Origin of the sequence: Haliea salexigens DSM 19537, from assembly GCF_000423125.1 — a bacterium.
In the GTDB taxonomy this organism is placed as follows: Bacteria; Pseudomonadota; Gammaproteobacteria; order Pseudomonadales; family Halieaceae; genus Haliea; species Haliea salexigens.
Map to the genome: position 1 here is coordinate 230,033 of NZ_AUHJ01000005.1, position 44,590 is coordinate 274,622.

The 44,590-nt window shown below is 61.1% G+C and carries 40 protein-coding genes (1 of these 40 only partly in view); 22 read left to right on the forward strand and 18 right to left on the reverse strand.

Annotated features, from left to right (window positions below; genetic code table 11):
• From G533_RS0108015 to G533_RS0108030, 4 genes are all read right to left on the reverse strand, one after another.
• A protein-coding gene (locus tag G533_RS0108015) for a zinc-dependent alcohol dehydrogenase family protein (protein WP_027949507.1) crosses the window boundary here: on the reverse strand, positions 1–296 show its 5' portion. 715 nt of this gene lie to the left of the window's left edge; the window shows 296 of its 1,011 coding nt (coding positions 1–296); it begins with the start codon at positions 294–296; its stop codon lies beyond the left edge, outside the window.
• 56 nt (positions 297–352) lie between these two features.
• A complete protein-coding gene (locus G533_RS0108020) occupies positions 353–787 on the reverse strand; it encodes a DUF3429 domain-containing protein (protein WP_027949508.1) in 435 nt (144 codons plus the stop codon).
• A 12-nt stretch (positions 788–799) separates the two neighbouring features.
• Entirely contained in the window at positions 800–1,339 is a 540-nt protein-coding gene (locus G533_RS0108025) for a DUF3833 domain-containing protein (RefSeq protein WP_027949509.1), read from the reverse strand.
• Between the two features lie 76 nt (positions 1,340–1,415).
• Positions 1,416–1,760: a hypothetical protein gene (locus tag G533_RS0108030; RefSeq protein ID WP_027949510.1), complete on the reverse strand. Its 345-nt coding sequence runs from the start codon at positions 1,758–1,760 to the stop codon at positions 1,416–1,418.
• Between the two features lie 105 nt (positions 1,761–1,865).
• Between G533_RS0108030 and G533_RS0108035 the strand changes: the two genes are divergently transcribed.
• Positions 1,866–2,948 (forward strand): NAD(P)H-dependent amine dehydrogenase family protein, encoded by a 1,083-nt coding sequence (locus G533_RS0108035; RefSeq protein ID WP_027949511.1) that lies wholly within the window; start codon positions 1,866–1,868, stop codon positions 2,946–2,948.
• 58 nt (positions 2,949–3,006) lie between these two features.
• Here G533_RS0108035 and G533_RS0108040 read toward each other — a convergent pair whose 3' ends face one another.
• The gene (locus G533_RS0108040) at positions 3,007–4,437 is read right to left on the reverse strand and encodes a beta-helix domain-containing protein (protein ID WP_027949512.1); all 1,431 of its coding nucleotides are present in this window, start codon (positions 4,435–4,437) and stop codon (positions 3,007–3,009) included.
• A 70-nt stretch (positions 4,438–4,507) separates the two neighbouring features.
• Complete coding sequence (locus tag G533_RS0108045) at positions 4,508–7,591, reverse strand: TonB-dependent receptor (protein ID WP_051230103.1); 3,084 nt, start codon at positions 7,589–7,591, stop codon at positions 4,508–4,510.
• A 252-nt stretch (positions 7,592–7,843) separates the two neighbouring features.
• On the opposite strand from G533_RS0108045, the gene G533_RS0108050 reads away from it, so the two are divergent.
• The gene (locus G533_RS0108050; protein ID WP_144079825.1) at positions 7,844–8,041 is read left to right on the forward strand and encodes a hypothetical protein; all 198 of its coding nucleotides are present in this window, start codon (positions 7,844–7,846) and stop codon (positions 8,039–8,041) included.
• A gap of 11 nt (positions 8,042–8,052) precedes the next feature.
• Positions 8,053–9,756 carry a bifunctional ornithine lipid synthase OlsF gene (gene olsF, locus G533_RS0108055; RefSeq protein ID WP_027949515.1) on the forward strand — a complete coding sequence of 568 codons (1,704 nt, stop codon included), beginning with the start codon at positions 8,053–8,055 and terminating at the stop codon, positions 9,754–9,756.
• Positions 9,757–9,781: 25 nt separating this feature from the next.
• On the opposite strand, the gene G533_RS0108060 is transcribed toward olsF, so the two are convergent.
• Positions 9,782–10,804, reverse strand: coding sequence for a T6SS phospholipase effector Tle1-like catalytic domain-containing protein (locus tag G533_RS0108060; protein ID WP_035527064.1), 1,023 nt, complete (start codon positions 10,802–10,804; stop codon positions 9,782–9,784).
• A 164-nt stretch (positions 10,805–10,968) separates the two neighbouring features.
• On the opposite strand from G533_RS0108060, the gene rmf reads away from it, so the two are divergent.
• A complete protein-coding gene (gene rmf, locus G533_RS23920) occupies positions 10,969–11,172 on the forward strand; it encodes a ribosome modulation factor (RefSeq protein WP_084638877.1) in 204 nt (67 codons plus the stop codon).
• 52 nt (positions 11,173–11,224) lie between these two features.
• Here rmf and G533_RS0108065 read toward each other — a convergent pair whose 3' ends face one another.
• On the reverse strand, positions 11,225–16,069 hold the full coding sequence (locus G533_RS0108065) for an NAD-glutamate dehydrogenase (protein ID WP_027949517.1): 4,845 nt from the start codon (positions 16,067–16,069) through the stop codon (positions 11,225–11,227).
• A gap of 220 nt (positions 16,070–16,289) precedes the next feature.
• On the opposite strand from G533_RS0108065, the gene G533_RS0108070 reads away from it, so the two are divergent.
• The 6 genes from G533_RS0108070 to G533_RS0108095 are packed head-to-tail and all read left to right on the forward strand — an operon-like array spanning position 16,290 to position 23,200.
• The gene (locus G533_RS0108070; RefSeq protein WP_027949518.1) at positions 16,290–17,246 is read left to right on the forward strand and encodes an AAA family ATPase; all 957 of its coding nucleotides are present in this window, start codon (positions 16,290–16,292) and stop codon (positions 17,244–17,246) included.
• Positions 17,247–17,256: 10 nt separating this feature from the next.
• Positions 17,257–18,201, forward strand: coding sequence for a DUF58 domain-containing protein (locus tag G533_RS0108075; RefSeq protein ID WP_027949519.1), 945 nt, complete (start codon positions 17,257–17,259; stop codon positions 18,199–18,201).
• On the forward strand, positions 18,198–18,680 hold the full coding sequence (locus G533_RS21125; RefSeq protein ID WP_051230104.1) for a DUF4381 domain-containing protein: 483 nt from the start codon (positions 18,198–18,200) through the stop codon (positions 18,678–18,680). Before G533_RS0108075 ends, G533_RS21125 begins: the two co-directional genes overlap by 4 nt.
• The gene (locus G533_RS0108085) at positions 18,677–19,705 is read left to right on the forward strand and encodes a vWA domain-containing protein (RefSeq protein ID WP_027949520.1); all 1,029 of its coding nucleotides are present in this window, start codon (positions 18,677–18,679) and stop codon (positions 19,703–19,705) included. Before G533_RS21125 ends, G533_RS0108085 begins: the two co-directional genes overlap by 4 nt.
• The gene (locus tag G533_RS0108090; RefSeq protein WP_027949521.1) at positions 19,705–21,531 is read left to right on the forward strand and encodes a VWA domain-containing protein; all 1,827 of its coding nucleotides are present in this window, start codon (positions 19,705–19,707) and stop codon (positions 21,529–21,531) included. Before G533_RS0108085 ends, G533_RS0108090 begins: the two co-directional genes overlap by 1 nt.
• Positions 21,515–23,200, forward strand: a complete 1,686-nt coding sequence (locus G533_RS0108095; protein WP_027949522.1) for a BatD family protein — start codon at positions 21,515–21,517, stop codon at positions 23,198–23,200. Before G533_RS0108090 ends, G533_RS0108095 begins: the two co-directional genes overlap by 17 nt.
• A gap of 28 nt (positions 23,201–23,228) precedes the next feature.
• Here G533_RS0108095 and pepN read toward each other — a convergent pair whose 3' ends face one another.
• The 6 genes from pepN to lipA form a co-directional block, all read right to left on the reverse strand.
• A complete protein-coding gene (pepN, locus tag G533_RS0108100; protein WP_027949523.1) occupies positions 23,229–25,877 on the reverse strand; it encodes an aminopeptidase N in 2,649 nt (882 codons plus the stop codon).
• 8 nt (positions 25,878–25,885) lie between these two features.
• Entirely contained in the window at positions 25,886–26,716 is an 831-nt protein-coding gene (locus tag G533_RS0108105) for a DUF2797 domain-containing protein (protein WP_027949524.1), read from the reverse strand.
• Between the two features lie 2 nt (positions 26,717–26,718).
• Entirely contained in the window at positions 26,719–26,982 is a 264-nt protein-coding gene (locus G533_RS0108110) for a YeaC family protein (RefSeq protein WP_027949525.1), read from the reverse strand.
• Positions 26,983–27,010: 28 nt separating this feature from the next.
• Positions 27,011–27,889: a rhomboid family intramembrane serine protease gene (locus G533_RS0108115; protein WP_051230105.1), complete on the reverse strand. Its 879-nt coding sequence runs from the start codon at positions 27,887–27,889 to the stop codon at positions 27,011–27,013.
• Entirely contained in the window at positions 27,889–28,773 is an 885-nt protein-coding gene (locus G533_RS0108120; RefSeq protein ID WP_027949527.1) for an NAD(+) kinase, read from the reverse strand. The genes G533_RS0108115 and G533_RS0108120 overlap by 1 nt, the downstream gene beginning before the upstream one ends.
• A 91-nt stretch (positions 28,774–28,864) precedes the next feature.
• Positions 28,865–29,860, reverse strand: coding sequence for a lipoyl synthase (gene lipA / locus G533_RS0108125; RefSeq protein ID WP_027949528.1), 996 nt, complete (start codon positions 29,858–29,860; stop codon positions 28,865–28,867).
• Between the two features lie 175 nt (positions 29,861–30,035).
• On the opposite strand from lipA, the gene G533_RS0108130 reads away from it, so the two are divergent.
• Positions 30,036–31,439, forward strand: coding sequence for an MBL fold metallo-hydrolase RNA specificity domain-containing protein (locus tag G533_RS0108130; RefSeq protein ID WP_027949529.1), 1,404 nt, complete (start codon positions 30,036–30,038; stop codon positions 31,437–31,439).
• A 62-nt stretch (positions 31,440–31,501) separates the two neighbouring features.
• On the opposite strand, the gene G533_RS0108135 is transcribed toward G533_RS0108130, so the two are convergent.
• Positions 31,502–32,491: an aromatic ring-hydroxylating oxygenase subunit alpha gene (locus G533_RS0108135; protein ID WP_027949530.1), complete on the reverse strand. Its 990-nt coding sequence runs from the start codon at positions 32,489–32,491 to the stop codon at positions 31,502–31,504.
• 297 nt (positions 32,492–32,788) lie between these two features.
• On the opposite strand from G533_RS0108135, the gene G533_RS0108140 reads away from it, so the two are divergent.
• The 5 genes from G533_RS0108140 to G533_RS0108160 all read left to right on the forward strand — a co-directional run bounded on the left by G533_RS0108140 (position 32,789) and on the right by G533_RS0108160 (position 36,741).
• Complete coding sequence (locus tag G533_RS0108140; RefSeq protein ID WP_027949531.1) at positions 32,789–34,039, forward strand: thiolase C-terminal domain-containing protein; 1,251 nt, start codon at positions 32,789–32,791, stop codon at positions 34,037–34,039.
• The gene (locus G533_RS23430) at positions 34,039–34,488 is read left to right on the forward strand and encodes a Zn-ribbon domain-containing OB-fold protein (RefSeq protein WP_051230106.1); all 450 of its coding nucleotides are present in this window, start codon (positions 34,039–34,041) and stop codon (positions 34,486–34,488) included. The genes G533_RS0108140 and G533_RS23430 overlap by 1 nt, the downstream gene beginning before the upstream one ends.
• Before the next feature lie 60 nt (positions 34,489–34,548).
• Positions 34,549–35,781: an acetyl-CoA C-acetyltransferase gene (locus tag G533_RS0108150; protein WP_027949532.1), complete on the forward strand. Its 1,233-nt coding sequence runs from the start codon at positions 34,549–34,551 to the stop codon at positions 35,779–35,781.
• Positions 35,782–36,088: 307 nt separating this feature from the next.
• Positions 36,089–36,331 carry an antitoxin gene (locus tag G533_RS0108155; RefSeq protein ID WP_027949533.1) on the forward strand — a complete coding sequence of 81 codons (243 nt, stop codon included), beginning with the start codon at positions 36,089–36,091 and terminating at the stop codon, positions 36,329–36,331.
• Positions 36,328–36,741, forward strand: coding sequence for a type II toxin-antitoxin system VapC family toxin (locus tag G533_RS0108160; protein ID WP_027949534.1), 414 nt, complete (start codon positions 36,328–36,330; stop codon positions 36,739–36,741). Before G533_RS0108155 ends, G533_RS0108160 begins: the two co-directional genes overlap by 4 nt.
• Position 36,742: 1 nt before the next feature.
• Here the strand turns inward: G533_RS0108160 and G533_RS0108165 are convergent, their stop codons facing one another.
• On the reverse strand, positions 36,743–37,666 hold the full coding sequence (locus G533_RS0108165) for a LysR substrate-binding domain-containing protein (protein WP_035527195.1): 924 nt from the start codon (positions 37,664–37,666) through the stop codon (positions 36,743–36,745).
• 141 nt (positions 37,667–37,807) lie between these two features.
• Between G533_RS0108165 and G533_RS21135 the strand changes: the two genes are divergently transcribed.
• The 5 genes from G533_RS21135 to G533_RS0108190 all read left to right on the forward strand — a co-directional run bounded on the left by G533_RS21135 (position 37,808) and on the right by G533_RS0108190 (position 41,833).
• Positions 37,808–38,710, forward strand: coding sequence for a pirin family protein (locus G533_RS21135; protein WP_051230107.1), 903 nt, complete (start codon positions 37,808–37,810; stop codon positions 38,708–38,710).
• Between the two features lie 40 nt (positions 38,711–38,750).
• Positions 38,751–39,281 carry an NADPH-dependent FMN reductase gene (locus tag G533_RS0108175; protein ID WP_027949536.1) on the forward strand — a complete coding sequence of 177 codons (531 nt, stop codon included), beginning with the start codon at positions 38,751–38,753 and terminating at the stop codon, positions 39,279–39,281.
• A 29-nt stretch (positions 39,282–39,310) separates the two neighbouring features.
• Entirely contained in the window at positions 39,311–39,988 is a 678-nt protein-coding gene (locus G533_RS0108180; protein ID WP_027949537.1) for an NAD(P)-dependent oxidoreductase, read from the forward strand.
• Positions 39,989–40,129: 141 nt separating this feature from the next.
• Entirely contained in the window at positions 40,130–40,915 is a 786-nt protein-coding gene (locus G533_RS0108185; RefSeq protein ID WP_240472401.1) for a type 1 glutamine amidotransferase domain-containing protein, read from the forward strand.
• A 132-nt stretch (positions 40,916–41,047) separates the two neighbouring features.
• The gene (locus tag G533_RS0108190) at positions 41,048–41,833 is read left to right on the forward strand and encodes an SDR family oxidoreductase (RefSeq protein ID WP_027949539.1); all 786 of its coding nucleotides are present in this window, start codon (positions 41,048–41,050) and stop codon (positions 41,831–41,833) included.
• A 1,018-nt stretch (positions 41,834–42,851) separates the two neighbouring features.
• Here the strand turns inward: G533_RS0108190 and G533_RS25325 are convergent.
• Positions 42,852–43,256, reverse strand: a complete 405-nt coding sequence (locus G533_RS25325; protein WP_158413401.1) for a GFA family protein — start codon at positions 43,254–43,256, stop codon at positions 42,852–42,854.
• Positions 43,257–43,281: 25 nt separating this feature from the next.
• On the reverse strand, positions 43,282–44,445 hold the full coding sequence (locus G533_RS0108200; RefSeq protein WP_240472402.1) for an ISL3 family transposase: 1,164 nt from the start codon (positions 44,443–44,445) through the stop codon (positions 43,282–43,284).
• Between G533_RS0108200 and G533_RS25115 the strand changes: the two genes are divergently transcribed.
• Positions 44,335–44,590: hypothetical protein (locus G533_RS25115; protein WP_240472403.1), on the forward strand; the 256-nt coding region annotated here is incomplete at its 3' end. The genes G533_RS0108200 and G533_RS25115 overlap by 111 nt on opposite strands.

The following is a 44,590-nucleotide window of genomic DNA, read 5'->3' on the forward strand; positions in this document are numbered from 1 at the left end:
CGCAAATCCGGACGGCCGTCATGCCAGGCGGGGAAAAAGCAGCTCAACACATCATCGCCCACGGCAAATTCGGCAACGCCCTCACCGACGGCGGTTACGACGCCAGCGCCGTCTGACATGGGAATTCTGCCGTCGTCTGTGGGCAGCATGCCCAGAGCCACCACATAGTCGTGAAAATTCAGCGAACTGGCACGTACCTGTACTTGTATCTCGCCGTAGCCGGGTGGGCGCGTATCGCGCTCGACCAACTTGAGATTATCCAGGCCACCGGGTTTTGCAACGGCTACTGCGCGCATGTGATGTTCTCCATTGTCGGGTGTAAGGGGACTTGTATCGGCAGCTACCCCCTTTCTCAGGCACTGCCTCGCACAATCAAACCCGCAATGTAGGCAATATGCAGCGTCACCACAAGCAGCGTGAGTCGCACCCGCATGCGCGAGTACCAGCCGCGCGCTGCGCTGCTGCCACGTTCGTACCAGAGCGTTGCCAGATGAGCCAGCGCCAGCAGGCCTGCGGCTATCACGGCCTGGGCTGTCAGCACGCTGCATACGGCGAATAGAATGACGCCATTACTGACCAGCAGGCGCAGCGCTTTGTCTCCACCCGCACGATCGCGCGCTGTGCCCCACAGTGAGCCCGCAATAAAGCAGAGAATAGCCAGTGAGTAGACGATAAAGCCCTGTTGCGACAGTGCGCGCGGATAATCACGCAGAGCCCAGACGCCCGCTACGCTGGCTGCGAATGGCAAGAGGCCGGCATAACCGAGGCCAGTGACCAGGCGTGTCATCGCCACAATCGCTCAGTCGGCTACTTTGCTGATGACCAGCAGGATCTCCCCGACGCGGATGCCGAATTTGGTCATGATGGATTCATTGATCAGGGTGGTTGGATTTACCAGGTACATGCGATCGTCGATACGCAGGTCAAGCGTGCCATCGTCCCAGGGTATCTGCAGCACGTAATCGAGGAACATGCTGTTGCCGGCCACGGTGATCTTGCCTTCTCCCACCACATCGCCGGCGGTGCCTACGTACTGGCCCTCTCCTGTGGGCGTGAGCGTCCACACTCGGCGATCCAGCTCGCCATCGTCGAACAGGAAGTCCTCTTCGAGCGTGCCGATACCATCCTGCCAATAGGCCTTGATATCTGCATTGAAGTAACGAATCACCTTGCCGCCGCGATCCTTGATAACGCCGTGTGCGGTCAGCTGCCCCTGGAAAAAGGTCTCCGGGGTCAGGGTCGGCTGGTTGCTGGCATATTCATCCACCGTAACCACGCCACAACCGGAGAGGCCCAAAAGAAGAACGAGTAGCAGGAAAAGGGAGGATAGCTGGCGCATTGGGTTGCTCGCAAGGCAGAGGGTTCCTGCTTGCTTACGCGCGCGGCGCGCCGGGGGATCACCCGGCCGGGAAAGCCTACAGTGTGTAGTGAACGCCAACGTGGTGGCTGCAGGCCTGGCTGCCGCTGAAAGCGCGCAGGCGCGCCTCAATGGCCGACTGGTCACGCTCGACAATCCCGAACATCAGTCCATCAAAATAGCCGAGCGCCTTGGCGTAGATAACATCGCCGGATTCGGCGTCGTAATCACCCAGCACCTCGTCCACCTGGTCTGCGTACTCGTCGTCACTGAGAAAGCCCAGTGCATCCTGCGCGAGTACACAGCTCAATTGACGCGCAGCGGCAAATTCCTCCGCGCCGAGTGAAAGCGCCTGGGTCTGGCTGGCGGTAACGAGCAATAGTGCAGCAATCAGTGAACGCATGGTACGCTGAACCCTCCTCCGGGGAGATGTCGGAAGCCGCGACTTTACGCCCGCTTTATGACACCTGTATGACAACAATATGAAGAATGCGGGGAGTGCAGAGACATGAGTCTGAGAGTGGTTGTGTGGGGTACCGGCAACGTCGGCCGGCCCGCGATCAGGGCAGTACTATCCCACCCGGGCCTGGAGCTCGCCGGCGTGATTGTTGCCAACCCGGAAAAAGTGGGTGTCGATGCGGGCCTGCTTGCAGGCATTGCGCCGGTTGGCGTGCTGGCCAGCAACGACGCCGCCGCGTTACTCGCCGAACGCCCGGACGCCGTGGTGTACACGGCCACCGCGGACACGCGCCCCGAGGAAGCCATGCGCGACCTGCTGCAGTGCCTCACAGGCGGCTGTAACGTTGTCTCCAGCGCTTTTTATACGCTGCTGCATCCAGCCTCAAGTTTTGCCGAGGTGCTGGACCCGATTGAGGCGGCCTGCAAACGCAGCGGCGCCTCGCTATTTGTGTCCGGTATAGATCCTGGCTGGGCCATGGACATGCTGCCGGTTTTTGCCAGTGGCACCAGTTCCGCAATAACAGAAATCCGCAGCCGCGAGATTTTCAACTATGCACTGTATGACCAGCCACATGTCGTGCGAGAAGTGATTGGCTTTGGCGGCGACATGAACACCCTGCCCATGATGTTGCACGACTTCGCCATCGAAATGGTCTGGGGGCCGATGGTTCGCCTGGTGGGCGATGCGCTGGGCCACCCGGTGTCCGCCCTTGAGGTGAGCGTGGAGCGGCGCGCACTGGAGCAGGACGTCACGGTTGCTGGCATGGGCGTCTTCCGCGCCGGCACCCAGGGGGCTTTCCGCTTTGAAGTACGCGGGCTGCACCAGGGGCATGCGCTCTTCGTATTGGAGCACATCACCCGCATAGACGACAGCTGCGCGCAGGACTGGCCCTACCCGCCGCACAGCGGGGGCTGTCATCAGGTGATTGTCAGTGGCAACCCTACCGTGACGCTGAGCCTGCATGCGGAAGACCAGTTCGAACCGGGCGCCGGCGGCGGTGGCAATGCATCCGCCGCCTGCTGGTTGGTGAATGCCATTCCTGCCGTGACCACAGCACCTGCCGGTGTCGTGACGGCGCTGGACATGCCGCGGATAGACGGCAGTAGCCAGTTGGGCATGGAGTTGCCGTAAAAGAACAGGCAAAAAAAAACGCCAGCTCAAGGCTGGCGTAAAGGGGATGCGCGTTCGCTTACAGCGAGCCGGATACCGTCCAGCCCTCAAACCAGGCGCTCGACGCCGAGGGATCTACAGCACCCGCGTAGTCGGTAGCCTCAAAGAACGCAGGGTCGGCCAGGCTGGCAGAGTACGTTGCATTGATGTTGTCGATGTCGAGCACACCGACTGCAGCGGCCTCGGGGGCCTGTGATGCGTAGTTCGCATCCAGCGCCACGTCAGATGCCAGCGCGGGCAGCAGCACTACATCACCGCCAACGTCACAGTCGGCCACCACGTTGGTGTAGACCAGTTCCGTACCGACCTGAGCAGCGCGCGAGGCATCTACACAGGTGGTCTCGGCAGTGAAGGCATCGTCGTAAGTGAACACAGAATGGTGCACGAAACCACCCGAGGTTGCCTTGAATACCGCACCTGTGGCATTGCTGCCACCGCCGATGAACGTGGCATTGGCAATCGTGGGCAGTGACAGGAAGTCCAGCGTACCTTCGGTGTCGGCTTCGATCACGTTGCCGGTTGCATCCGGGCCCTGGTCAACCAGCAGGAACTGCAGGTTGCCGCTCCAGCCTTCATCCCAGTCGACTGAATCGTCCTGGTTGCCCGTCAGTACCATGTAGCGCACGCTGACCGAACCGCCGTAGAACTCGATGCCGTCATCGGCGTTACCGTTCACCTGGATGTACTCCATCTCCGTGCCGCTACCGACACCAATCAGAGAGATACCATTAATCTCGTTACCCGTGGCGAACTCGAAGCCGCCTTCGGTGACGATCACATAGCGCAACACACCGCTGCTGTCGTCGGGCGAATAGCCGCCACCGAAGCCGGATTCACCCTCGGAGTCGACGTTGCACGCCACCGCGCCCTGATCGGCGGTCAGGCACTCATTGTGCGGTGCATAGCCGTGCATGATCAGGCCGCCCCACTCACCGGCGCCGTCGAAACCGGCGTCATCGGAGCTGAACACGATAGGGGCATCAGCCGTGCCCTCTGCCATAAGCATGGAACCGCGGGTGATGATCAGGTTGGCAAAGCTGCCGGTCTGACCCTTGATCTGCGTACCGGCGTCAATGGTCATCGTCACATTAGTCACGGGGTCGCCGCTGGCCAATGTCCCTTCATCAATGGACATTTCCTGGTTGCCGTTACCCACGGTAACTCGCGACTCCATATACCAGACCTTGTCACTGGTCAGGGTGCGATCAGCGAGCACCGTCGAGGGCAGCTGGCATACGTCATTGCCATCGGCGTCCTTGGGGCGCGCTGATGACCAGTCCGGGCAGGTGGACGCACTGCCGGAGCCATCGCCACCGCCATCGACCGGTGGGTTGACGATTTCTGTGGGCGCATCGATATTGATGGTGGCACTGTCACCTTCGGAACATCCATACAGGCCGCCAACCGAGCCGAGCATCGCCGTGGCGATTGCCAATTTCTTCAGTTTCATAGTTACTCCTGGGGTTTCCTGGTTCATTGAACTTCAAACTTCCTACTGACGCCGAGCGGCGAGCCTGTTGTCAGAATTCCCAATCGAATCCTGCTTTCACTTCATAGCCACGTTTGTAGCTCTGAAATATGTTTCCGCCCTGGGTGAATTCCAGTTCGCTGTCCAGCAGATTTTCCAGCTTGACGCGGAAGGTAAAGGTATCGGAGAGCGAGTAGCGGTAGACCAGATTCACGTCCATGCGCGGCTCGAGGATGACATCCGGCTGCCCGGACACGCCCACGTCCACAATCGTCTCACCGCTCTGGTTCATCAGCAGCGTGAGTTCATGCCCCTGGGCGATGTCGTCGTAACCGACAATCAGGTTAAACGTATAGTCCGGTGCGCCCTGCAGGTTCCGCGTGCTGGCATTCTGCAGGGTCACTTCCGAGTCGATCAGGCTGGCGTTGGTGGCAACGAAGAAACTGCGGGTGAAGCTGTCGTCCAGCGCAAAATCCTTGCGACCGTCAATTTCTACACCGAGTATTTCGCCGGACTCGGCATTCTGGAACGTCCGCGAGTTCCCCGCCGTACCGGAAGCCGGCTGCACCACGCGCTCAATCGGGTCGGTCATGTCTTTGTAGAACAGCGCCACACTCAGCGACTCCTGGTCGGACCAGTATTTTTCCCAGCGCACGTCGTAGTTGGTGACATCCGACACCTGCAGGTTCGGGTTACCGCGCACCCGGAAGTTGAATTCGCGGTCATAAAAGGTCGCGTTCGAGGTTTCTTTGAAGTCGGGGCGCGCCACCGTTCTGGATATCCCGAAACGCAGCTGCTGCTCGTCGGTGATGAACCAGTTGAAACTCAGCGAGGGCAACACCGAATCCTCGGCGAGCACCGACTGTTGCGGACCCTGGTCTCCAGACAGGGAGAAGGTGTCGGTAATCTGTTCGAACTCCTCGTAGCGCACACCCACAACCAGCTGGTACTTGAGATTCCACAGCGCGTCGTAAGACACGTACACACTGTTCAGGTCCATCTCCGCGTCGTAGCTGTCGCTGGGCAGGGTCTTGTCCTGGAAGGAAAAGCCTGTGCTGGACACACCGGTGATGGTGTCGCTGTTCACCACATCAGACACCGCCAGGTTCGGCGCATTATCGTCGATGGCCAGCAACCCGCCGCCAAAACCGTAGGTATCGGAGTCGGAATCACGCTCGCGGCTGATGCCGTTAACGCCAAAGGTCAGGGATGACTCCAGGTTGCCGTTGGAGAACAGATAATTCGCATCGACCGAACCATCGAGATTGTCATCCACCAGGTCGTCGTAGCGGCGGGTAAGTTCGGGCACCTGGAGGTTGTAGATGCCATCGTTACCCTGCAGGTCAAAGCGTACATCGCGGCGATCGGGTGCATACCGTTCTGCTCGGCTGCCGGTAAGCTGCCAGTTCAGCGTCCAGGATTCATCGTCACCCAGAATGTGCTCGCCGGCCAACTGCTGGGAGATGAACTGGCGCTCTTCCCATTCGATGGACCAGCTGATCGAGGGGTTGAGCTCGTCACCGTCAAACCCCTCTTCCACTCGCACCGCTTCGCTGGTAACGCGGGAAACAATGGTGTTGGCGGTGAAGCTGGAAGCGCCGATATTCAAACCCAGAGAAAGCAGTCCGCTGGCGTCCACATCGTTATCGAACTGTTCGAAGGTGTAGTCATCGAGCAGGAGAGACGCATCTACCCCGCCGTACGTCCGACGGATGCCGTCCTTGCGCACACCGCGTTCGTTCTTGTAGTTACCCGCCACGAAGAAGCCGAATTCTGCGCCCCAGTCGGGGAGGTCGAACACGTCCCCGTAGTTCGCACCCATGGAGAGATCCGGTGTTGCGGTTTCTGTATCGTACTGGAAGCCATCGGTGATCGCGTTCGCACCCAACTTGCCGAGTTCACGTTCGACCGCCGCGCCGTAGTAGTCCGAGTATTGCAGTGCCTGGGCAACTGCATAGGCAATAGCCGGGCGCTGGCGTGCGCCATCGTCCCAGCCAAAGACATCAAAATCGCCACTGGCGGGGTCGACGTACGCATCGTCGAGTGTCACGCCATCGACATAGCCGAGCTGGAGTGACAGGCTACCGCCACGCTCGTTGGGGAACGTGCGCGTGTTGATTTCCAGATTGCCGCCCGTGCTTTCGCCGGGCATGGAGGCCAGGTAACTTTTCCGAATATCGAGCTGCTCCACCATGCTGCTGGGAAACAGGTCCAGAGGCACACTGCGCTTGGTCGGGTTGGTGCTCGGCAACGTTGCCCCGTTCAAGGTGCTGCTGACGTAGCGATCACCCAGGCCGCGAATAAACACAAACTGGTCGTCCTGCACCGTTACACTGGGCACACGAATCACCGATGCGGCGACATCCGTGTCGCCGAAGCGCGCCAGCTGCTCGACATCCAGCGTGTTGATGACGTTGGTGGCAAAACGCTCGGAGTCCTGCATACCGCCCGCCGGCAGGCTGGCGATGACCGTCACTTCCTCGAGTTGCGGCACTCCAATTGCCAGCGATTGCGCCGCGGCGGGGGAACGCAGGACAAAATCCGATTGCTTTTCGGCGCTGGCGATAACGCGGTAGTCAGCCACATTCTGCGTACCGAGGTCCGGATGGCTGATGCTCAGGCTATAGATGCCGCGTGGCGCCTCCAGTGCGTAAACCCCGTTCTGATCTGTCACGGCACTGCGTTCAACACCGCCGCTGAGCGCGACCACCGCACCCACGACAGGGGCACCGCGCGACTCCACGCGCCCGGTTATCCGGCCGGTCACCGCGCGACTGCGCTGGGCGGCGGTTTCCGCAGCAAAATAGGATTCAACTGACGTAGATGCCTCAGACTCCGCATCAAGGGTGACCAGGAGATCCGCCAACTGCCCATCGGCCGTATTGAAGCGAAAGCTGTGCAGGGTGCGTCCGCCGTCGAGAATCTGCACGCTGTGCGCGCCAGAGGCCAGGTCGAAATAGGCAAAACCGCCGGCGTCGAGGGGCTTGCTGACTTCACCGTCAAGCACCACGGTCAAGCCCGCCGCGGAGTCGCCCACGCGACTGACCTGCACAACGAGTTCATCTGCCGCCTGCACCAGCGCACTGGAACATATGAGGACGGCCGCGGCGCCGATTTGAGAAAACGATGGCTTCATTCTTGCTTCCCGATGCATGAGCGACATTCGAGACAGGGCTGCAAGCAACGCGCCCCGCTCAGGACAGGGGCAAGAATAGAGATGCTTAATGACAGTTGTGTGATTGAAGTGTGACGTTTTTGTTGCAGTCCCCGCGATACGCCCTGCCTTTCCTGCCCCACGTGGACAGTCAAGAAAACTTCATCGCGCTGTCGCAGGACTGCAATACCCACTGTGCAGAGTTGCCGGCAAACCCACCGTGGAGGCATGACCATGCAGCAACAGACACGCCAGACGAACCTGACCCAGAAAGAACGGGAACGCCGCGAAATTCAGCGCCAGATCGATAACTTCATCCAGCGCGGGGGCCGGATTAGCGTGATCGAACGAGCCGGGGAGCGCGCGTTTCCGGGTATGGCGTTCGCCTGGCAACAGGATCAGGACGATTCACTCAACCTGATCTACCCCTAGGGGCGAGGCACATGCTGGATATTCGCGAGATCCTGCAGGCGCGTTACCCGCGATTCGTGGCACGCCACCAGCGCATGGCACGCAGCCTCATGCGTTTTCTCGGCTACCTGTTTTATGAGTCGCGATTCGCCCAGTTCTCGCGAGATTTCCCCGGCCTTGAGGGCATGGCTTTCGTACACGGAGCGCTCGAATACTTCGACTTCGCGATCAATATAAGCCCCAGAGAGCGTTCCCGGATTCCCGCCAAAGGTCGGGTGGTGATTATCGCCAACCATCCACTGGGCTCACTGGATGGTCTCGCACTGCTGCAACAGGTCGGGCAGATCCGCAGCGACGTTAAGGTCGTCGCCAATGACCTGCTGACCGCCGTCAAACCGCTGGCTCCTCTGCTGCTGCCGGTGAACAACATGGGGGGGACAACGTCCAGAGAAAACCTCAAATGTATTCGTCGTCATCTGGCGAAGGAAGGCGCATTGATCATTTTCCCCGCCGGCGAGGTCTCCCGTTTCGGGGTCAAGGGTGTCAAGGATGGGGAGTGGCAACACGGCTTTGTCCGTATCGCCAATACAGCCCAAGCGCCTATCCTGCCCATCTATGTTGCCGGGCGGAATTCCGTGCTGTTCTACAGCCTCTCGTTTCTGTCCAGGCCACTATCGACCCTGTGGCTGGTTCGCGAGATGTTTCATCAAGCGCACAATACCGTGGAAGCGCGCGTGGGAGCGCCGATTCCCTGGGAAAACTACCACACCGTGTCTACCTCGCCGCGTACACTGGCGGGCCAGTTTCGTCGACATGTGTATCGTCTGGCACGCAATGCGCCGCCCATCTTCCGCGGTGTGGAGGCCATTGCCGAACCCGAAAACCGGATGCTGCTGGAGCAGGAAGTAATTGCCAGCGAACTGCTCGGGTGCACTCCGGACGGCATGCAGATTCACTTGTGCAAAATGGAGCGAGCACCCTGCACGATGCGCGAAATCGGCCGTTTGCGTGAACTCGCCTTTCGAGCGGTGGGCGAAGGCTCGGGGCTACCGCGAGACATCGACAGGTTTGACCAGAACTACCTGCAGCTGGTGCTTTGGGACCCGGACAACCGAGAGATTGCCGGAGCCTATCGGTTGGGCCGTGTGCGCGAGCTCCTCGCCCTGGGTGGCAAGAGCGCGCTCTACACCCACGCCCTGTTCCGGCTTGGTGGCAGCATGGATCAGTACCTGCAACACGGTCTTGAGCTGGGGCGCAGCTTTGTGCAGGCACAGTACCAGACCCGCCACAGCCTCGATTACCTCTGGCTGGGAATTGGCGCTTACCTGCGTCGCTACCCCGGCTGTCGCTACCTGTTCGGCGCCGCGTCCATCAGCCCGCTGTACGGGGAGGTGGCAACCGCACAGATTTGCGGCTACTACGCCGCCTATTGCCGGAATGAGACGGTGGATGTGCGTCCGCGTCACCCCTACCGCCCGGAGCATGAGTACTCGCCAAGCGGGAACGCTGAGCATGATTTCCGTGCACTGCGCGACGCACTGGCAGAAAACGGCCTGCAGGTCCCCACGCTGTTCAAGCACTACGCCAATGTGGCGGAACCCGGTGGCGTCGCCATGACCGCCTTCAATGTCGATGCCAGCTTCGGCAACTGCGTGGACGCTTTCGTCATGGTCGACCTGGAGCGGCTGAAGCCGCGCAAGAAGCAGCGCTACCTCCAGGCGCCGCCGATCCATTAGCCCTCAGGCACTGCCGCTACAACCCTCATGACGACAACATCCATTTACCGTTGCGACGTGCCAGCCAGTCCTGCAGGGCCTCGGGAGCATACTCACTCCGGGCGTGGCGTTCGCGAACGGATGGGTGTAGAACCGCGTCGTCCGGGATACGCCGGTTGTACCGACCCAGGGCGCGCCAGAAGCGCTGGTAAGAGCGGTGTGCGGCAGCTGAGCTATCCAGGTCATTACCATCCAGCAGATGTGTTTCCAGTCCCAGACCAGCGCGTTCGGCCTCACGCGCCATCCAGTTGAGCGGTATATCGCTCAAGCGCTTGCCCGCGCGGTCGACGCCATAGCCTCCGCCAACGTCACCGTGCACCCCGGCAAACCACACCTGCTGCATATCGGCACTCTCAGTGGGTGCCCACAGGGTCGGCTCAAAGTCGCTGCGTTCCTCGTCAATGGAGACCGCATGCCGGGCCACGCGAACGTTGCTGCCCAACACCGGGTCATAAAACAGATCCTTTTCCCCGGCAAAGGCCAGCACGCGCGTTGGAATACCCAACGCACCCACCGTATCCCACACGCCGATAAAGTCGACCTCGGCGCGCTGCCCGCCCACCGCGAACGCCTGTCGCCACTGCTCTGATGTCGGTGACCCGGGCGGCGCATTGCGCTGTTTGTACAAGGTAAAGGCTTCGGGTATGCGCGACGCCTCCGCGCGGCGCAGCACCCCACAGTTATTCAGCATGCCGGCCAGACAGCGCACCGTGTAGGCGCCGCGGCTGAAGCCAAACAGGAACAGGCGATCTCCCGGATCGTAGTTCTGTACGATAAAGCGATAGCCATCCTGGATATTCTTGGTCATCCCAAGACCGCTTACACCGCCCGCGGCCTGGGCGTAATAGGAGCCGACCCCCCAGTCATAGAACACAACCTGCTTGCAGCCACTCGCCGCGCGGGGGCTGATGGCGCGGGCCATGCGCAGTACGTTGGTGGGGCTTTCATCTTCGGGGTCGTTCCACGTGCCATCGGCACAAATCACGATGTGTTTGCCATCCGCAGCCATACCGCCCCCTCGTCGACCGGTTGTGGGTGATCTTGCAGTGTACACCCGCTTTGGTTATAACCGGGCAGAGCCTTGCTCCCAATCGATGTTTGCGAGGCCTTTGGCAGTCTGTTTAGATGGAACCGTGCCCCCCAGGCACAAGGTTCCAACAGGAGGCAGTATTGATGAGAAGACAGAAACGCGACATGAATTCCCGGGCGTATGACCGCGGCTACCAGGCCGGAGTAACGGGCCGCAGTATCGATTTTTGTCCGCACGCCAACGAGGAGCATCGCCAACAGTGGGTATCGGGCTGGCGAGAAGGTCGTGTCGACCAATGGGACGGCCTGACCGGCGTGTCAGGCGTTCATAAACTCCGCGTCAGCTGAGACGCCATACCGCGCCGGAAGGTCACACACGGCCTTCTGGCGCCTGCCTCGCTCAGGTGCGCAGGCTGCTCTGAGCCAGATCCAGCAACTCCCGTACCGCGACAGCAAACATCGCAAAGTCCGGCGAATCGGTTGTGTGGAGTTCGGTGACCATATCCTGCCAGCGGGACAGCAGCGCCGCCTGCTGCTCCTCCCAGGTCTGCAGGCAGCCGTCCAGTGAACCGTCCGCAGTCAGGTAGCGCAAGGCACCTACCGCCAATGTTCGCTGTTGCCACTCGAGGTCCTCGAGGTAGGTGTCGCGGGCCAGCGCCTGCCACTCATTCTCGACCTTGCTCGCCAGAATCTGCCCGCTGAACCAGTCCAGCTGCAGCCGTTCGCCCATTTCGAAATAGAGCTCAGCCACATGCATTAGAGGCGCTTCCGTCTCGCGCGCGGCCTGCACAATGCCCAGCGCCGTGTAACCCTGCAGCGCCCCCGCCACCGCTTCCGCCAGTGAGGCGTCAACTCCCGCCTGCTGCCAATGCTCCGACATGGCGCGGTATTGCTCCGCCGCCCGGCCACGCAGCATTGTCGGCAGCGCTTCGCGCAACTGCGCGACGCCCTCGGCAAACTCGGCGATGGCCCGTGTCGGCGCCATCTCATGACGCCGGTTGCGCAGTAGCCAGCGGCTGGCGCGCCGCACCAGGCGCATGAGGCAATGCATCATGGTCTGTTGAACCGCGGCGTCTACGGTGTAATCCAATGCCTCCACACGCGCCCACAACTCATCCACCGCATAGATATGCATGACCGCGGTGTACGCCCTGGCCACGTCGGCCACCGGTGCGCCGGTCGCTTTGCGTTGGCGCGGCACAAAATTGAAACCCAGTCGGTTGACGATATCGTTGGCAACCTGGGTACACATGATCTCCCGGCGCAGGCCGTGTTCGGCCACCTCTTCCGGGTAGCGCTCCAGCAGTTGTGGCGGGAAGGCCGTCGTTACCGCCGCGGCCAGGTGTGGATCCAACCCCAGGTCGGACGCAATCAATTCCTCTTTCAAAATGGCCTTGCTGTACGACACCAACACCGCCAACTCCGGCCGCGTGAGACCCTGCCCCTGCACCCGCCGGTCCGCGAGGTCCTGGTCCGAGGGGATAAACTCCAGCTGGCGATTGAGCTTGCCAGCGGCCTCGAGGTTGCTGATATAGCGCCGATACTCACCGCTGCGCTCCTGGACCTCTGCTTCTGCCAGGCTGATCGCCTGGGTTTGTCGGTAGTTGTTCTGCAGCACCAGTGCAGCCACGCTGTCAGTCATGTCTTCCAGCAGCACATTGCGCTGCTTGCCGGTAAGATCGCCGCGTTCTACCACCGCGTTCAGCAAAATCTTGATATTGACCTCGTGGTCGGAGCAGTCCACGCCGCCGGCGTTGTCGATAAAGTCGGTGTTGGAACGTCCTCCCGCCAGGCCGTACTCAACACGTGCCAGTTGACTCATGCCGAGGTTCCCGCCCTCGCCGATGACGCGACAGCGCAGTTCATTGGCGTTGATGCGCAGGGCATCATTGGATTTGTCGCCAACATCCGTGTGTGACTCGCTGCTGGCCTTGATGTAGGTGCCGATGCCACCATTCCAGAGTAGGTCCACCTCTGCCCGCAATAGGTGTGATATCAGCTCATTGGGGGGCAGCCGATCGGCGTCGATCGCAAACCTCGCCTGCATCGCGGGGGATATGGCAATCGACTTGGAACTGCGCTCAAACACCCCGCCGCCGGCGGAGATAAGCGTTGTATCGTAGTCCGCCCAGCTCGAACGCGGCAGCGCAAACAGGCGCTGGCGCTCGGCAAAGCTGACCGCCGCAACCGGTTCCGGGTCTATGAATATGTGCTGGTGATTGAAGGCCGCGACCAGTCGTATGTGGGGCGACAACAGCATGCCATTGCCGAAAACATCACCGGCCATGTCACCGATCCCGACCACGGTAAAATCGGTCTGCTGGACGTCGATGCCCAGCTCACGGAAATGCCGCTGCACCGACACCCAGGCGCCGCGCGCGGTGATGGCCATTTTCTTGTGATCATAGCCGGCACTACCCCCGGAGGCGAACGCGTCGCCCAGCCAGAAACCGTATTCACGTGCCAGTCCATTGGCGATATCAGAGAACGTCGCCGTGCCCTTGTCGGCCGCGACCACCAGGTAGGGGTCTTCATCGTCCTTGGCGACCACCAGCGCGGGGCGCAGGATGCCGCCCTCACCGCGATTGTCGGTGATGTCCAGCAGCCCGCGGATGAACGTCTGATAACAGGCTATGCCTTCAGCCTGCACTTCGTCGCGCGACATGCCCGGCGTCAGGCACTTGGCCACAAAACCGCCTTTCGCCCCCACCGGCACGATAACGGCATTTTTCACCTGCTGCGCCTTCACCAGCCCGAGCACTTCCGTACGGAAGTCCTCCAGGCGGTCGGACCAGCGCAACCCGCCCCGGGCCACCTTGCCGCCGCGCAGGTGCACACCCTCCACTCGGGGTGAGTACACATAGATTTCGTAGAGCGGCACCGGGCGCGGCACATCAGGTATGTCGCGCGGGCTCAATTTGAACGAGAAATACGGTTTGAACTTGCCGTCGCTTCCCGGCTGGAAGAAGTTGGTGCGCAACGTCGCCTTGATCACCTTCACATACTGGCGAATGATGCGGTCCTGACCGAGATTCTGCACCTCCTCCAGAGCCGCCAGTACGCGCTCTTCCACCACCTGTTCGCGCTGGCTGCGCCAGTCGTCATCACCATCGAACACAGGGGAAAAGCGCGTCAGGAACAACTCGACCAGACCGGCGGTAATCTGCAGGTGGTCCGCCATGGTTTCGGCAATGTATTCGACACTGTAAGGGAACTGCACCTGGCGCAGGTAGCGTGCGTAGGCGCGCAGCAAGGCAATTTCCCGCCAGCTCAGACGGGTTCCCAGCAACAGGCGATTGAACGAATCACTTTCTGCCTCACCAAACCAGATGCGGGCAAAGGCATCCTCGAACTCGTCGCGCACCTGCTCCAGATCGATATTGTCAGACAGCGAATAACTGAGGCTGAATTCCTGTATCCAGAAGCGCGTGTCATCCGCCGCACGGATGCCATAGGGGCGTTCGGTCATGACGCGCAGGCCAAGGTTCTCGAGAATCGGCAGCACATCCGACAGGGGTAGCGATTCACCCCTGTGATACAGCCGCAGACGCAAGCGGTCTTCCTCCTCCTCCAGCTTGCGCGACAGGCTCATGCCCAGCTTCTGTCCCGCGCGCAAGTTGAGCAGGTGCTTGACATCCAGCACGGCGACCCGCGGGTCGAAATCGTCCCGGTAGCCTGGAGGGAAGCCGGGGCCCAGTTCGCGTGCGTACTGCTCGCCGTTTTCCTCGCCGAACTCCTCGATCAGGCGCAGCCGCAGCCGGTCTTCCCATGCCAGTGTTGCCTGCACGATCTGCTCCTCAATTTCGTTGACGTCCCAGGACCGGTTCACTGCGGGGTCGACCCGCAACACGAAGTGGCAACGCACCAGCACGGATTCGGAAAAGTAGGTGGTGAACTCCGACTCCTCAGCGCCCAACGCGCGACAGAGGATCTCCTGCATCACGCAACGCTGCTGAGTGCTGTAGCGGTCACGCGGCATGTAGACGAGACAGCTGAAGAACTTCCCGTGCACGTCGCGACGCACGAAAAGCCGGGTTTGACGACGCTCCTGTATGCGATTGACCGCAAGCACTGTATTGCGCAGCTCTTTCACATTGGACTGGAACAGCTCGTCACGCGGAAACAGCTCCAGTACACGAGCGAGCTCACGGCCATCGTGCTCGCGGGGATCAAGGCCCGAGCCCTCAACCACCTGTGCGACCTTACGGCGCAGGATCGGGATAAGAGCCGGGTTCATGGTGTAGACAGCCGCTGTGTACAAGCCGATGAACCGATGCTGACCTGCAACATCGCCCGCCGCATCGTAGACCTTGATTTCGATGTAGTCTGGATACGCCTGACGATGCACGCGGGAGCGCAGCCCCGACTTGGCAAAGCTCAGCTGACGCCTGCGCAGTTCATCGGGGGACATGGCGTGCAGGTCGGCATGAAGGTCCTGCGCTCCGCGTGTGTCGCGCTGGCGAAGAATACCAAGCCTCGCGGCCGGATCTTCTGCCACGCGGTAATCCGGCCCCTCGCGGGTGACCTGCAGATATTCGTAGCCGAGGAACGTTACACGGTCCTGCTGCAGCCAGTCGAGAAATGCCAGCGCTTCTGCGCGGTTCTCCTCGTCGGGGCCGGCATTGGCACTGACCGCTTCGCGCGCCTGCTGCAAGCAATCACGCATGGCGGCAAAGTCGTCCACGACCAACGCCACCTCGCGCAGAATGTCACGCAGGGTATCGTGCAGCTCTCCCAGCTGCTCGGGGCGGGAGTGACGGCCGATCTCGAAGAACAGCAGGCTTTCGTTGGACACCTGCCGCGCGTCCTCGGGCAGTGCGCCCAGCACGGCTTGCAACTCGCCGGCGGGACTGCGCGCCACCAGCAGGTTACAACTGGCAAGCGCGTGAATGCGAATATTGCGCTGGTTCAGCTCGCCGCGGACCGAGGCCGTGCAGAACGGCAGGTCGCGGCACAGTACGGCGATGACCGTGCTTTTGCTCTCCCAGCCATGATCCTCCAGGCTGGGATTGAAAATGCGCACCTTCGGCTCCGGCGCATCCCACTCGCTCATGAAGTGCAGCAGGCTGTAGAGCGAACCATAGAGGTCATCGATGGAGCGATGGCGCAGATCTTCTGCCGGATAGCGGGTAAAGAAGTCGTCCGCGAGTTCGTGCAGCGAGGCCCGGTCGCCCTCCGCCGCGCGGGCATCTATACATGCCGCGAGATCCTTGAGCAGGTTTTTCTTGAACTCGTCCCACGCCATACTGCCATGCTCCCGCGCCCTTGAGGGCCCAGTTTCCAATGTCTTATGTGCATGCAGTCTACCGCAATGGCGGCCGGGACGTGACGGCTGCAGAGGGAACTTTTACACAAGCGCCGGGCTCAAAGGGCTGCATCCGTGGGATGCGTGAAGAAACCCGGGGTATTGGCTACAATATGCCCCCGCTGCAAATGCGATCTGTGTCGTCAAATAAGGAGACTGCGTGCCTAGCGCTGAACTGAGAACGCTGGAAAGCTGGCTGAGTGGCCAGATTATCGGACAATCCCACCTGGTCGAACGGCTTATCATCGCTCTCCTGGCCGATGGTCACCTGCTGGTGGAAGGCGCGCCGGGGCTGGCCAAAACCCGCGCCATCAAGGCGCTGGCCGACGGCATCGAGGGCAGTTTCCACCGCATTCAGTTCACCCCGGACCTGCTGCCCGGCGATATCACCGGCACCGAGATCTACCGACCGCAGGAGGGCAGCTTTCACTTCCAGCGCGGCCCGGTTTTCCACAACATGGTGTTGGCAGACGAAGTCAACCGCGCGCCGGCGAAAGTGCAGTCGGCGCTGCTGGAAGCCATGGCCGAGCGCCAGGTGAGTGTGGGGGCAGAAACCTGGCCGCTGCCCGAGTTGTTTCTGGTCATGGCGACCCAGAATCCGATCGAGCAGGAGGGGACCTATCCCCTGCCCGAGGCGCAGCTGGACCGCTTTCTCATGCACGTCAAAGTCGGCTACCCCGATGCTGCGGCGGAGGCGGAAATTCTGCGGCTCACCCGCGCCGAGGCCCGCAGCGGCGGCGCTGCCTCGCCCGCTCCACTGGCGCAGAAAACCGTGTTCGACGCACGCAGTGAAGCGCTGGGACTGCATATGGCCGATGTCGTGGAGCACTATATCGTGCAACTGGTGATGGCCACACGGCAACCGGCCGCCTATGACGAGCGTCTGGGAAACTGGATCGAATACGGTGCCAGCCCACGCGCCACCATCGCTCTCGACCGCTGCGCACGGGCACATGCCTGGCTGCGCGGGCATGATTTTGTCAGCCCGGATGATGTGCAGGCGATTGCCGCGGATGTCCTGCGCCACCGCCTCATCCTGAGCTTCGAAGCGGAAGCCAATGGCATCACCCCGGATCACGTTATCGACGAGCTGCTGACCCTCGTCCCCACGGCCTAGGAATGTGCAGGTGAGCTTGGCTGACGCGACAGGCCCCGCCCACGGCGCATACGCCAGTCTCGATGCGCTGATTGCCCTGCGCTTCCCCGCGGCGCACCTCAGCCTTTCGCGGCGCACACGTGCGCTGGCCTCACTCACAGGCCCCAACAAGGCGAATTTCCGTGGCCGCGGGATCGATTTCGAGGAAGTCCGCAGCTACCAACCCGGAGACGACATTCGCACCATCGACTGGCGGGTGACCGCGCGCACCGGGAACGCCCATACCCGGGTGTTCCGTGAGGAGCGCGAGCGCCCCGTGCTGGTCGTCGTGGACCAGCGACAGCGATTGTTTTTCGGCTCGCAATGCTGTTTCAAGTCGGTCCTCGCCGCCCATCTTGCGAGCCTGCTCGCCTGGAGTGCACTGGGCAACGGTGACCGTATCGGCGGCGTGGTTTTCAATGAAGCGGGGCATCAGGAAGTTCGCCCGCGTCGCAACCGCAAGACGGTGTTGGCACTGCTTTCGCAAATTGTCGAATTCAACGCGCGCCTGCCCGCTCACACAGAGAATACCGAGACACGCGGCCTGGCCGCCATGTTGGAGGCGCTGCGCCACATCGCACGACCAGGTACCAGCCTGTACCTGATCAGTGATTTCCACGACGCAGCTGATCCCGCCGTGCGCGAGCACCTGTTTCGATTGGCGCAGCACACCGAAATCACTGCCATCGCCTGCAGCGATCCACTGGAGACTACGCTGCCACCGCCGGGGCGTTACGCCGTTACCGACGGCACACGCCGCGCGGAACTGGTGACCCGGGACAGCACACTGCGCGACCGTTATGCCGCGCTGGCAGCACAGCGCGCTGCGGCATTGCACACTGAACTACAACGCCTGGGTATTCCGCTGTTACACGCCAGCACCGACCACTCACCTTTCCTGCTGCTGCAGCGCTATTTTGGGGAACCACGCCAGTGACGCCGCAGGACCCACTGGCAGCACTGCAGCCACTGCGCAGTCCGGACCCGGTCGCCTTTTGGCCACCGGCTCCGGGCTGGTGGATACTTGCCGCCCTCGGCTGCGCGGCGCTCGCCCTGCTCAGCTGGAGCCTGCTGCGGCGGTACCAACGCAACCGCTACCGGCGCCTGGCCAGAGCGCAGCTGCGGGCAATCGAGGCGGCATATCACACAGACGCATCCGTGACCGACACCTTGAGTGCTGTGAACATGCTGTTGAAAGGCGTGTGTCTGCAGGTGTATCCACGTCGTGAAGTGGCCGCGTTGAGCGGCACACGCTGGCTGCAATTCCTCAACGGGGAATTCGCTGTGGCAGACAGCAAGCAGCGCTTTCCCGAGGCTATCGCCAGGGCGCATGCACCCGATCCGGGGCCCATCGACATCCCTGACCTGCTCGCGTGTGCCGACACCTGGCTGCGTCGCCACCGGGGGCACGTATGATTACCTGGCTCTGGCCCTGGGTGGGCCTGCTGTTGCCGCTGCCACTGCTGGTTCGACGCTGGTGGCCGCCTGCGCGCAACGAACTCACACCGCTGCGGGCACCCTTTTTCAATGACTGGCAAACGCTGGAACAGTCTGCCGATGGCGTCGCTGGCGGCGCCCGTTTCTCCACGCTGCTGCTTTGGCTGCTCTGGCTGTGCCTGCTGCTGGCCGCGGCGCGTCCGACCTGGATCGGCGAACCGGTGCAACTACCCGCCAGTGGTCGCGACCTGATGCTCGCGGTAGACATCTCCGGCAGCATGCGCGTGGAGGACATGCAGGTGGGCAACAACCTGGTGCGCCGCGTGGACGCCGTGAAGGCTGTGGGCGCTGAGTTTATCGAACGACGCCGCGGCGACCGGGTTGGCCTTATCCTCTTCGGCAGTAATGCCTATGTGCAGTCTCCCCTGAGTTTTGATATCGCCACCGTCGAGCGTTTCCTGCGCGAGGCGCAAATAGGTTTTGCCGGACAGGAAACCGCCATCGGTGACGCCATCGGGCTCGCGGTCAAACGCTTGCGTGAACGGCCCGCGGAAAGCCGGGTACTGGTCCTGCTCACCGATGGCCAGGATACCGCCAGCAGCATCGATCCGCTGGACGCGGCGCGGCTTGCCCAGGGACTGGGTATACGCGTGTATACCATCGGTATCGGCGCAGACCAGCTTGCGGTACCCGGTATTTTCGGATCGAGCTTCGGCAGCCGGCGAGTGAACCCATCCGCCGATCTCGATGAAGAGAGCCTGCAGGCCATCGCCGAAATGACCGGTGGACGGTATTTTCGCGCTCGCGACCCGCAGGAGCTCGCGGGGATCTACCAGCTACTGGACGAACTGGAGCCGGTGTCCCTCGACGGCGCCACCTACCGGCCCAGGCAGGCACTGGGGCACTGGCCGCTGCTGCTGGCGTTGCTGATCAGCTTCTGGCTCGCGGCACAACACGGCGTGCAGTTACACCGCCAGCGCACCGACCCGGCGAGAACCCACTGATGATTGAGCCTGAGGTATTCATTCATTTCATCCGGCCCGCCTGGCTGCTCTGGGGCCTGCCCGCCCTGCCCCTGGCGTGGCTGCTGTGGCGGCAGAGAGCTCTCGCGGGCGACTGGGGGCGGGTGATAGATGCGCACCTGCTGTCCCATCTTGCTCCTGCGGCACGCGGGGCGGGCCGCCGTCGCATCGTCTGGCTGGCGCTCGTCGCGTGGCTACTCGCCGCGCTTGCAGCCGCTGGCCCCAGCCTGAAGAAGATACCACAGCCCGTAGAGCAGATTCAGGACGCACTGGTGCTGGTGCTTGACCTGTCCTACTCAATGAAGGCAGCAGACCAGGCTCCATCGCGCCTGGACCGGGCGCGGCAGAAGCTGCTGGACTTGCTGGCGGCGCGCGATGAAGGCCAGACCGGCCTGGTTGCCTATGCCGGGGACGCGCACGTGGTGACACCACTGACTGACGATACCGGGACGATCGCCAACCTGCTGCCCGCCCTGAATCCCGACATGATGCCGGTGGCGGGCAGCAATACGTCTGCCGCGATTGAGCTGGCGCTGGAGTTGTTGGCCTCCGCAGGCGTGAGTGACGGGCGCATTCTATTGCTGACTGATGGTGTGCCCGCAGCACAGAGTGAGCGTGTTCGAGCCCTGCTGAAAAACACCTCAGCCCACCTGGCAATACTCGGCCTGGGTACAGCCAACGGCGCACCCATGCCGCTGCCGCGTGGCGGTTTTGTACGCGATGACAGCGGCGCTATCGCGATGCCCGGGCTGGACGCGCCAGGCCTGAAGAGGCTGGCTGGCGCGACCGATGGCCTCTACCGCTCGTTGCAGGTCGATAACAGCGACCTCAGTGAACTCCTCGCTGCCGCGCCCAGCTCGCGCGAGACTCGCAGCAGCGACGAGCGTAGCGCCGACACCTGGGAGGACCAGGGTTACTGGCTGATCCTTCTCCTGCTGCCCTTCGCCCTGGCCCTCTTTCGCCGCGGTTGGCTGCTGACTCTCGCGCCCTTGCTGCTTGTATTCCAGCCTGCCCCCACCCACGCGGCGGATTGGCAGGACCTCTGGCTGAACCCCAACCAACAGGGCCAGCGTGCTCTGGCCGAGGGCGATGCCGAACGCGCCGCTGAACTGTTTGAAGACCCGGCCTGGAAAGGTACTGCGGCCTACCAGAGTGGTGACTTCGAGCGCGCAGCAGCACTATTTGCCGAACCCGAAAGTGCCGACAGCTGGTACAACCGCGGCAACGCTCTGGCGCGCAGCGGTCAGCTCGATGCCGCCATCGAAGCTTACCGCAAGTCCCTGGAACTGGCGCCCGACCAGCCCGATGCCGCGGCCAATCTCGCCTTGCTGGAGTCGCTCAAGCAACAACAGGAGCAGGAGCAACAGCAGGGGGACTCCCAGGAGCAGAACGCGGGTGATTCACAGCCTCCGGAACAGGGCGGCGGCGACGCGTCGGACCCTTCGGAACCCGGTGAGAACACACCTGATAGCGAAACACCGGAAGATCCAGGCAATGAACCGGCCGGCAAGCCACGCGACCCGGGCTACAACGAGGATTCGCAGGCAGGCGCGAATCCAGAGGAAGAAGAGGCACAAGCGGACGAGCCGGGGGACAACGAGGTGAATGAGCAGCCGGCAGCGCCCGGTACACTGGAGAATGTACCCGTGCCCGAGCTGTCCATGGAGGAAGCGGAGCGCAACCAGGCCATGGAGCAATGGCTGCGGCGGGTGCCCGATGATCCATCGGGTCTGCTGCGCGAAAAGTTCCGCTACGAGAGCCGCAAACGCCAACAGGCACCGGAGAGAGGCAATGATGTTGAGTGGTAGACGCTTCTGGATACTGCTATTGGTGGTTTTCGCGGCGGCACGCAGCCAGGCAGCGCTGGAGGTGGCTGTCGACCGGCAGGAGGTGGCCCTGGGCGACAGCATCCGACTCGTCATCACTGCCACCGCAGATGAGGATCTCGACGCGCTGGACCTGCGCCGGCTGCTGGCAGATTTCGAAATACTGCAGCGCAGCGCCACCAGCAGCACCAGTATCGTCAACGGCCAGCGCAGCCAGACGCGACAGGTGTTGCTGGACTTGAGCCCCAGGCGAGAAGGCCTGCTGGCGATCCCCGGGCTGCGCATCGGCGCCTCTACCAGCGAGCCGGTCGCTGTCGAGGTCGGCCCGCCCCCCGCGCCAACGGATGCCAATCAAACCGTTGTGGTGTCCGCTGAAGTGGATAGCCAGGAGGTCTACGTGCAGGGTCAGATTCTGTTGACGGTACGCATTCAACAGGCGATCAACCTGGATTCCCGCAGCGTCAGTGAGTTACAGCTGGACAACGCCTATGTGCAGCCTCTGGAACAGAACTCCTTCCAGCGTACACAGGATGGCCGGCCCTGGTTGGTGCACGAAGTACGCTACGCCATTTTCCCAGAACAAAGCGGCACCCTGACCATTCCTCCGCAGGTGTTTACCGGCCGGGAGAGTAGCGGGCGTCGCAGCGTATTCGATTTCGGTTCAGGCGGCCGCCAGCTCCAGCGCCGCACCGAGCCACTGACAGTAAATGTATTGCCACGCCCGAGCGCATTTCCGGCCAACGACACATGGCTTCCCGCCCGCGACCTTGTTCTCGAGGAGAGCTGGTCCAAGATACCGGATACCTTGCAGGCCGGTGAATCGGTGACGCGTACAATCACCCTGCGCGGGACCGGCTTGCAGGGAGCCCAGCTCCCGCCAATCACCTTTGAGGCGCAGGACGGCCTGCGTTACTACCCGGATCAACCCGCTGTCACCGATGCAGAAAGCGCTGCTGGCCTTGTTGGCCAACGCCGTGAGAGTGCCGCATTGGTCGCCAACCGGGCCGGCCGCTTTACCTTGCCGGAAATCCGGATTCCCTGGTGGGACGTCGCGCAGGACACCGTGCGCTACGCGGTGCTGCCCGCCCGTGATATCACCGTTGCGCCGGGCGCGTCGGCGACGGCGAGCCCGGCCGCCACGCAGACGGAATCTCCCGGCGCCACTGATGCCCTGCTCCCACTCGACCCTGCACCGAAGGGCCACAGCCGGCTATGGCAGTGGCTGACGGCGTTCTTTGCCGTGCTTTGGGTCGCCACCATCGCGCTGTTCTGGCGACGGCGCCCCGCCGTGCAAGCGACTCCGCCGAACGCCCCGCCGCGCAACAACAGCGAGGCGCGCGCCTTCAAGCAGCTGCAGGCCGCCTGCGCCAGCGACAGTGCTGCACCTGCGCGGGCCGCGTTGCTGCACTGGGCACAGGCCTACCTCGACATGCCCCGCCCCTTACGGGCGGATGAACTTGCCCGCCACCTCGGCGACGACAGTCTGTCGCAGGCAATCGCTGAACTGGACGCGGCACTCTACCGTTCAGGGAGCAGCCAGTGGCGCGGCGCCGCCCTCGCCTCTGCGGTTGCGGAGCTGCGTCGGCGCAAGGGCGGCAAACACGACAGCGCTGTGGATACGTTCGCCCTTTACCCCCCCACCACGTCCTGAGCCGTGCGCCGTGCGCTCGGCGCACGGTTCAGTCGGCGAGCGCGCGCTCCAGCATCTCGTAGACATCCCGGGAAACCGTCGGCGTATCGATCATGCCCTGCAAAATGCCACGCATCTGCTCTCCCCGACCACGGTAGTTACGCCAGCGGGTCAGCGGCACGAGCAGGCGGGCTGCCAGCTGCGGGTTGAGCGAGTCGATCTGCATGACCATGTCTGCCAGCAGGCGGTAACCGGCACCGTCAGCACGGTGAAACACCAGCGGGTTGGCGTTGGCAAAGGCTCCGATCAGTGCGCGCACCTTGTTGGGATTGCGCACATCAAACACCGGGTGCTGCAGCAGCTGTTGCACCTGCTCGAGTGTGCCGGGCGCGGGAATTGTGGCCTGCAGCTGCAACCACTTGTTCATCACCAGGGTTTCATGTTGCCAGTCTGCATGGAACTTTTGCAGCGCCGGGTCGCGGCGGGTGGCATCGCCGTGAAAAGCCAGTGCCTGCAACGCGGCCAGGCGATCGCTCATGTTGCTGGCGCCCGCGAACTGCGCCTCGGCCAACAGCAGTCCGTCTGCGCCAGCCAGGGCCAGGTAATCGAGGCACACATTACGCAGACGACGCGCCCCGATCTGGGCCGCATCCGGTGCGTACGGTGCGCTGTTTTCCAGGCGCAGGTAGCAGGCCTGCAAGGCATCGCGGTGAGTGGTGGCGATGCCGCTACGCACCGCTTTCCGGGCCGCGTGAATGGCATCCACATCTGCCCCGCCGTTCGCAGCCGCGAGATCTGCAAGATAGTTCTCGCCGGGGAGCGACAGCATTTCCGCGACCAGCGCAGGGTCCAGCTCGGTGTCGCGCAACAAGTCGCCACAGGCGGCCAGATACTCTGGGTCAAGCACCCCCTCTTCACCCGCTGCCTGCTGTGCCTGTATCTCGTTGATAACTCGCAAGGCGTACTGCTGCGCAGCGTCCCAGCGCAGGAAACCATCGTCTTCCCGACTCATCAACGCACGCAGTTGCGCGCTCGTGTAATCGCAGGCCAGCCGCACGGGAGCCGAAAATCCGCGTAGCAATGCAGGTACGGGTGCTTCCGTGACGTGCTCAAAGACGAAGGTCTGCTCGGGCTCACTCAACACCAGAACACGGTGCGTCGCCGTCGAGACGTCGTCGTCAGTGTCCAGGCACAGGGGCAGGTTGCCTTTACTACCCAGCAAACCCAATGCCACCGGTATAACCAGGGGTTCCTTCACCGCCTGTCCCGGCGTCGCCGGGCAGGACTGCCTCAGGGTAAGGAAAAAACGCTGTGCGTCCGCGTCGTACCTGCCCTCTGCCGACACCAGGGGCGTGCCCGCCTGCGAATACCAGCGACGGAACTGCTGCAAATCCACCCCGGAGGCCTCCTCCATCGCGCGCACAAAGTCCTCGCAGGTCACCGCCTGGCCATCATGGCGCTGAAAGTAAAGATCGGACCCCGCCCGGAAGCGCTCCTCTCCCAGCAGCGTATGAATCATACGCACCACTTCCGCACCCTTTTCGTAAATGGTCACGGTATAGAAGTTGGAAATCTCGATGAACGATTCCGGGCGCACCGGGTGTGCCAGGGGGCCGGCGTCCTCGGCAAACTGCGCATTGCGCAGCACATTGACGTCTGCCACGCGCTTCACCGTGGGCGAGCCCATATCCGCGGAAAACTCGGCATCCCGGAACACGGTGAACCCCTCTTTCAGGCTGAGCTGGAACCAGTCGCGGCAGGTCACCCGGTTGCCGGACCAGTTGTGAAAGTATTCGTGGGCGACAATCGCCTGCACATTCTGGAACTCGGCATCCGTTGTGATCTCAGGGCTGCAGAGCACACAGGAACTGTTGAAAATATTCAGGCCCTTGTTTTCCATCGCACCCCCGTTGAAATCATCAACGGCCACAATATTGAAGACATCGAGGTCGTACTCCCGCCCGTACACCTCTTCGTCCCAGCGCATCGCCTGCTTGAGGGAGCGCATGGCGTGCCCACATTTGTCGAGGTCCTTCTCCTCGACATGAATATGCAGTGCCACTTCGCGGCCGCTGGCGGTCACGAAGGTATCGTCGACGCTGCGCAAGTCACCCGCCACCAGGGCGAACAGGTAGGCGGGCTTGGGGAACGGATCATGCCAGCGAGCGCGATGGCGTCCGTTTTCCAGCGTTTCATATGCCAGTGGGTTGCCGTTGCTGAGCAGCACCGGATAGCGCGCCGCGTCTGCCTCCACGGTCACCTCGAACTCAGCCATGACATCCGGGCGATCGAGGTACCAGGTGATCTTGCGAAATCCCTCGGCCTCGCATTGGGTACAGAACAGGGTGCGTGACTTGTACAGCCCTTCCAGCGAAGTATTATTCTGCGGCAGGATGCGGCACTGCGACTGTAACCTGAACGAGTCTGGCACATCGGCAATCCGCAGGCCGGCATCGCTCAGCTCATACTCCTCCGCAGCCAGTGGCCGATCGTCAATTCCGATGCTTACCAGCTCCAGCTCCTGACCGTGTAACTCAAGCGCCTGCTTGCCAGCGCCCGCATTGCGACGCAGGTGCAGGCACGCTGTTACCAGCGCGTGATCCTCGTGCAGGTCGAAGGCGAGCTCGGTGCGCTCGATCAGAAAAGCAGGGGGCTGGTAATCACGCAGGTAAATAGCCCTGGGCTGTGCGTCTCGCATGGTTGGCCTCAGTGTTCGGTGATAGCGACCTGGTAGCCGCCGAACTTGCGCAGGTTGATAACACCGGTATCGAATATCAGGTACTGACCCTTGATACCCTGCAGGGTGCCCGCCACCCGCGCAGTCTTGTCGAAATTGAACGAGGACACCTTGGCCGGGTAAGCCAGCACGGGGTACTCGATCAGCGTTTCCTCCGCCTCCAGCGGAGCGATAGCCTGCAAGCCATGGGCGGCCTGCAACCCCGCGATGCCGGGTTCACAGGCACTCATCAGGCGCTGGCGCTCGGACTCCAGGTCGGCGGGGTCCGCCGCCCCCTTGAGCATCGCCTGCCAGTTGGTCTTGTCCGCCACATGCCCCTTGAACAGGGTTTCCACCAGGCCGGATTGAAACCGACTGGCCACGCGAAAAATCGGCAAAGCCTGCGTCGCGCCCTGGTCCATCCAGCGCGTGGGTACCTGGCTGTGCCGCGTGATACCTACTTTCAGGCCGGAGGTGTTGGCCAGATAGACAATGTGGTCGATCATGCAATTGGCAAGGCCCCAGTCCGGCTCGCGGCAGGTGCCCTGCTCATAGTGGCATTTCTCCGGACTCATGATGCAGCTGTCACACTGCGCGAGGCGACGGAAGCACGGGTAACAATAGCCTTGGTTGAAGCTCTTGCTGGTGACCCGATCACAGTGAATGCAGTTGATTTGCCCGAGAAACTCCAGGGCGATGGACTGCCCCAGCAAGGCATTCAGGGGCACCCGCGTTTCACCGAGAACCAGGGTATAGGTCACGGGTTGATCCAGCTCCGTTGCCATTTTACGCAGGGCGCCGCGCGCCAGCTCCTGTCCCATACCTAGCTCCCCTCCGGCGTGTCGCGCCAGCGCAGCGGCTCAGGGTCGTCGCAGACATCCCCCGCTTTGCTGCCTTTGTCGATATAGCCAATACGTTGTTCAGGTGGCAAGTGCTGCTCACCCCAGGCGATAAGCGCTTGCATGGCATGGGCACGCTGCTCCGGCGTTACCGGGCGGCCATCCGGCCAGCGTCCCAGCTCCACCGAACGGCGCATGCTCTGGTAAATCTCCGGTGAAAGCTGCTTGATAATGTCCTGATAATTCATGCGGTACCACGCGAGGCAAAAACGGTAATTATAGCCGTCCAGCCCCTGCACTGTCGCCGCCGCGTCGCGAGAGCAGGGCCAGCAGCGCACCGAGCAGCGCGCCAGAGAGCAAACCCGCGACATGCGCCGCATTGGCGATGGCACCAAAACCCAGCACCTCGACCACACCGGCAATACACAGCAGCAGCCAGCCCACCATCAGCAGCATGATCGGACGGCTGGGCTCGAAACCCCAAACAGGCTGCAAACGGGCGCCCGCAAAACTGAAGCCGAGCAGGCCGTAGACAACGCCCGACATACCGCCAAATATGGATGGCCCGCCGAAGACAAACTGGCACCCATTGGAAACCAGGGCGATACACACGAACAGGCCCAGCATGTGCACCGAACCCAGCCTGCGCTCGATTCTCGCACCGAGCTCCCACAGCCAGAGGCTGTTGAAAACAATATGCAACCAGCCAAAGTGCAGGAATGCGGGGGTCAGCAAGCGCCAGTATTGGCCGCCCATCTCGCCAAATTGAAGCGTGTTCCCATTAATCGTGAAAGGGGTAAAGGTAAACAGCGACAGTCGCTCGGCCGAGGCGCCCAGGTAGACGAGCAGGAAGCCCGCCACGCTCAACAAAAGAAGCAGAATGGTGACCGGCGCCTGGTGCCAGGCGGCGGCAAGTTCCGGACGCGCGCTGCTGCGTGCCGGCGCCGCGCGTAACTGCAACTGGATATCGCCGTCGCGCCAGGCTTTATAGAGTGTCTGCGCGACGTGCACCTGCGCCTCCCCCGCCACCTCGACCACCTGGTCGCCCGCGGCTTCGTATATGCGACAGCGAATGCCCTGCTGTTGCAACAGTGCAGCAAAAGGACGCAGGTCCTCACCGGCCGCCGCTCGCAGCGCTACAAACCCTTCAGGCATCAATTCACCAGCGCCGTATTCCAGCGCAGCTTATCGCGACAACTGGCGTAGAAACTGTGTCCCAATGGGTGCAACAGGGTAAGTCGATGAGGCTTCTTGCTCACCACCACCGAGTCCCCTGGCCGCGCCGTCATATTCACCTGCCCATCGCAGGTCACCGGTGGGTGAATGCGGTTGCGCTGGAGAATATCCAGGCGAATTTCGCTGTTGCCGTCCACCACGATCGGGCGACTGCTGAGGGCGTGCGGGAACATCGGCACCAACACCACCGCATCCAGTGTCGGGTGCATGATGGGGCCGCCACCGGAAAGCGAGTAGGCGGTGGAGCCCGTGGGTGTGGAGATGATGAGCCCGTCAGCGCGTTGCCGATACACGAACACGCCGTTGATGGACAGCTCGAACTCGATCATCTGCGCCGATGTACCGGAGTTCACCACCACATCGTTGAGCGCATCGGCCCGGCCGACCGTCTTGCCCTCACGCACCACGCGGGCGTCGAGCAGAAAGCGGCTCTCCCGGGTATATTCGCCCGCCAGTACCGCCGGCACCTGCACGGCGATGTCATCCGGGCTGATATCGGTCAGGAAACCCAGCCGCCCCCGGTTAACGCCAAGTACCGGTGTTTCGTACTTCGCCAGCGTACGGGCGGCGCTGAGCAGGCTGCCGTCGCCTCCCACCACGATCACCAGATCGCTGTCTTCACCGATCTCATCCAGGCTGGCCCGGGGTATGGAAGTATCCTCCACCAACTCGGCGAGGCGCGACTCCAGCACAAGTTCCTTGCCCAGGCCCTGCAGCAGATGCACCAGCTCGTCCAGCACATCGGTGAGGCCCTCCTGCTGGCTGCGCCCCACCAGGCCTATCCTGTCGAATTTTGCGTGCATGGCTACCCCACTCTGCCCCGCGCTGTGCGAGCGACATTATAAACACAGATAGCCAGGACAGCGCGGCGGCGCAGGGTCCTTCCCGATACCATCAGGGTTGGGCGAGTCCCACGTTGTTCTTCTCCAACACTTGCTCGGCGCGATAGCTGGAACGCACGAACACGCCGGAAACCACTTCCAGAAACCCTTTTGCCAGCCCCCACTGCCGATATTTCTCAAAATCCTGGGGCGGCACGTAACGGTCGATCGGGTAGTGGTTGACGGTGGGTTGCAGGTATTGCCCGAAGGTCACAATGTCGACGTTGGCCGCACGCAAGTCATCGAGGGCCTCCTCGATCTCCGCTTCGGTCTCACCCAGGCCCAGCATCAGGCTGGTTTTGGTGAGCACATCGGGTCGGTAGTGCTTGGCATGTGCCAGCACGGCAAGCGTCTGTTCATAGCTGGCGCGAGGATCGCGCACGGGGTGAGTCAGGCGACGCACGGTTTCCACGTTCTGGGCAAACACCTCAATGCCGGAGTCCAGTACGGTCTCCACGTCGGTCAATACACCCAGAAAATCGGGGGTCAGCGCCTCGACCGCGGTGTCGGGGTTTTCCGCCTTCACCGCCCGCACACAGGCTGCGTAGTGACCGGCACCGCCATCAGCGAGATCATCCCGATTCACGGACGTCAACACCACATAACGCAGGCCCATCAGCTGCACGGAGCGCGCGGTATTGGCGGGCTCCTCCTGATCAATCCAGCCGCGCGGATTGCCCGTGTTCACTGCACAAAAGCGGCAGGCGCGGGTGCAGACATCACCCATCAACATGATGGTGGCAGTACCGGCACTCCAGCACTCGCTCATGTTCGGGCACTTGGCCTCTTCGCACACGGTCGCCAGGCGATGCTCGTGTACGATGGACTTCACACGGTCGTACGTTGCTCCACCGCGCACGCGAATACGCAGCCAGTCAGGTTTGGCCAGCCTTGCGGCACCCTCCGCAGACGCTTTTATGCCATCCTTGATCGCTGTGATACCCCGATCATTGACGAACTTTCCGCCGCTGGGCACCGGCACCAGCGGTATCAGTTTATTATCTGCCATGTTGCTGTCCTGTCGCCCGGGCCCGCGCGCCCCGGCACTGCTTGAGAGCGGGCAATTATAGCCGACTCTGAGGCCCTACGCAGCGTTGCATAGTTGCCCGCGATGCGCGAGCAAGAGCAGACGTGCCGGGGTCCGCCGAGGTACAATCGTAGCTTATTCCCACACGAGGTCGACTATGGCAACGCTGACATTCTACGGTGCGGCACAGGAAGTCACGGGCTCCTGTCACCTGCTGGAATCCAAGGCCTGCGGGCGTGTTCTGCTCGATTGCGGGCTGCGCCAGGGCGGCGATGCCGTTGAGCGCATTCACAACGAGCGCTTCAGTTTCAAGCCCGACAGTATCGATGCCGTAGTCCTGTCACACGCCCACCTGGACCACTGCGGTATGCTGCCGCTGTTGGTTCACCAGGGTTTCAAGGGGCCGATTCATTGCACCCGCGCCACCGCCGACCTGCTGCCGATCATGTTGCATGACGCCGTGGGGCTGTACCTGCGCGACCTTGAGCGCGACAACCTGCGCGCGGAGCGACGAGGCAGGAAAACCCGCGAACCGGTGTATAACGAGGAGGATGTGGAGCGCGTGCTGAAGCAGCTGCAACCAAGCCGCTACCGCAAACCCTTCAAACTCGGCCATCACTGCACTGTCACGCTGCACGATGCCGGGCACATTCTCGGCTCTGCCATCGTGGAAGTCGTACTCACCGAAAACGCCATGGAAAAACGGCTGGTGTTCTCAGGCGACCTCGGACGCAAGGGCTCGGTACTGATGAACGACCCCGCTACGCTGGACAAGGCGGACGTGGTCCTGATGGAAAGTACCTACGGCGACCGCGACCACCGCTATGAAGACGACTCCATGGACGAACTGGCGGAAATCCTGCACGAGACCTGGAACAAGGGTGGCAGCGTGATGATCCCCTCCTTTGCCGTGGGCCGAACCCAGGAAATCATTTTTCACCTCGGTCGCCTGCACCACGCCGGGCAGCTCGACAACTGGGAGGTTTTCCTCGACAGCCCGATGGCCATCAAGGTCACACAGGTTTACGACCGCTGGCTAGAGATCATGGACGGGGAGGATATTCGTGAGCTGTCGGAAGCCCACAAGGCCTCCCTCGCGGATTTCCTGCCCCGCCTGCAACTGACAGCCGATACCGAACAGTCCATGGCCATCAATCGCATCAAGGGAGGGGCCATCATCATCGCCGGCAGCGGCATGTGCACGGGTGGGCGGATTCGTCACCACTTCAAGCAGCGCATCTGGGACGACCGCAATACCGTGATCTTCGCCGGTTTCCAGGCACGTGGCACGCTGGGCCGCCTGCTGGTCGATGGCATGCAGACCGTCAAGCTGTTTGGCGAGGAGTACGCGGTCAAGGCCCGCATTGAGACGCTGGGCTGTTTTTCCGCGCACGCCGGCCAGAGCGAGCTGGTGCAGTGGGCGAACAATTTTGATCCCGCTGCCCGGCTGGTGCTGGTACACGGGGAGCCCACGGCACAGGACGCTCTGGCATCACTGTTATGGGAGCAACACCAGCGCCGCGCCGCCATGCCCGCGGAGGGGGACACGCTGGCGTTCTGAGGCGGTCGAACTTGCTGTCTCAGCGTCGTCCGCCGGTTGCACCCGGCGGACGACGCGAAACGTCAAGCGTTGGCGAATGACTCCGCGTAGAACTGACTGTACCACTTGCGGAACCGGGCGATCGGGCCGTCGCCGTCGCAAAGTACCGGTTGTGACCGGAACATCTTGTTTTCCCAGATGGGTTTGTCTTCATCCAGCTGCTTGCAGATGTCGCGGATGATGGCAGCATTGACGCCCCCGGTCTTGACCTCACCGTCCACCAGAGGCTGGGTAAAGGCAAAGCGCACATGCACCGTCTCGTCGTCAATCGGCGTGACGTTCCCCATCAGGAAGGTGCTGGCGATACCCTCGAAACGCGTAAAGCCCTGACCGGGGCCGATGTTCTTGGAGGTGATGCTGCCTTTGACCATTCCTCGCGGGGTTTGCATGTCGGCTTTCTGAATGCCCAGGGAGTAGTGCTGTTCGTAGGTCAGTTCGGTTTCCGGGAAGGTCGCCGTCTGGTGTACATAGCGGAAGTGCGCGGAATCGGCACCGTTTTCCGCCATTTCCTGACAGGCTGTCTTTATTGTCCACTCGAAGCGCTGCAGTGGTGCCCAATCGGCACTGTTGGCCTCCTCGAACGACTCCACGTCCCACATCGGTGCATTACCTTCCGGGTGATACCAGGCGTAGATCACCTGATTGTCTTCCACCACCGGGTAGGACTCCAGGCACTGCTTGCCCACAACCTTGGGCGGCATATTCTTCGCGTAGGGCACGTCCGTGCAGTAACCTGCCGCGTCGAATTTCCAGGCGTGAAACGGGCAAACTATGCTTTCGCCTTCGATACGACCACCCTGCCCACTACTTTCATTGATACCGTAACCAAGGTGGGCACCCAGGTGCGGGCAGTATGCATCCAGCAGCACAGGGCGGCCGGATTCCGTGCGAAAGAGCACCATTTCGCGACCAAAATACAGCACTGGACGCGACTGCCCTACAGCCAGCTCATCACTGTAGGACACGACAAACCAGCCAAAAGGCAACGGCATGGGGGGGCGTGGTTTCGGCATTACAAACTCCTCGGCAACCGTTCGGGCCAGTCAGCCCGGCTCAAGACAAAACTCAATCGCGAATGATAGACCCTTTTGCCCGCTGGCTTAAACCACACGGTGCAAGTGCTTATACCGATCTACTCCGGGCCCCGGCAAAGAGGGAAAACACCACGCCCGGATCACTGCGGCGAACGCGGTCGCTTGCTGCCACCGCCCACCCGGGATAGTCTTCGGGCTCACCCCATCACCAGCAGGCAGGCCGCGCATGCCCCACATTCGCCCAGGGAAAGTATCCGACTTCGGTGGCGCTCTCCGATGACACGGCGATCGCTGCAGTCTATCGCCCGCGCCGCAGTCGTGCCCGACGGTGGAACATCCGTAGCGTTGGATGACATCGCCGGCGCGGCCGCAATCACGGGCATCGGCGAAACCGCGGTCTCCGGCCCCTCCGGGCGCGAGCCACGGCAGATGGCGCTGGAGGCGATCGCTGCCGCCATTGCCGATGCCGGATTACAGCCTGCGGACATTGACGGCCTCATGGTGTCGGGTCACATCGCCGATCAGGTCACTGCCGACGATTTCCGCCGCCATTTCGGTACCCGGCGCCCGCTGTGGTTCAGCACCGATGGCGGCGCGATGATCTGGGCTGGCACCTGCGGGCACACAGCAGCGACCGCAATGCTTGCCGGCAAAGCCACCCATATCGTCAACGTGTTTGCGGTCGACTGGGCCAGCCGCCGCGCAGCGGGCACGGGAACCCCGGGCGACTGGCACGCCGGAGAGGCACTGAAAGCACACCTGGAAGTCCCTATGGGCTGGTATCCCCAGCCCGTGTACTTTGCCACCTTCGCCCGACGGTACATGCATGAGTACGGACTCACCGAGGAACAGCTCGCGACGATTCCACTGACCTTTCGCCGCCATGCCAACGGGCACCCAGGCGCCGTGATGGGGGGCCGCAAGCTGACCCTGGAGGACTATCTGAACAGACCGCCACTGGCCGGCCCGCTGCGGCGGGAAGATTGCTGCCTGATTTCCGACGGTGCTGCGGCCTGGGTGATGAGCCCAACGGAGCGTGCGCGCGACATGCCGCAGGTGCCGGCCATTATCGATGGCGTCGGGCATGGGCGTATCGCCGGGGCGCCCTATATCAGCCAGCAGCGCGACATGACCGCAACGCCCCAGGTGTTTGCCGCGCCCTGGGCCTACGCCATGGCGAATACGAGCCCATCGGAGATCGATGTGATTGCGGTTTACGATTGTTTTTCCAGTACGGCATTGATGCAGATAGAGGACCTGGGCTTTTGCCGCAAGGGCGACGGAGGGAGTTTCATACAGGACAACCGCCTGCACCACACCCGGCCTCGGCAGGAAGGTGGCATACCCTGCAACACCCACGGCGGACTGCTGTCCCACAGCTATCTGCTCGGCGCATCGCACGTTGTGGAACTGGTCAAGCAGTTGCGCGGCAGCGCCGCCAACCCGGTTACCGACGCGCGCCGCGCGGTGTACGCCGGCTTCACCGCCGACGAGTCCTCCACTCTGATATTGCGCCGGGGGCGATGATGAACACACCGCAGCTTGACCATCCCTTGACCGGCCCGTTCTGGAAGGCTGCTGCCCGGCAGGAGCTGCAGGTAACCTGGTGCGGGGCCTGTAATCACGCCGTCTGGTACCCGCGCGCCAACTGCCCCGACTGCGGCGACCCACTGCACTGGCGCGCACTGAGTGGCGAAGGCCTGCTGGCGAGCTGGTGCGAGGTTGCGGCGGGGCTCAACCCGAACTTCCCCACCGCCTACACCTGCGCCCTGGTGAGCCCGGTGGAAGCACCGCACATACGTATCGTGATGCAACTGGCAAACAGCCCTGCAGAAAAGGCCCTGAGCTGCGACATGCCCGGGAGGGTGCGCTTCATACCGCTGCAGCAGGCGGCTGGTGAGCCCTACCTTGCACCCGCGTTCGAGCCATACCATGATGACGACACCGCATGCGACAAACAGCTCGCCCCGGGTTGAAGCAGCGCTGCAGGCGAGAGCAAGAATTACTACCCACCACCGAGCACTAGGAGAACAGTCATGTCAGAAGCGTGGATCATCGATGCTTGCCGCACCCCCCGGGGTATCGGCAAGAAAGGGAAAGGGGCGCTTGCCGACCAGCACCCGCAACACCTCGCAGCCACGGTGCTGCGTGCAATCGCCGAACGCAATCAACTCGATACCGCACAGGTCGATGACATTATATTCGGCACCAGCAGCCAGCGCGGTCAGCAGGGGTCGGACCTCGCGCGCATGGCGGCACTCGACGCCGGCTACGATGTGCGCTCCTCGGGGGTGACCCTGGATCGTTTCTGCGGCTCCGGTATCACCTCCATCAGTATGGCAGCGGCGTCGATCATGTCTGGCATGGAAGACCTCGTCATCGGTGGCGGATGTGAGATGATGTCGACGTTCGGCAGCGACCCCAGCCAGTCACCGTTTATCGACAGCGACAACCTGCGCTTGCGCGAGAAACACCCGCAGCCGCATCAGGGCGTGTGCGCTGACGCCATCGCGACGCTGGAGGGCATCGACCGCCACGCGGTGGACAGCCTGGCCGCGCTCTCGCAACAGCGCGCTGCGCACGCTATCGCCAATGGGCACTTCGAGCGCAGCCTGATTCCGGTGTACCGGCTCGATGGCAGCCTGGCACTGGATCACGAAGAGTTCCCACGCCCGAACACAACGCTGGAAACGCTGGCGGAGCTCAAACCGTCCTTTGCGGCCCTGGCCGACTACCCGCTGGACGAAGGTGGCACCACCTTCCGCAAGCTGGTCAACCAGGTGTATCCGGAGATGCAAATCAACCATGTGCACCATGCCGGCAACTCCTCCGGCGTTGTGGACGGCGCCGCCGCGATTCTCCTCGCATCCCCGGGCTACGCCAAAGCGCACGGCATGAAGCCCAGGGCGCGCGTGGTGGCCATGGCAAACATGGGTGACTCCCCCACGCTGATGCTCAATGCACCAGTACCCGCGGCACGCAAGGTATTGGCGAAGGCCGGCATGCAGTTATCGGATATCGACCTGTTCGAGATCAATGAGGCGTTCGCGGTTGTTGCCGAGAAATTCATACGCGACCTCAAGCTCGACCGGGACAAGGTCAACGTGAACGGCGGCGCAATGGCTTTGGGCCACCCCATCGGCGCCACTGGCTCTATTCTGATAGGCACGCTGCTGGACGAGCTGGAGCGTCAGGACAAGCAGTTCGGCTTGGTGACAATGTGCGCAGCGGGCGGTATGGCTCCGGCGATCATCATCGAACGCATTTGATGCCGGGCTGAAAACACAAAAAGCCACCCGAGGGTGGCTTTTTGTGTAATTGGCGGAGCGGACGGAGCCGAACCCGGAGTCGCCGAATAGGCCAATTCTTGATTTAATAATTATTATTATTTTCAAAATATTACATTCATATATTAATCTAATCTCTAAATAAAATAGGCACTCCTCCAGAGTTTCTACTTGGCCGAGCCAGCCCTGGGAAACGACGTGACGCTATAGCCCTGGATACGCCTCATTGATCTCCTGGGGCAACAGGCCTATGCTACGGCCTATGCAGTGATCATCGGAGACAACCAACATGTCAACTACTGAGCGCCACGTGCGCCTCTTCCGTAACGGACGCAACCAGGCAATACGAATACCGCGCGAGTTCGAGTTGGAGGGTGAGGAAGCCATTATCCACAAGGAGGGCGATCGACTGATTGTGGAGCCCATTCGAAAAGGCAGGCTGCTGGCCCTGCTCGCCTCCCTCCCCCCTCTCGATGAATCGTTCCCGGATATCGATGATGATCTGCCTGCGATGGAAGACGTGCTGATTTGAGTGGATCGCTGTCATACCTGTTGGACACCAACATCTTGTCCGATCTGGTCCGTAATCCGGGCGGTGTGGTGGCAACGCGGATCAGCAGGGCCGGGGAAGATAGTGTCTGCACCAGCATCGTTGTGGCCGCAGAGCTCCGCTATGGCGCTCTCAAATCAACCTCCGCGAAACTCGCAGAACGTATCGATCTGATTCTATCCGCACTAGAAATCCTGCCGTTAGAAGCGCCCGCCGATCGCGAATACGCAGCGTTGCGCCACCAGCTCGCACGCCAGGGAACACCCATTGGACCCAACGATCTGCTGATTGCTGCCCATGCGCTGACGCATGACCTCACTGTTGTAACCGGGAATGTTGGTGAGTTTTCACGAGTCCCCGGATTGAAGATAGAAAACTGGCTGGCAGCCTGATTCAGACTTGCTGACTTGGTCGATCACCAATACGTGCGTTCAAATTGTTCAACAGGTAATCTGCCAGAGCGAGAACCGAGGGCGATTGTCCACGACGGGACGGCATAAGCAGGCTCAATTGCGCGGTTCCGGCCACCCACTCCGGTAGAACCCGCACCAGCGACCCATCATTAAGTTCATCCCTGCAGGTATACGCTGGCAGGCTCACGATGCCCAGCCCTTTTCCTGCCGCCTGTTTCAAGGTGCTCATGTCGTCGCTGCACAGTTGCGGGCTGAACGAGATGGTGGTTTTCAAGCCATCCATGTTTTCGAGGTTCCAGTGTCCGCTTGCCGGCTGCCAGCCCACCTTCAGGCTTTGTCGTTTGACCAGATCATAGGGCGACTCCGGCGTGCCGGTTCGGGCCAGGTACTCGGGACTTGCAAACAGGTGCCAGGACACATTCGCCAGGTGCCGCTGAATGATGCTTGAGTCCGGCAGCGCTTCCATGTGGCCTCTTATGGCAAAGTCAATTCCGGAAGAAACCAGATCGACCGACTGGTTGCTCACCTGCTGGACCAGATTCACCTTCGGGTGCTTCGCCAGAAATTCAAACACCAGGTCCTTGAGCGCAAACTGGGCCACACCGACTGAGCAGCTCATGGTCACGCGCCCGCTCAATGATTCCTTGCGGCTTTGAATCGCCGCTTCGGCGACCTCCATCTCCTCGACCAATGCCCGGGCATGCTGATAGAACACCCGGCCGGTTTCGGTCACTTTGAATTGGCGGGATGTTCTTTGTATCAGACGAGTATCGAGCCGCTGTTCCAGTTGCGCTACATGCCGGCTCAAGCGGGACTTGGGCATATTGAGCGCTCTCGCGGCGGGTGAAAAGCCGCGCTTTTCCACGACGTGGGCAAAATAGTAGTAGTCATTCAGGTCGATCATTGCGATTTGCTCCGTTGCACGCAGCACATAAATCGTTCCATTTTTAGAACTTTAGTTTCATTTTATGAGTCTACCCGGCATTACCGTTCCATTGATAGTCTCTAAACCGCGATGACGCAGCACCTCACAAGGAGAATGACTATGAACGCAAAGAGCCCTCTTGCAGAGAACCTTGCATCGGATGGCGCGACCAATGTCGCTATCACCGTCCCACAAGCCGGCGGCGCACTTGAGATAGGCGCCGGGTTTGTCGCTCAAACCTTTCGCGAGCGAAATTTCGCTGGCGCGATGGACCCATTGGTGATGGTCGATCACTACCGCATGACCGAGCCAACCTTTGGTCCCCATCCGCACGCCGGCCTTTCCGCTGTGTCGGTGCTGTTTGAGGACAGTGATGGGGCATTTCACAACCGGGATTCATTGGGCAACGATTTCGACCTGCTTCCCGGCGACCTGTATTGGCTGAAGGCCGGTTCCGGTGCCGTTCACGATGAGGCGCCCAAAACCGGCGCGAGCATTCATGGCTTGCAGGTCTTCGTGAACCTGCCGGCGCGAATGAAACGCGATGCGCCTGAATCACGGCATGTGAGAGCACAGGACATCCCCGTCCTGGAAACCGACGACTATCGCGTACGCGTTGTACTCGGCAATTGCAACGGCGTCAGCGGCCGGGATTCGCCCGCCCTGCCCATGACCATTCTCGACGGCAGGATCGGGCCCGGGTCGGCATTTACGCATCACTTGCAGGCCGGCGAGAACGCCTGGATCTACGCCATCGAGAGAGAGATCAAACTCACAGTCGCCGGTGGGGAGGCAATACTGCAAGCCGGGGAATCCCTCGCTGTCGAAGCAGGCTCCGCTGGTGCCGTCCATGCAATCGAGATGACAAACATTGCCGGTTCGACCGCTCACTTTGCCCTCTTTAGCGCCACGCCGGTTGGGGAAGTCTTCGTGCACAAGGGCTCCTTCGTCATGTGCAATGAGGCCGAAATCGCCCAGGTGGAAGCGGACTACGCGGCCGGCAAACTCGGGCGCCTCGAATGACCGTCCCGCAATCCAGTCCTGGACTCAACAGGAGCGCGATATGAAAGTTCTGGCCTTCGCCGCAAGCAATAGCCGCAAGTCGATCAACAAGGATCTGATTCGCTATGCGTGTACACGGCTGACCGACAGCGATGTCGAAATCATCGATATCAATGACTACGAAATGCCCATTTACAACAGCGACCTGGAAGAGGCCCATGGTATTCCCGAAGCGGCGTCCCGCTTTCTCGACAAGATCTCGGAAGCCGATGCGCTGCTGATCTCCTACGCGGAACACAACGGCAGCTATACCGTGGCCTACAAGAACCTCTTTGACTGGGCGTCACGCAAAAAGCTCGAGGTCTATCAGGGCAAGCCGATCATCATGCTGTCGACATCGCCGGGTGCGGGCGGCGCGAAAAGCGTGTTGTCCGCTGCGGTTGGATCCGCCCACTTTTTTGTGGGCAAGGTGATGGCCTCTTTGTCTGTCCCCGAGTTCTACAAGAACTTTCACCGGGACAAAGGCGTAATCACCAACCCGGACCTGGCCGCGCAGTTGGATGAAACCCTGTCAGCGCTACAACAGGCTTGACTGATTGCCACGGCACGGAGGGCCAGACAATGAAGGTTTGCATCGTCGGCGCCTCGGGCAAACTTGGGCGATATATGTTGAAGCACTGCCTTGACCGCGGTTATTCCGTGGTGGGCGTCTGCCGACCCCAAAGCACAGAAAAGCTAGCCCACTTCGGTGATGGTATTGAACTTGTGCCGGGCCGGACGAGTGATCGGGATGTGATCCGCAGGGCTGTTGCAGGCTGCGACGGCGTGCTCACTGTGCTGGTGCCCTGGGGCGTGAACGGTTACTCGTCGGGAACTGCACAGGCCGTCCTCGACTATTCAGAGGAAAGGGCCCGTCTCGTGTTCTCCTGCGGCTGGCACATCACCAGGGATGGCAGAGACGAGTACTCATCGGTATTTCTCGCGATACTGAAAGTCGGCGGCTGGATTGCTCGAATGCTCCGATTCGTAGATATCAACGACCAGGTCGAGGCGTGTCGCAGAGTATTCCGGAGCAACAAGCGCTGGACTGTAGTTCGCGGCAGTGATATTGAAGAAGGTGAGAGTGAAGGCCTTCCCATCTGGCGCGAACATGTCGGCGATCCCGCACTCAAGAGCAATCGCACTCGGAGAACGGATTTCGGCCTGTTCATGGTGCATGCGCTCACCAACGACGCGTTAATCCGCAAGGCACCGGCGATCGTGAGCTGCAAATCCCCCTCCGCGCTCGCCGATGCGTAGCAGTGCTTTCGCCGCGCCCTACTCTGAAATTTCCTGTTTGGGAAAAAGGTTTGGAAAATGCATAGTGCCAGCGCACGAGAAAGTGAACCGAGTCAGTATCGACTGAATGTCTCCACTGGCGGTCGGAGGATTACTTTGCATATGAAGCGATTGATGAGCAAATCACAGGTATTGGCGTTCAGCTGCTGTTTTTCTGCATTGATGTTGCTTACCGCTTCAGCATTCGGCGCATCCGGAAACAGGGTGCTCTTTGTCGCGTCCAATGTTCTCGATATGGGCGACCCGGAGCAGCACGAAGCCCGCAACAATCTCTGGGAATACGCTCCGCCGTTCCACATCTTCGTCATGCACGGTTATGAGGTTGACTTCGTATCGCCACAGGGTGGCGCGGTCGAATTCATGATGGAGCCGCTGGGCATCAGCAGCTATGCGATCAAATATGAAGACTTCCTGGGCAAAGCAGGCCGAACCTTGGTGCCGAGTCAGGTGGATGCTGTCCAATACCGGGCGGTGTACGTTGGGGGCGGGTATGGCACCCTGTTTGACGTTGCTTCGAACGAAGCACTAATGACGCTTATCGGCGCCATCTACGAACAGGGTGGCGTAGTCGGTGGTTGCGGGCATGGTCCGGGAGGCTTTGCCAACGCCAAAATGAACGACGGTCGCTATCTGGTGCAGGGTAAGCGGGTAGCCGGATTCCCCGACGCCACGGAGCGGTCCAAAACGTGGGCGAAGCAGGGAAGCTTGCTGCCCTTCCTGGTCGAGGAGCAACTTCGAAAGAATGGGGCGCTGGCCGAGAATAAAGAAACACTTGCAGATAAGCATGCGGTGGTCGTGGATCAACGCATCGTTTCATCCATGTTCTTACCATCAGCTGCGTCCGTTGCCGAGGAAATGGTGCGGCTGTTAGAGCGAGAGAGCCCGTGATACTCGGCGTGTGGATCTGTCCAGGGCTACGGTAGATGGGGCTGGAGAGAAAGACAGAGGAGCGAGCCCCAGGAAGGACATGTCGTTCATTTCGCGGTCCGCCTTCGAGGTTCAATAATTAGGAGTAGTGTTTTGGGGCGACTGAGCCAGAAGCTGTGCATTGTCACCGGTGCCGGCCGTGGCATTGGCGAGGCCATCGCGCGGGCTTTTGCCGAAGAAGGTGCCAGGGTCGTGGTGACCGACAAGGTCGGCGACCTGGCCGCATCGCTTGCCAGCGACATCGGCGGTGATCATCTGCGCCTTGACGTCGCATCCGAGGACGACTGGGCTGAGCTTGCTGCGGTCTGGCCGGCCTGTGATGTGCTGGTCAATAATGCCGGCATCACCGGGTTCGAGGAGTCCCCGCGTCCGCAGGATCCCGAACACGCCGCGCTGGCGGACTGGCAGGCGGTCCATGCGGTGAATCTCGACGGGGCCTTCCTTGGCTGCCGCTATGGGATCCGCGCCATGCGCGCAAACGGAGCCGGGTCGATCATCAATATCTCGTCGCGGTCGGGTCTGGTCGGAATCCCCGCTGCAGCTGCCTATGCTTCGTCCAAGGCGGCGGTGCGAAACCACACCAAGTCCGTCGCGCTCTACTGTGCCGGGCAAGGACTTAGAATCAGATGCAACTCGATCCACCCTGCTGCGATCCTTACCCCGATGTGGGAGCCGATGCTGGGAGACGGGCCGGACCGCGAGGATCGGATGGCAGCCTTTGTTGCTGACACCCCTATGCGACGGTTTGGAACGCCTGAGGAGGTCGCGGCGATCGCAGTTCTGCTTGCTTCAGACGAGGCGGCCTACATGACCGGGGCAGAGCTGACGATTGACGGCGGACTTCTCGCGGGTTCGGCCGCCGCCCCTACAGCAGATTGAGCGCGCAAACGGCGCGTCATGCGCTCCCTGGAGGATTCGATCTGTGACCAACCTAACCCTGAATACAGTCCAACCCGCCGCGTTGTTATCGATAAACTCCTCGGCGACACACAGGAACGTCATGGTGGCACCCTCTCGCCGCCGTCCGTCGTGCTGGTAGCGATAGATCCAGTTTTAACGGGCCGCTTTTGGCAACCAGGAGGCAAAGTCTCTCGGCATCCGGGTGTCGCCCACGACGGGTGATGCGGTCACAGTCTGCAGGTGTCAGTGAAGCGAACTTACCCCCCATTTACCCCCCACTCCAATAGAAACAAAGCGCAACGGAATGAAACAGTCGAGGTGAGTTTTCGCGAGTTTTCAGGCTTTATTAGCAGGTGATTGCGCAATTTCAGTATGTTGCGCAATGTTTCACTACGATACAGAAAGGTGGCGGAGCGGACGGAGCCGAACAAAGCGTCGCCGACTACGCCAGCTTCTGCGTTAGAATTTATTCTATTTTTCAATATATTAAATTAGTATATTAATCCAGCATCTAGATTATTGGCACCCCTTCAGAAGTTCTACCTGGCCGAACAGGGACTCAAAATCAGGTGCAACTCGATCCATCCTGCTGCGATCCTTACCCCTACGTGGGAGCCGATGCTGGGGGATGGGCCGGACCGCGAGGACCGGATGGCAGCCTTTGTTGCTGACACGCGTATGCGACGGTTCTGAACGCCCGATGAAGTCGCGGCGATCGCAGTGATGCTTGCCTCCGACGAGGCAGCGTACATGATCGGGGCGGAGCTGACGATTCACGGCGGACTTCTCGCGGGTTCGGCCGCATCCCCTACTGCAGATTGAGCGTAGAAATGGCGCGTCATTCGCTCCCAGCCTCCCCTCTCGCCCGGATGAGCTGACTGGGCCTTTACTACGGCAACTACCGCACCTACACTTACCGCCCGATAGGGCTCATCATATTCTCCAGATCTTGCGACGGCAGACGGTGGATACTTAAGAGGCGCTTGTGTTTTTACCATTAGCCAGGTGGAAATTCGCTATATTGCGGCAGGGAGTCGCAGATCTCGTACCAATCTGCTTTTGACGATACATGCATATGAGCCTGGGGCAGAAGTTCAGGCGCACTGTTCAACGCCCCGTATCTCACGTGCAGCATGCCAGAGACTGGCTTTTCACCATATAGGGTGGATCCGCAGAGGGCACAAAAGCAAGAGACTGTTTCCTTGCTTCGACTAAACTTTTTTATATAGTCGCTGCCCTTTGTGACCGAAAATTTTTCTCTTGGGATTCCGCCTATGGCTGTCCCTGAAGCACCGGATGATTTTCGGCATGAGGAACAATGGCAATAGCCTGCATAAACAAACTTATCCTCAACAGTGAACCCCACTCGTCCGCAGACGCATCCCCCACTAATCGTTCTCACGATTAAACCTCCTCAATTTTTTGGTTCATCGCGCTTTACCGGGAAATGCTGCTTTTATCTTCAGAAAGAAGTAGTCGTTATCCCGGTAGCCGTAGGCCACCCGCTTGATCACCTTGATCTTGTTGTTCATTCCCTCCAACACACTGGTGTTCAACCGGTAGACCGCGCTGGCGATAATGCCGTCGACGTAGCCCTTGAGGCGCCTGGCAAACTGCTGCACGGGGGCCAGCCCACTACTCATAGCCAGATTTAGCCAGTCTTGCCAGCGTTGTCTGGCATCGGCCTCTGAGGGAGCGTACCAGAGCTCTTTGAGCTGGTCTTTCAGGACGTAGACAGTCATCAGGGGCTGGTTGGCTTGCAGCAGTTCTTCGAGCTTCAGAGCCTGCTCATCCTTGAGGTTGCCTCGGTTTCTGAGCAACAGCCAGCGACTTCGTTTCACTACTTTGCGAGCCGGCTTGTCGTGTCGAAGCTGATTGGCCTGATCGACCCGGACACGGTCAATCACTTCCCGTCCGAACTTTGCTACAACGTGGAACAGGTCATAGACCACCCGTGCTTGTGGGCAGTGGTGCTGAACTTCCAGGTCCATGGCGGTATTCATATCCATCGCCACGGCTTCGATCTGGCCACAGGTTTCCGGCCCCAGCCATTCAAAGAAGGGGCGTACCGCTGCTCGACTGCGACCTTCTCCAACCCAGAGGACTTGTTGAGTATCCGCATCAATCGCCACGGTGGCGTAGCGGTGTCCCTTGAACAAGGCGAACTCATCCATGATCAGTCGACGAATCCGGCGTTTATCTGGCTCAGTCACTTCTCGTTTGAGGCGCCGATGGTCGATGGCCTTGACCGTATGCCAATGCAACCCTAGCAGCGTTGCCACATGTTGGATCGGCATCAGTCGTACCAGGGATTCAATCCAACTGACCATGCCTGCCGTCAGACGCTGTCGCCCTGGTAACCAGCGAATCTGTTCAAGCTTGGGGCCACAGGTCGTACAACGAACTCGGCGAACTGGCACGTCCAGCCAGACGCGGTATTGGAACAGGTCGCGTTCTCGGACTCGTCGGGTGCTGATGTCATGGATGGCAAGCGTGTGCTGATTACAACCACTGCAGCATGGCAAGTAATCGTCGGCAGGTTGCAGTCGGATGAGCAGAGATTGAGCGTCAATCTGGGCATACGATTCTATCGTGAATCCTTCCCAGAACAGGGCAAGAGGATTAGCATTCATAGGGACGGCGGTGAGTCGGTCAGGTTTGTTGTTTTGGCGAACTCAAAACTAACCGGTTTTACCGCCGTCTCCTACTTTTTCACGCTAACCCGCGATGAACCAA

What these genes read in the sequence shown, in the direction of transcription:
- G533_RS0108020 (WP_027949508.1), bottom strand. Translation starts at nt 787, where the DNA reads ATGACACGCCTGGTCACTGGCCTCGGTTATGCCGGCCTCTTGCCATTC.
- G533_RS0108025 (WP_027949509.1), bottom strand. Translation starts at nt 1,339, where the DNA reads ATGCGCCAGCTATCCTCCCTTTTCCTGCTACTCGTTCTTCTTTTGGGC.
- G533_RS0108030 (WP_027949510.1), bottom strand. Translation starts at nt 1,760, where the DNA reads ATGCGTTCACTGATTGCTGCACTATTGCTCGTTACCGCCAGCCAGACC.
- G533_RS0108035 (WP_027949511.1), top strand. Translation starts at nt 1,866, where the DNA reads ATGAGTCTGAGAGTGGTTGTGTGGGGTACCGGCAACGTCGGCCGGCCC.
- G533_RS0108040 (WP_027949512.1), bottom strand. Translation starts at nt 4,437, where the DNA reads ATGAAACTGAAGAAATTGGCAATCGCCACGGCGATGCTCGGCTCGGTT.
- G533_RS0108045 (WP_051230103.1), bottom strand. Translation starts at nt 7,591, where the DNA reads ATGAAGCCATCGTTTTCTCAAATCGGCGCCGCGGCCGTCCTCATATGT.
- G533_RS0108050 (WP_144079825.1), top strand. Translation starts at nt 7,844, where the DNA reads ATGCAGCAACAGACACGCCAGACGAACCTGACCCAGAAAGAACGGGAA.
- olsF (WP_027949515.1), top strand. Translation starts at nt 8,053, where the DNA reads ATGCTGGATATTCGCGAGATCCTGCAGGCGCGTTACCCGCGATTCGTG.
- G533_RS0108060 (WP_035527064.1), bottom strand. Translation starts at nt 10,804, where the DNA reads ATGGCTGCGGATGGCAAACACATCGTGATTTGTGCCGATGGCACGTGG.
- rmf (WP_084638877.1), top strand. Translation starts at nt 10,969, where the DNA reads ATGAGAAGACAGAAACGCGACATGAATTCCCGGGCGTATGACCGCGGC.
- G533_RS0108065 (WP_027949517.1), bottom strand. Translation starts at nt 16,069, where the DNA reads ATGGCGTGGGACGAGTTCAAGAAAAACCTGCTCAAGGATCTCGCGGCA.
- G533_RS0108085 (WP_027949520.1), top strand. Translation starts at nt 18,677, where the DNA reads ATGATTACCTGGCTCTGGCCCTGGGTGGGCCTGCTGTTGCCGCTGCCA.
- G533_RS0108090 (WP_027949521.1), top strand. Translation starts at nt 19,705, where the DNA reads ATGATTGAGCCTGAGGTATTCATTCATTTCATCCGGCCCGCCTGGCTG.
- G533_RS0108095 (WP_027949522.1), top strand. Translation starts at nt 21,515, where the DNA reads ATGATGTTGAGTGGTAGACGCTTCTGGATACTGCTATTGGTGGTTTTC.
- pepN (WP_027949523.1), bottom strand. Translation starts at nt 25,877, where the DNA reads ATGCGAGACGCACAGCCCAGGGCTATTTACCTGCGTGATTACCAGCCC.
- G533_RS0108105 (WP_027949524.1), bottom strand. Translation starts at nt 26,716, where the DNA reads ATGGGACAGGAGCTGGCGCGCGGCGCCCTGCGTAAAATGGCAACGGAG.
- G533_RS0108110 (WP_027949525.1), bottom strand. Translation starts at nt 26,982, where the DNA reads ATGAATTATCAGGACATTATCAAGCAGCTTTCACCGGAGATTTACCAG.
- G533_RS0108115 (WP_051230105.1), bottom strand. Translation starts at nt 27,889, where the DNA reads ATGCCTGAAGGGTTTGTAGCGCTGCGAGCGGCGGCCGGTGAGGACCTG.
- G533_RS0108120 (WP_027949527.1), bottom strand. Translation starts at nt 28,773, where the DNA reads ATGCACGCAAAATTCGACAGGATAGGCCTGGTGGGGCGCAGCCAGCAG.
- lipA (WP_027949528.1), bottom strand. Translation starts at nt 29,860, where the DNA reads ATGGCAGATAATAAACTGATACCGCTGGTGCCGGTGCCCAGCGGCGGA.
- G533_RS0108130 (WP_027949529.1), top strand. Translation starts at nt 30,036, where the DNA reads ATGGCAACGCTGACATTCTACGGTGCGGCACAGGAAGTCACGGGCTCC.
- G533_RS0108135 (WP_027949530.1), bottom strand. Translation starts at nt 32,491, where the DNA reads ATGCCGAAACCACGCCCCCCCATGCCGTTGCCTTTTGGCTGGTTTGTC.
- G533_RS0108140 (WP_027949531.1), top strand. Translation starts at nt 32,789, where the DNA reads ATGACACGGCGATCGCTGCAGTCTATCGCCCGCGCCGCAGTCGTGCCC.
- G533_RS23430 (WP_051230106.1), top strand. Translation starts at nt 34,039, where the DNA reads ATGAACACACCGCAGCTTGACCATCCCTTGACCGGCCCGTTCTGGAAG.
- G533_RS0108150 (WP_027949532.1), top strand. Translation starts at nt 34,549, where the DNA reads ATGTCAGAAGCGTGGATCATCGATGCTTGCCGCACCCCCCGGGGTATC.
- G533_RS0108155 (WP_027949533.1), top strand. Translation starts at nt 36,089, where the DNA reads ATGTCAACTACTGAGCGCCACGTGCGCCTCTTCCGTAACGGACGCAAC.
- G533_RS0108165 (WP_035527195.1), bottom strand. Translation starts at nt 37,666, where the DNA reads ATGATCGACCTGAATGACTACTACTATTTTGCCCACGTCGTGGAAAAG.
- G533_RS21135 (WP_051230107.1), top strand. Translation starts at nt 37,808, where the DNA reads ATGAACGCAAAGAGCCCTCTTGCAGAGAACCTTGCATCGGATGGCGCG.
- G533_RS0108175 (WP_027949536.1), top strand. Translation starts at nt 38,751, where the DNA reads ATGAAAGTTCTGGCCTTCGCCGCAAGCAATAGCCGCAAGTCGATCAAC.
- G533_RS0108180 (WP_027949537.1), top strand. Translation starts at nt 39,311, where the DNA reads ATGAAGGTTTGCATCGTCGGCGCCTCGGGCAAACTTGGGCGATATATG.
- G533_RS0108185 (WP_240472401.1), top strand. Translation starts at nt 40,130, where the DNA reads ATGAAGCGATTGATGAGCAAATCACAGGTATTGGCGTTCAGCTGCTGT.